This is a genomic window from Rhizobacter sp. Root1238 (assembly GCF_001425825.1).
Taxonomy (GTDB): domain Bacteria; phylum Pseudomonadota; class Gammaproteobacteria; order Burkholderiales; family Burkholderiaceae_C; genus Rhizobacter.
The window spans coordinates 1-55,692 of sequence record NZ_LMDM01000017.1; the positions used below are offsets into that span (position 1 = coordinate 1).

The 55,692-nt window shown below is 65.4% G+C and carries 53 protein-coding genes (1 of these 53 only partly in view); 26 read left to right on the plus strand and 27 right to left on the minus strand.

Annotation, left to right across the window (positions count from 1 at the left end; genetic code table 11):
• Nucleotides 1–349: 349 nt before the first annotated feature.
• Nucleotides 350–796, plus strand: a complete 447-nt coding sequence (locus ASC98_RS30395; RefSeq protein ID WP_157598044.1) for a hypothetical protein — start codon at nucleotides 350–352, stop codon at nucleotides 794–796.
• A 4-nt stretch (nucleotides 797–800) separates the two neighbouring features.
• On the opposite strand, the gene ASC98_RS14500 is transcribed toward ASC98_RS30395, so the two are convergent.
• From ASC98_RS14500 to ASC98_RS29465, 4 genes are all read right to left on the minus strand, one after another.
• Nucleotides 801–1,640 (minus strand): transposase domain-containing protein, encoded by an 840-nt coding sequence (locus ASC98_RS14500; protein WP_056820059.1) that lies wholly within the window; start codon nucleotides 1,638–1,640, stop codon nucleotides 801–803.
• Nucleotides 1,641–1,717: 77 nt separating this feature from the next.
• Nucleotides 1,718–2,035, minus strand: coding sequence for an IS66 family insertion sequence element accessory protein TnpB (gene tnpB, locus ASC98_RS14505; protein ID WP_200953057.1), 318 nt, complete (start codon nucleotides 2,033–2,035; stop codon nucleotides 1,718–1,720).
• Nucleotides 2,036–2,040: 5 nt separating this feature from the next.
• A complete protein-coding gene (locus tag ASC98_RS14510) occupies nucleotides 2,041–2,424 on the minus strand; it encodes a transposase (protein ID WP_056820064.1) in 384 nt (127 codons plus the stop codon).
• Between the two features lie 464 nt (nucleotides 2,425–2,888).
• Nucleotides 2,889–3,872, minus strand: coding sequence for an alpha/beta hydrolase (locus ASC98_RS29465; protein WP_200953058.1), 984 nt, complete (start codon nucleotides 3,870–3,872; stop codon nucleotides 2,889–2,891).
• 1,025 nt (nucleotides 3,873–4,897) lie between these two features.
• Between ASC98_RS29465 and ASC98_RS14515 the strand changes: the two genes are divergently transcribed.
• The 7 genes from ASC98_RS14515 to ASC98_RS29485 all read left to right on the plus strand — a co-directional run bounded on the left by ASC98_RS14515 (nucleotide 4,898) and on the right by ASC98_RS29485 (nucleotide 13,215).
• On the plus strand, nucleotides 4,898–5,569 hold the full coding sequence (locus tag ASC98_RS14515) for a hypothetical protein (protein ID WP_157598045.1): 672 nt from the start codon (nucleotides 4,898–4,900) through the stop codon (nucleotides 5,567–5,569).
• A gap of 73 nt (nucleotides 5,570–5,642) precedes the next feature.
• On the plus strand, nucleotides 5,643–6,743 hold the full coding sequence (locus tag ASC98_RS30400; RefSeq protein WP_157598046.1) for a radical SAM protein: 1,101 nt from the start codon (nucleotides 5,643–5,645) through the stop codon (nucleotides 6,741–6,743).
• Entirely contained in the window at nucleotides 6,743–7,534 is a 792-nt protein-coding gene (locus tag ASC98_RS30405) for a hypothetical protein (RefSeq protein ID WP_157598047.1), read from the plus strand. Before ASC98_RS30400 ends, ASC98_RS30405 begins: the two co-directional genes overlap by 1 nt.
• A gap of 148 nt (nucleotides 7,535–7,682) precedes the next feature.
• Nucleotides 7,683–8,732 carry an HlyD family secretion protein gene (locus tag ASC98_RS29470; protein WP_162249303.1) on the plus strand — a complete coding sequence of 350 codons (1,050 nt, stop codon included), beginning with the start codon at nucleotides 7,683–7,685 and terminating at the stop codon, nucleotides 8,730–8,732.
• A 20-nt stretch (nucleotides 8,733–8,752) separates the two neighbouring features.
• Nucleotides 8,753–10,885 (plus strand): peptidase domain-containing ABC transporter, encoded by a 2,133-nt coding sequence (locus tag ASC98_RS29475; protein WP_082542048.1) that lies wholly within the window; start codon nucleotides 8,753–8,755, stop codon nucleotides 10,883–10,885.
• A gap of 56 nt (nucleotides 10,886–10,941) precedes the next feature.
• Nucleotides 10,942–12,543 (plus strand): serine hydrolase, encoded by a 1,602-nt coding sequence (locus ASC98_RS29480; RefSeq protein WP_082542049.1) that lies wholly within the window; start codon nucleotides 10,942–10,944, stop codon nucleotides 12,541–12,543.
• 18 nt (nucleotides 12,544–12,561) lie between these two features.
• Nucleotides 12,562–13,215: an SdpI family protein gene (locus tag ASC98_RS29485; RefSeq protein WP_082542050.1), complete on the plus strand. Its 654-nt coding sequence runs from the start codon at nucleotides 12,562–12,564 to the stop codon at nucleotides 13,213–13,215.
• A 460-nt stretch (nucleotides 13,216–13,675) separates the two neighbouring features.
• Here ASC98_RS29485 and ASC98_RS30410 read toward each other — a convergent pair whose 3' ends face one another.
• Nucleotides 13,676–13,828: a hypothetical protein gene (locus tag ASC98_RS30410; protein WP_157598049.1), complete on the minus strand. Its 153-nt coding sequence runs from the start codon at nucleotides 13,826–13,828 to the stop codon at nucleotides 13,676–13,678.
• 378 nt (nucleotides 13,829–14,206) lie between these two features.
• On the opposite strand from ASC98_RS30410, the gene ASC98_RS31295 reads away from it, so the two are divergent.
• Nucleotides 14,207–14,644 (plus strand): ribosomal protein L7/L12, encoded by a 438-nt coding sequence (locus tag ASC98_RS31295; protein ID WP_056807181.1) that lies wholly within the window; start codon nucleotides 14,207–14,209, stop codon nucleotides 14,642–14,644.
• A 95-nt stretch (nucleotides 14,645–14,739) separates the two neighbouring features.
• Here ASC98_RS31295 and ASC98_RS14530 read toward each other — a convergent pair whose 3' ends face one another.
• The 6 genes from ASC98_RS14530 to ASC98_RS14555 are packed head-to-tail and all read right to left on the minus strand — an operon-like array spanning nucleotide 14,740 to nucleotide 20,241.
• Nucleotides 14,740–15,486 carry an ABC transporter ATP-binding protein gene (locus tag ASC98_RS14530; RefSeq protein ID WP_056807184.1) on the minus strand — a complete coding sequence of 249 codons (747 nt, stop codon included), beginning with the start codon at nucleotides 15,484–15,486 and terminating at the stop codon, nucleotides 14,740–14,742.
• Between the two features lie 39 nt (nucleotides 15,487–15,525).
• A complete protein-coding gene (locus tag ASC98_RS14535; protein WP_056807189.1) occupies nucleotides 15,526–16,272 on the minus strand; it encodes an ABC transporter ATP-binding protein in 747 nt (248 codons plus the stop codon).
• Nucleotides 16,269–17,267 carry a branched-chain amino acid ABC transporter permease gene (locus ASC98_RS14540; protein WP_056807191.1) on the minus strand — a complete coding sequence of 333 codons (999 nt, stop codon included), beginning with the start codon at nucleotides 17,265–17,267 and terminating at the stop codon, nucleotides 16,269–16,271. The genes ASC98_RS14535 and ASC98_RS14540 overlap by 4 nt, the downstream gene beginning before the upstream one ends.
• A complete protein-coding gene (locus ASC98_RS14545) occupies nucleotides 17,264–18,139 on the minus strand; it encodes a branched-chain amino acid ABC transporter permease (RefSeq protein ID WP_056807193.1) in 876 nt (291 codons plus the stop codon). Before ASC98_RS14545 ends, ASC98_RS14540 begins: the two co-directional genes overlap by 4 nt.
• 40 nt (nucleotides 18,140–18,179) lie before the next feature.
• Nucleotides 18,180–19,325, minus strand: a complete 1,146-nt coding sequence (locus tag ASC98_RS14550) for an ABC transporter substrate-binding protein (protein WP_056807196.1) — start codon at nucleotides 19,323–19,325, stop codon at nucleotides 18,180–18,182.
• Between the two features lie 28 nt (nucleotides 19,326–19,353).
• The gene (locus tag ASC98_RS14555; RefSeq protein ID WP_056807337.1) at nucleotides 19,354–20,241 is read right to left on the minus strand and encodes a shikimate dehydrogenase; all 888 of its coding nucleotides are present in this window, start codon (nucleotides 20,239–20,241) and stop codon (nucleotides 19,354–19,356) included.
• Between the two features lie 129 nt (nucleotides 20,242–20,370).
• Between ASC98_RS14555 and ASC98_RS14560 the strand changes: the two genes are divergently transcribed.
• Nucleotides 20,371–21,144, plus strand: a complete 774-nt coding sequence (locus ASC98_RS14560; RefSeq protein WP_056807198.1) for an IclR family transcriptional regulator C-terminal domain-containing protein — start codon at nucleotides 20,371–20,373, stop codon at nucleotides 21,142–21,144.
• Here ASC98_RS14560 and ASC98_RS14565 read toward each other — a convergent pair.
• On the minus strand, nucleotides 21,120–22,163 hold the full coding sequence (locus ASC98_RS14565; RefSeq protein WP_255358679.1) for a lysylphosphatidylglycerol synthase transmembrane domain-containing protein: 1,044 nt from the start codon (nucleotides 22,161–22,163) through the stop codon (nucleotides 21,120–21,122). The two genes, ASC98_RS14560 and ASC98_RS14565, sit on opposite strands and share 25 nt — an antisense overlap.
• A gap of 5 nt (nucleotides 22,164–22,168) precedes the next feature.
• Between ASC98_RS14565 and ASC98_RS14570 the strand changes: the two genes are divergently transcribed.
• Together ASC98_RS14570 and ASC98_RS14575 are read left to right on the plus strand one after the other, a co-directional pair.
• On the plus strand, nucleotides 22,169–22,597 hold the full coding sequence (locus tag ASC98_RS14570) for a GtrA family protein (RefSeq protein ID WP_056807203.1): 429 nt from the start codon (nucleotides 22,169–22,171) through the stop codon (nucleotides 22,595–22,597).
• Complete coding sequence (locus tag ASC98_RS14575) at nucleotides 22,584–23,249, plus strand: bifunctional 2-polyprenyl-6-hydroxyphenol methylase/3-demethylubiquinol 3-O-methyltransferase UbiG (protein ID WP_056807206.1); 666 nt, start codon at nucleotides 22,584–22,586, stop codon at nucleotides 23,247–23,249. Before ASC98_RS14570 ends, ASC98_RS14575 begins: the two co-directional genes overlap by 14 nt.
• Before the next feature lie 14 nt (nucleotides 23,250–23,263).
• Here the strand turns inward: ASC98_RS14575 and ASC98_RS14580 are convergent, their stop codons facing one another.
• From ASC98_RS14580 to ASC98_RS14605, 6 genes are read right to left on the minus strand one after another with little or no spacing between them, the layout of a single operon-like run.
• Nucleotides 23,264–24,562 carry an NAD(P)/FAD-dependent oxidoreductase gene (locus ASC98_RS14580; RefSeq protein WP_056820079.1) on the minus strand — a complete coding sequence of 433 codons (1,299 nt, stop codon included), beginning with the start codon at nucleotides 24,560–24,562 and terminating at the stop codon, nucleotides 23,264–23,266.
• A gap of 10 nt (nucleotides 24,563–24,572) precedes the next feature.
• A complete protein-coding gene (locus tag ASC98_RS14585) occupies nucleotides 24,573–25,508 on the minus strand; it encodes an NAD(P)-dependent oxidoreductase (protein ID WP_056807213.1) in 936 nt (311 codons plus the stop codon).
• A gap of 5 nt (nucleotides 25,509–25,513) precedes the next feature.
• The gene (locus ASC98_RS14590; RefSeq protein ID WP_056807217.1) at nucleotides 25,514–27,430 is read right to left on the minus strand and encodes a hypothetical protein; all 1,917 of its coding nucleotides are present in this window, start codon (nucleotides 27,428–27,430) and stop codon (nucleotides 25,514–25,516) included.
• Nucleotides 27,430–28,173 (minus strand): SDR family NAD(P)-dependent oxidoreductase, encoded by a 744-nt coding sequence (locus ASC98_RS14595; RefSeq protein WP_056807219.1) that lies wholly within the window; start codon nucleotides 28,171–28,173, stop codon nucleotides 27,430–27,432. Before ASC98_RS14595 ends, ASC98_RS14590 begins: the two co-directional genes overlap by 1 nt.
• Nucleotides 28,170–29,471 (minus strand): FAD-binding oxidoreductase, encoded by a 1,302-nt coding sequence (locus ASC98_RS14600; protein WP_056807223.1) that lies wholly within the window; start codon nucleotides 29,469–29,471, stop codon nucleotides 28,170–28,172. The genes ASC98_RS14595 and ASC98_RS14600 overlap by 4 nt, the downstream gene beginning before the upstream one ends.
• A complete protein-coding gene (locus tag ASC98_RS14605) occupies nucleotides 29,468–30,925 on the minus strand; it encodes a UbiA family prenyltransferase (protein WP_056807227.1) in 1,458 nt (485 codons plus the stop codon). The genes ASC98_RS14600 and ASC98_RS14605 overlap by 4 nt, the downstream gene beginning before the upstream one ends.
• A gap of 148 nt (nucleotides 30,926–31,073) precedes the next feature.
• Between ASC98_RS14605 and ASC98_RS14610 the strand changes: the two genes are divergently transcribed.
• From ASC98_RS14610 to ASC98_RS14620, 3 genes are read left to right on the plus strand one after another with little or no spacing between them, the layout of a single operon-like run.
• Nucleotides 31,074–31,859, plus strand: a complete 786-nt coding sequence (locus tag ASC98_RS14610) for a MipA/OmpV family protein (protein WP_056807228.1) — start codon at nucleotides 31,074–31,076, stop codon at nucleotides 31,857–31,859.
• Nucleotides 31,860–31,877: 18 nt separating this feature from the next.
• Entirely contained in the window at nucleotides 31,878–32,561 is a 684-nt protein-coding gene (locus tag ASC98_RS14615; protein ID WP_056807231.1) for a response regulator transcription factor, read from the plus strand.
• Entirely contained in the window at nucleotides 32,527–33,927 is a 1,401-nt protein-coding gene (locus ASC98_RS14620) for an ATP-binding protein (protein ID WP_157598050.1), read from the plus strand. The genes ASC98_RS14615 and ASC98_RS14620 overlap by 35 nt, the downstream gene beginning before the upstream one ends.
• Here ASC98_RS14620 and ASC98_RS14625 read toward each other — a convergent pair.
• Nucleotides 33,906–34,418 (minus strand): DUF3455 domain-containing protein, encoded by a 513-nt coding sequence (locus tag ASC98_RS14625; protein ID WP_056807237.1) that lies wholly within the window; start codon nucleotides 34,416–34,418, stop codon nucleotides 33,906–33,908. The genes ASC98_RS14620 and ASC98_RS14625 overlap by 22 nt on opposite strands.
• Before the next feature lie 108 nt (nucleotides 34,419–34,526).
• Between ASC98_RS14625 and ASC98_RS14630 the strand changes: the two genes are divergently transcribed.
• The 3 genes from ASC98_RS14630 to ASC98_RS14640 all read left to right on the plus strand — a co-directional run bounded on the left by ASC98_RS14630 (nucleotide 34,527) and on the right by ASC98_RS14640 (nucleotide 38,696).
• On the plus strand, nucleotides 34,527–35,465 hold the full coding sequence (locus tag ASC98_RS14630) for a PHB depolymerase family esterase (protein WP_056807240.1): 939 nt from the start codon (nucleotides 34,527–34,529) through the stop codon (nucleotides 35,463–35,465).
• 79 nt (nucleotides 35,466–35,544) lie between these two features.
• Nucleotides 35,545–37,212, plus strand: a complete 1,668-nt coding sequence (locus ASC98_RS14635; RefSeq protein ID WP_056807242.1) for a hypothetical protein — start codon at nucleotides 35,545–35,547, stop codon at nucleotides 37,210–37,212.
• Between the two features lie 89 nt (nucleotides 37,213–37,301).
• A complete protein-coding gene (locus ASC98_RS14640; protein WP_056807248.1) occupies nucleotides 37,302–38,696 on the plus strand; it encodes a hypothetical protein in 1,395 nt (464 codons plus the stop codon).
• 15 nt (nucleotides 38,697–38,711) lie between these two features.
• Here ASC98_RS14640 and ASC98_RS14645 read toward each other — a convergent pair whose 3' ends face one another.
• Both ASC98_RS14645 and ASC98_RS30425 read right to left on the minus strand, forming a co-directional pair.
• Nucleotides 38,712–39,950, minus strand: a complete 1,239-nt coding sequence (locus ASC98_RS14645) for an HD-GYP domain-containing protein (RefSeq protein WP_056807249.1) — start codon at nucleotides 39,948–39,950, stop codon at nucleotides 38,712–38,714.
• Nucleotides 39,951–40,218: 268 nt separating this feature from the next.
• On the minus strand, nucleotides 40,219–40,776 hold the full coding sequence (locus ASC98_RS30425) for a hypothetical protein (RefSeq protein WP_157598051.1): 558 nt from the start codon (nucleotides 40,774–40,776) through the stop codon (nucleotides 40,219–40,221).
• Nucleotides 40,777–40,804: 28 nt separating this feature from the next.
• On the opposite strand from ASC98_RS30425, the gene ASC98_RS31695 reads away from it, so the two are divergent.
• Entirely contained in the window at nucleotides 40,805–41,119 is a 315-nt protein-coding gene (locus ASC98_RS31695) for a hypothetical protein (protein ID WP_235581274.1), read from the plus strand.
• Between the two features lie 184 nt (nucleotides 41,120–41,303).
• Here ASC98_RS31695 and ASC98_RS14660 read toward each other — a convergent pair whose 3' ends face one another.
• From ASC98_RS14660 to ASC98_RS31705, 3 genes are all read right to left on the minus strand, one after another.
• Complete coding sequence (locus ASC98_RS14660; protein WP_056820087.1) at nucleotides 41,304–42,950, minus strand: TIGR04141 family sporadically distributed protein; 1,647 nt, start codon at nucleotides 42,948–42,950, stop codon at nucleotides 41,304–41,306.
• Between the two features lie 130 nt (nucleotides 42,951–43,080).
• A complete protein-coding gene (locus ASC98_RS31700) occupies nucleotides 43,081–43,284 on the minus strand; it encodes a M48 family metallopeptidase (protein ID WP_235581275.1) in 204 nt (67 codons plus the stop codon).
• Between the two features lie 50 nt (nucleotides 43,285–43,334).
• Nucleotides 43,335–43,529 (minus strand): DUF3563 family protein, encoded by a 195-nt coding sequence (locus ASC98_RS31705; protein WP_056807256.1) that lies wholly within the window; start codon nucleotides 43,527–43,529, stop codon nucleotides 43,335–43,337.
• 187 nt (nucleotides 43,530–43,716) lie between these two features.
• On the opposite strand from ASC98_RS31705, the gene ASC98_RS14670 reads away from it, so the two are divergent.
• A complete protein-coding gene (locus tag ASC98_RS14670) occupies nucleotides 43,717–45,870 on the plus strand; it encodes an ATP-binding protein (RefSeq protein WP_056807259.1) in 2,154 nt (717 codons plus the stop codon).
• Between the two features lie 8 nt (nucleotides 45,871–45,878).
• Here ASC98_RS14670 and ASC98_RS14675 read toward each other — a convergent pair whose 3' ends face one another.
• Together ASC98_RS14675 and ASC98_RS14680 are read right to left on the minus strand one after the other, a co-directional pair.
• On the minus strand, nucleotides 45,879–46,544 hold the full coding sequence (locus ASC98_RS14675; RefSeq protein ID WP_056807263.1) for a DUF4276 family protein: 666 nt from the start codon (nucleotides 46,542–46,544) through the stop codon (nucleotides 45,879–45,881).
• Nucleotides 46,541–47,635 (minus strand): AAA family ATPase, encoded by a 1,095-nt coding sequence (locus ASC98_RS14680; protein ID WP_056820090.1) that lies wholly within the window; start codon nucleotides 47,633–47,635, stop codon nucleotides 46,541–46,543. The genes ASC98_RS14675 and ASC98_RS14680 overlap by 4 nt, the downstream gene beginning before the upstream one ends.
• A gap of 257 nt (nucleotides 47,636–47,892) precedes the next feature.
• Between ASC98_RS14680 and ASC98_RS14685 the strand changes: the two genes are divergently transcribed.
• The 6 genes from ASC98_RS14685 (at nucleotide 47,893) to ASC98_RS14710 (ending at nucleotide 54,937) form a co-directional block, all read left to right on the plus strand.
• A complete protein-coding gene (locus tag ASC98_RS14685) occupies nucleotides 47,893–49,074 on the plus strand; it encodes an ROK family protein (protein WP_056807341.1) in 1,182 nt (393 codons plus the stop codon).
• 85 nt (nucleotides 49,075–49,159) lie between these two features.
• Nucleotides 49,160–50,647, plus strand: a complete 1,488-nt coding sequence (locus tag ASC98_RS14690; protein WP_056807269.1) for a sugar ABC transporter ATP-binding protein — start codon at nucleotides 49,160–49,162, stop codon at nucleotides 50,645–50,647.
• Between the two features lies 1 nt (nucleotide 50,648).
• A complete protein-coding gene (locus ASC98_RS14695) occupies nucleotides 50,649–51,713 on the plus strand; it encodes an ABC transporter permease (RefSeq protein WP_157598052.1) in 1,065 nt (354 codons plus the stop codon).
• Between the two features lie 84 nt (nucleotides 51,714–51,797).
• Nucleotides 51,798–52,748, plus strand: coding sequence for a substrate-binding domain-containing protein (locus tag ASC98_RS14700; RefSeq protein ID WP_056807275.1), 951 nt, complete (start codon nucleotides 51,798–51,800; stop codon nucleotides 52,746–52,748).
• A 25-nt stretch (nucleotides 52,749–52,773) separates the two neighbouring features.
• Nucleotides 52,774–53,772, plus strand: a complete 999-nt coding sequence (locus ASC98_RS14705; protein WP_056807277.1) for a sugar phosphate isomerase/epimerase — start codon at nucleotides 52,774–52,776, stop codon at nucleotides 53,770–53,772.
• A 13-nt stretch (nucleotides 53,773–53,785) separates the two neighbouring features.
• A complete protein-coding gene (locus ASC98_RS14710) occupies nucleotides 53,786–54,937 on the plus strand; it encodes a Gfo/Idh/MocA family protein (RefSeq protein WP_056807280.1) in 1,152 nt (383 codons plus the stop codon).
• Between the two features lie 9 nt (nucleotides 54,938–54,946).
• Here ASC98_RS14710 and ASC98_RS14715 read toward each other — a convergent pair whose 3' ends face one another.
• Nucleotides 54,947–55,692, minus strand: the 3' portion of a protein-coding gene (locus ASC98_RS14715) for an inositol monophosphatase family protein (protein ID WP_056807283.1). It continues 220 nt past the right edge of the window; the window shows 746 of its 966 coding nt (coding positions 221–966); its start codon lies beyond the right edge, outside the window; its stop codon occupies nucleotides 54,947–54,949.

The following is a 55,692-nucleotide window of genomic DNA, read 5'->3' on the forward strand; positions in this document are numbered from 1 at the left end:
CAATCGTTCAAAACCCGCGGAAACTCGCGCTCGCCGCGGTGCACCGGTGTTCGCAGAGAAGCTGTCGGCTCCAGAAATTGAATTGATCAGCACATCCTTAGCTGCAGAGCGATATCGGGTGAGGTCTCACTTGAGGTCAAGATTCGTGGAAGCTCTTTGAATCGGCTACCTAGTGAGTACTCGTCAAGCCTTCCGCACCTCTCTTGCCTCGGCAAACAATGACAAGTCAGCTTTCTTCTCCGCAGAGGCCTAACCCTTCAATCGAGAGGACGTGCCCCGGCAAGCCGGGGCACGCCTCTCATCTCAAACGTTAGGCATCAGGATCGCAACCATGGAGCCAAATAGAGCAGTGAACTTCGACGAAGCGCATCGCGTAGGCGCGGAACTCGAGCTTGTTGCACGCAGCAATCTTCATCCCCTGTTCGAGCACATGGCTGGCGCTGTCAATCCGTTGCGGAACTCGATCGAAGGCGGGATACACACTCTGTGGCTGGAGCTCGCGCCGTCGGAGACAAGCCTCGACGAAGCAGTCTCCCGCTATGCCGCAATCTTTGACACGCTGCCACCGGAGCTACGAGCTGTCTGGAACAGTTGTACCGATCGCTGCGTCAACGTAGGACTTCAGGCCGGGTTCAGCCCTCACGCTTTTCCGTTGCTGGCATCATCCGGCGCGATCGCGGAGCTTGCCCGCCTCCGTCTGCGGCTCCAGATCACTCTGTATTCGCCTGAACCAAAACCGCCGGTGGCGGATCACTCGTATGCGTCCGGCCAAGTCATGTTGACCCGGCTCCAGTAGTCGATCAGGGCTGCCAGCAGTACGGCAGCAACTCGCGGATGCGGTTGTCCGCCTGAGTCGGCAGTCGCTCGAGCACGTCCTTGAGGTACAGGTACGGGTCGTGCCCATTGAGCTTGGCAGTGTGGAGCAAGCTCATGATGGCGGCCGCGCGTTGACCGGCGCGCAAGCTACCGGCGAACAGCCAGTTCTTCCTGCCCAAGGCGATCGGTCGGATCAGGTTCTCCACGCGGTTGTTGTCGATGCTCAAGTCCGCATCGTCGATGAGGCGCGTCAGTGCTGTCGCCAGACCCTTGTCGATGACATGCGCGGGCACAGGCGCCTGGATCAGCGTCCTGCAGTGGGCGCAGGCCCACTTGCCACGTACATGCCGCTCCACGGTGAACGTGCCGGGCTCGTAGTCGAGCTTCTCCGCCACGTCCTCGCCGATGCGCTTGAGCGCGCAGCCGCAGCTGCACGTCGTGGTCTCGGGCTCATGGTGGATCTCGCGCCGCGGCAGGTTCGCCGGCAGCGCCTGGCGCTTGGGCTGGCGCTTCTCGGCGTCGTCCTTGGCCGGCGACGCATGCCGCTCGACCTCGCGAGCGAGCGCCTCAAGGTCTTCGTCGATCGCCTCCTCCAGCAAGCTCTTCTGCTCGGAGCTGAAGCGCTCGCTCGTGGCCGCGAACTTCAGCCGCTTGAGCACCGCCATCTCGTGCGTGAGCTTGTCGATGACGGTCTGCTTGAACGCCACCACGCGCTCCTGACGGGCGGCGAACTCGGTGTTGACCGCGATCTGTGCCTGCGCGGCGCGCAGCGCCTGGCGCAGTTGCTGCGGGTCCAGCGTGTCAATGTCGTTGTCGGCGATCACGAGGGATGATCGTGCCAGACAGACGGCTCGGGAACCATCGGCACATCCGGCAATTGCGCAGCAGCGCGGGTGTTGTCCTAGACCACCGTGATCACGCCGGCTTCGCCGATGCGTTGCCAGGGCAGTCCCAATACCAGGGCATCGAACTGCATCTGGGTCAGCGCCGTGTTCGTCAGCGAAGCCCGCACGAAGCCGCCCTGATGAAGCCGCCGAGCGCACAGCCAGATGCCAATGCCGTCGTGCACCAGCACCTTGAGCCGATCGCCTCGGCGGTTGGCGAACACGTAGGCGTGATGTGGGCGGGCGCAGCCGAACACGGCGACGACCCGACCGAGGGCCGTGTCGGTTCCGGCTCGCATGTCCATCGGCTCGACCGACAGCCACAGCGCATCCACTCGGATCACCTGAGCACCTCGCGTAGCCAGGTCGCACACTCCGCTGCGGCGCTCACAGGCCAGGCGACCGAGACGTTGACCCCGCTGCGTTGAAGTTCGATGCGGATGTCGGGCTGCGGCTTCGGGGCGGGCAGTTGCAGCGCGACGAACTCAGGGGCCGGCGGTGCAGACGTCGTCGAGGTCGGTAATGGGGCGAGCAGCGGCGCTCCGCGCTGTTCTGCCTCGTTCACCCATCTGCGCAGCAGGTTCGCATTGATGCCGTTGGCCATCGCCACGGCTGCACTCGACATGCCAGGTTGCTCGCAGGCCGCCACGAGCTGCGCCTTGAACTCGGCGCTGTGCTTGCGCCTTCGGCGGCGGCCAGCCGCCTTCACAACAGTAGCGTCCACGTGTCCACGGAGAAGTTAAGTGGAGTAGAGCCTCCTATGGCTGCGAGCTCAGATCAAGATGACTTGGCCGGACGCATACGATCACTCGGCCCGTGCCACTGCTGCCTAACTCAAACGTTAGCGAACGTCCGGTTTCGGGGCCGCCGCAGCGGCGCTGGGGATGTCGGCAATGGGTCGATAGTGCCAGGTCGCGTAGGCGCACAGCGGACGTTCAACCCACCCGATCCGCTGGCGGCACGGCGCGTTGACGAGCGTCCTTGGTGCCGCGTTGCTTGGCCGATCGTTCGGCTACCGCCGGAGCGCTGGAGCGACCGCATTGAGGCAGCAAGCGGCCGATCGATAGCTCGAAGCGACCGACCGCAACCGCTGCACTGCAGCCGCCATCTTCAGGCTGGATTCTGTCGTCGCCAGTGCTACAACACCGGCTCCGTCGTGGGATCTGAAGCAATGCCTTTGAGAGCGATTCATCGTCTGACCTCGCCCGTGTTGTCTGTCATGAAATCGGCGATTGCTTCAACTACACCGGGTGCCAATGGTTGCCCGGATTCGGCGTAGGTTGCAAGGTTTGCGCGCCGACTGTCGGAGGTCACGGACTTTAGGACGTGGTTCACGTCAGGAAGGAAAATGAGTTTTGATCCTGAGTTCGCTTGGTGAAGCAAGCGCGCATCAACCTCTCCGATTTGAATATCGCGCGCACCCTGAAGCACTAAGACCGGCTTCGAGATGCCCGAAATTAGACGGCGCGGATCGTAGGAAAAAGCGCTGATCAGAAACCCTTGCACTGCGGGGTTGAACAGTCCCTGAAGGCCTGGGTGCATGCCGCTCGTGACTACACGTTGGCCACGCTCCAGTGTGTCAATTGCCGACATGGCATCACTCAAGAGGGGAGCGTTTGCGGGGTTGGCCTTAATTTGCTCACGCAAAACTTCTCCCATCGGTCTTCCGGCCGTCGCCACCAAAATCAGGCCACAGATCTCCATTTGATCACTCGCAGCCGCCAGCGCAACCAAGCCGCCTTCACTGTGCCCCATCATCCAAACGCAGCGCGCGCCAGTCTCCTTCCGAAGAGCGGTCACCCACGAACGAACATCCTCGACGTAGTCACCAATCGTGACTGCGTTTGCGTCCGGAACCGCACCTGCACTTGCATACATCCCTCGCTTGTCGAAACGCAGCGTTGCCCATCCACGCGCTGCGAGGCCCTCGGCGAGCAACCGATAGGTAGATGCTTTGAGGCCAGATGGACTGTTCCCATCGCGGTCGATCGGACCGGAGCCAGGAATCATCAAAACTGCCACACCAGTCTTGGGCTTCGGATTCAGGAGCGTGCCCTTCAGAGGTCCCGCTGGCCCCGACACTTCCAAGAGGGTCTGCGTTGGGGGTTCCAACGCCCAAAGCGGTGTCCCCAGCACGCAGATGCTGATCAAAACAAGACGTTTCAAAATCATCATTGGATCAATGCTCCGGTAGTCACGATGCACGCGACCTGAGCTTAACCGAGCCTGGTCGTGATGAACTTCGACTCATGACCGTGGATGTGTGATGGCTGCTCCGCACGAGTAGCCACTGTGCCACCTGCTATGAAACGCCAGAAGTACTTTCTGGAGCTCTGTCAGTCGTAGCTTCTGAAGTTCGGCGCAAAGTGTCTATGCTGTGCGCCAGCAAATCGTCATCTTGGCCCCCCGTTGCGATGCGCCCACGTTGCCGACATGTGTGGAGCGGGCTCGTGCCAACGCATCAACCCTCGCCGGCAAGCCTGACCACCCAAGGCGAACCGCACTCTCACTCGGTATCGAAGAACGCTCGCGCCCGCCATGTGAGTCGACCTTGCACCTTCACTGCCGCGAGCTTCAACCGCTACGCGAAGGTTGCGGTCCTTGCTACCAAGGTCAGTGATTGGTCTGGCGCGCCATGACCTACGAGCGTCACCTCCATCACATTGATGACCAACTGGAGGTATCTCACACGACGCTATTGCATCCTCTGCCAGCCGCTGTAGACTGTTGTAGAAGGGGCCCAAATGCCGCAGTAGAGAGCATTGGGGGATCACTGAAGGAATTGTCGTCGACCACATGTCAAAGCGTGCGGTCGAGACATTGAAAGTGAATCGGAATGAACAATCCTTGCGAACTTCCTCGAGTCGCTGCGCCACCATGGATGGTCGCGCAAGCTGAGTGTCCTGTGCCAATTCTAGGCATCGCGGCGCTCCCTAAATCCAACCTCCGAACCATCTTGGTGCGCAAGTCGTTCGGCAGGCTAGATTAGCCGAGATCATCTCCGTGAATTAGTCCTGCGTTGGGACTGCTGCCTGAGTCCATCTGGTGGGGCAGTAAAGATTGCTTATGCAATTAGAAGAATATGAGGCGATCTAAGCGCCTCAGGGATCAGGCTGTCCAATTCAAAAGGAGGGTTCATTAGACCTTGATATTTTGCTTCGAGAAGTTGACTCGCAAACAAACACTGAAGGAATGTAATGTCAAACGTTTATCCGATTAGTCTCTTTCCGTCTGGCCGGCTCAACCGGGCACCCCTTGTGCTGAATTCCGGACGATTCTCAACACGCGCGCACAACGAACTTGCGGCATTGGCTGAGAGCGGTGTGTCTTATGAGCCCAAGACCGTCACTGGAAGGATCTTGGATGCCTGCTTCGATCGATTGGCCGTTCCCGAGGAGTACACGGCCTTCAGCGAGCGGGTTTCCGATCTGTTCAAACGAGCGGTTGAAGTTGCGGAACTCTCTCTGAACGATACCCAGACAGGCACGAAGATCTCAGGAGAGCTCTTGCCGATGCTGCTGCAGGAAATGCGTCGAGCTGTCGAAGATTCACGGACCGTCGAGTTGTCCGCCCCCATGCAGTTTGAAAAGGACGCGCAAGGTCTGATCTTTGGCACGGTGAATGCGACTACGGACCATGAAGTCCTCTACACCACGACGGATGTCGCCTATGACGCAATTGCTGTGGCTTACACCGCCATCGCCGCTGCCGTGGTTGCTGTAGTGGGTATTGCCGTCGTCTTCGTCGGATCCGAACAGACCCCAGCGGCAAGCCTTTCGGGCAAGCATCTCAACTACGATGCATTCCACAGGCTCGCTCGTATTCTCGCGACAAATGCGCATCGGGTCGAGCCACGACAAGTCCATTGATAATCGGCGAGTTTTGATCTTAACGTAGGACACAGGATGCCGTCGGCAGACGGCATCCATAGGGAGGAATTCCATGTCAAGAGAAGTCGGATCACAATCTGGAGGCAGTATCCACAACTTCGGACGTCGGACACTTTCTGTTATGTTGACGTATCAGTGCACTGCGGAATGCAGCGACTGCGGAACACTCAGCTCGCCAAAAGTTAAAGAGTCCATTCCGTTAGAGTCGGCAATGAATCTTATCGAGCAGGCAAGTGATTTGGGATTTTCTATTGTCGTCTTCACCGGTGGTGAGGCAACGCTGCGTTGGAAGGAATTACTGACGTGTATCACCCGCACGAAAGAACTGAGGCTTCCAAATCGCCTGGTTACCAACGCGCATTGGGGGACCTCTCGTCAAACTGCGAAGCAGAAAATATCAGACCTTATGGACGCAGGGCTGGGCGAAATTAATTTCAGCACAGGAGACGAACACGTCAGATTTATTCCGTTAGAGCGAGTAGTTTATGCCACAAGTGCTGCGCTCGATGCAGGGTTGCGAACCAGCGTGATGGTTGAATCCCGTCTGAATCGCTCTGTGACTAGGGATTCGTTTCTGGCTAGTTTCAAGAATAGCTTCCCAACGCAAGAACTTGACAAGCTCTCCATCGTTGAGAGCCCTTGGATGCCCATCGACCCAGCTCGAACAACGGAGTACGACTCGAACTTGGCTGTGAATGAAAATACAGCGGTTCTCCAGAATGGCTGTGACAGTATCCTCACCACGTACACAGTGCAGGGAAATGGTCAAATTGGAGCCTGCTGTGGGCTAGGGATGAGGCTGGTTCCGGAACTCAACATCGGAACAATTGAGTCGAAACTGACTACGCTTGTTGGCGAGGCGGAGCAAGACTTTGTGAAAATCTTGATCCGCTATGTTGGACCACACCGAATTCTTAAGTGGGCTGCCGAAAAAGATCCGGCCATCGCCTGGGAAAATAAATATGCACATCATTGTCAGGCGTGCTTGCGCTTGTACAGCGATGAGCGAGTTCGCAAAGTAATACTGGAACATCACTCGGAGTTTGAAGACGAAATCCTGGATACGATGATGCTTCAGCGAAAGTACATCAATATATTCAACCCGGTGCAGCATACGCTGCAGTCTATAGAAAAAATTGTCACGGAGATGTGATGTCCTACGGTATCGAAGTTGAAGTCGAGGGCGCCGCGCGCCCATCGTCATTCTTAACGATGCCGCCGGAAGCACTTGGCAGATCCGCTATAGAGGCTAGATACCCGCAGTGCGTCGTAGCGATGCTATGCGGTTCAGGCGTCAGCGCGCCGGAGCTGGCGATCGATGTCAATCTAGTTGTCCTGTTGCCCGACCGTCCATTGCATTCCAAGCAAGTCTATTTTCTCGAAGGCAACATCATCGACGTTCACGCTTTCGAAAAGAATGAGATAAATGAAGAAATTGAGCGGCGGAGAACGAGGGGGTCAGGTGCGTTAATGCGGATGATATCGGAATCCACTCTGCTGATGGGGGATTATTCTGTTTTTCAGCAGACTCGGGATCGTTGTCGTGCACTTCTACAAGCGATACCCCTAGTGCGGCCGGACCCGGCCAGCCTCTCCCTACGGCTGGGCATCCTCGCAACTTCGTTGCTTCGTTCGCGGAGTCGGGAAGAGGCACTCGTGCATGCAATTGAGATATATAGATTAGCCGACATCAACGATAGCGGTTTGCGTGGAAGATGGGGGGTGACCGGCAAGAGCCTAGTTCGAGAACTGCTTGTCAGTCCACAAGCATCCACGATCCTTCGGATGAACGAGGCTTTAGGCGCGATTCATGGGCGAGGTGGTTCCGAGTTGTTCGTTTCAAGACTAATGGAATGGATGTCCGATGTGAATATCTCATTTTCCGGAAACCTCTTGGCTCTCGTTGAGCGGGCCGCCCGTACACCGGGGAGGTCGAATGAATAGCTTACGTCGAAAATATCTCATGAGGAGCCCGTCTTGGCCGACGTTGGCTATTTCGTTTATTACGTGCCTCATTTTCTTTGGGATTTACGCTGGAAGGGTCTCGAAGCATGAGATCGTCAGAGGATACATCGAGCCTGAAGGCGGGCTGATGGCTGTCCAAGCGTCCGCCCAGGGGACAGTGGATGAATTAAACGTCAAGGTCGGGGATGTGGTGTCGAAAGGCCAGCAGCTGGCAATTGTGTCAACACAGAAATATCTGCCCAATGGAATGAGTTTGCATTCGCGCGTTCTGAGAGAACTTGTTGCGGACTGCGATCTACTGGAGAAGCAGCTTCAGGACGAACAAGCTGCGAACTCTCGTCTCGTAGCCCTCAGCAGCGTGAGAAGGGAACAACTCCTCTCACAACTGTCCTCAATTGAAAGCCGGACCACATCTCTGCAAGGTGTTGTCAAGTTGCAAGGGGCCGCGTTGGAGCGATCGAGAGAACTCTTGACTGAAGGGTTCATCTCTCGCCCCGCTACAGAGCGCGCCGAACTTGACGCCGCTACGGCCTCGGATGTTTATCAAGCAGCGCTGCAAGAGAAAGCGCGATTGAAAGGCGAATACTCAGCACTGTTGGTTTCCGAAGAGTTGCGGATCCAATCATACGAGCAGAGGCAAACATCCTTGCGCTCCACGCTGAGTCAGCGGCATCGAGAGATTGTGACTGCGGAGGCTGGTCAATCTTTCGTCTTGAAGGCTCCCGAAGGCGGCACTGTCACAAAGGTGCAAGCCGCGCCGGGCGCAACAGTCGACGCTGGAAGCGTATTGATATCCCTCTCGCCGCTTCGTGCACAGTACCAAGCAGTGATCCTAATCCCGTCTCGATCCATGGCGTTTGTTAAAGCCGGAATGCCAGTGTACATAAGCTACGACGCCTTTCCATATCAGAAATTCGGAATGCAAAAAGGAGAGCTGTCCGAAATAAGCGGGTCTGTTATTTCCGCTCAGAATGAGGTGGGCCCTGTTCGCCTGCTTGAATCGTCATATAAGGCTACGGTTGTGATGCGCGGCCCACTACCAATGGCCTATGGGGAGGCCGTGTCAATTCGACCGGATATGCTAATTCAAGCGAATATCGTTCGAGATAATAGAACGATATTTGAATGGATTTTTGATCCAATTCGAGCCGTGGCCCATCGCGTGAATTCCTTGTAAGAGACTCCAGTACCTGACACATGAACATCTTCGCGCACGAGAAGAAAGTCCGGTTTATACCCCTGGCTGAAGCCGGGCATCCGGCACTTGCATGTCTGCAGATGTCATTGACTCTTCACGAGAGCGAACTTGACCTCGCGCGAGCGAAGAGGCTGTGGACGCAGGAATTTCGCGGGGACGTAGATAAGGCGATAACCGCAGTTGCGGCGAGTCTCGGACATGCGCTACATCGGCTAAACGTGGATCTTCGACAGCTATCACAGATCGACATTGGCTCAATTGTGCAGCACGCTCATGGGTATGGTGTCGTTACAGCGAAGCGGCGCAACAAAATTGTGCTGCTCGACCCGCGGCTTGCCGAAATCGAGATCTCGACATCGACAGACAACGAGAGTCAACCGAAAACGATCTGGAGACTTGTTCCAAGTGGGCCCGTCAAATCCGAATCTAAAGCACAAAGGCTGCCGATTCGCGCACTTACTTCCGGCATAACCGGGCTTACACGCACCGCGCTAAAGATACTTTCTCTGTCTGCTGCGTTGCAGTTGCTGGCACTTCTCTCTCCACTATTCTTTCAACTTGCCTTGGATGAAGTAATTATCTCCCGTGATACAGATTTCCTGGTACTGTTGGTGCTCGCTTTTTCGGTAATTGGATTGGTCTCTGCGTTTGCTTTGCACGCTCGCTCGACGCTTTTGACACAGGTCGATGGATCGCTCAAATTCCATCTCTCAAGTAGTTTTTTTCTACACCTGATGCGGCTTCCCCTTGAGTACCATGGAAGTCGTAATATCGGGGAGACTCTCTCGCGCTTTAACTCGCTCTCTGTTGTTCAGGCAGCCTTGACTGGAAAATATATAGAAATAATATTGGATGGGATAATGTCTGTCCTGACGATATCGGTGATGTTATTCTATAGTCCGAAGTTGACGGCCGTATGCGTGGGATCAATGGGTGCATTTTTTTTGGCGAAGTGCTACTTCACCCCTCGACTTAGGGCTGCGAATAAGGAGTTGATACGGTCCGCCTCTTTGGAGACGTCGTTTCTTATTGAGTCAGTTCGCGCTGTGCGCCTGATTAAGTTCGCAAACGGAATCGAATCCCGTCTAAATGCGTGGTCTGTTCGACGATTGGGCCTAATCCGAAATTCGGAGGAGCTGGCGCGCAGCGGGGGCGCGTTCGCAACGCTAAAGCAACTGTTATCCGCATCCGAGTATTTGATTGTCACGAGCATTGGCATATTGGATGTCGTCTCCGGTGCAATCTCGGTGGGTATGCTGGTTGCATTTCAGTTTTATCGACTGCAGTTCACTGGAAAGGTTGCATCATTGATAGATGGCTACTTCGAGCGGGAAATGCATGAAATCCATCTGGAGCGCCTTGCTGATATTTACAATCAACCAGTTGAGAAAGGCAGCTATCTCACCGGCGATAGGGTCTTCGACAACCCCGTGGGTATCCAGCTTGACTCTTTGGGATTTCGATATGGAGCGGACTCGCCCTGGCTCTTTCGGGATGTCCATCTGGTGATTCGGCCAGGCGAGTTTGTGGGTATATCAGCTCCATCGGGCAAGGGTAAATCTACGCTTCTGAAAGTGCTCAGTGGGGTGTTGAACCCAAGCGAGGGCAATGTCCTGTTCGACGGGAAGGGCTCGGGCGAAATCTCACCACCCGACCTGCGCTCAGCAATTGGAGTTGTCTTGCAAGATGAAGTCGTACTTTCGGGTACGATACTGGAAAACGTTGCGGTATTTGATGACTCGCCGGATGAGGACTGGGCATCTGTATGCCTAGCATGCGCTGGGCTCGTTGATGATTTGAATCTTTGGCCCCTTGGGATTCATACTCCGATCGGCGACGAGGGGATATCGCTTTCGGGGGGGCAGAAACAGCGGCTATTCATTGCGCGCGCTCTCTACAAAAGGCCACTACTCCTTATCCTCGATGAGGCAACAAGTTCCGTTGATGCTCAGACGGAGGCGCTTATTTTTAGTCACGTCGCCGCAATGTCAAGCACGAGAATTTTGGTGTCTCACAGACCTGAGATATTGTCGCTCTGCGATAGAGTCTTCGAATTTCGTGATCGTGGCATATTGGAAAGGCCGAGTCATTCGCTGAGCAGTCGTCATCCGGTAGTTCTGGAAGCACAATGAGACTGTGGTCAAGGGCGCATTGTTGATGCATAGTTGCACAAATTGCGCTGGTGTCGATGATTCCTCTTGACGCAAGTGCGGATGGGAGTGAAAGCTCAATGTATTCAGCACTGAAATTTAGCTTTGATCACGATCGCAGCGGCGCTTGTGTTGTCGCAGCTCTTGTCGATCGGGGGGGCGTCGAGCGTGCGGCGTTCTTCCCGGAGCACCTTGGCGATCAGCAATTAACTTACGACTCGGCAGTCGAAGTCGGGTCAATTACGAAGACTATGGTGGCATTCTTGGCTGCCGAGCTCGCAAGGGATGGAGATTGGAATTTGGATGCACCGGCCCAGGCATTCTTGCCAAAGGGCTGGACGCTTCCGCTTAGTATCGGACGGCAGATTTCCCTACGTCAGCTCTTAACCCACACCTCCGGTTTGCCGTCTATAACACCGGGGCTGATAACTGGAACTATTGGAGATCCATACGGGGGGTTGACTGAAGGAATATTGGCGGCCGAACTTCGTAAGCTGGAGCTGCGTCAAGGCGGGCAGGAGAAGTATAAATATTCTAACCTCGGCTATATGCTGCTTTCGTTGATGATATCAAATCACTATGGATTATCGCTTGAAAGCATATTAAGGCGAAATTTGTTCGAGCCGCTCGGGATGGTGCGAAGTTTTGTGAATATACAAAATGCAAATGGTACTGCTGTTGCCCCCGGTCATTTGTCGAACGGGCGGTCCACAGGGGGATGGAGTTCCGTCGGAAATCTATCCGGATTTGGTTCGGTTCACTCTACGCTAAATGATATGGTGAAGTACGTGCGAGCCAACTTGGGATTGCCTACATGCGGCAGGATTTCTGAGCTATTAAAAAGCACTCATATTGCTCTTGGTGAGGCGCTTGGCATGAGTTGGCAAGTTGTTCAAGGCCAGCAAGAGAGAGTAATATTTCATGAAGGTGCGACTGGCGGATATTCGTCGTTCGTTGGCTTAATGCCCGAACAGGAGCGTGGAGTAGTCCTATTAACTGACACCTCGTTGATAGATCTAGGTGGCCTGAATCGCATCGGTCTCCACCTACTTGGTTTGGATGTGCCGGCGCCTGCTCCACGGTTCGCGAGGTCAAGTGTCCCGTCGGAAATACTTGCGAGCATTGGCGGAAGCTACGACTACGAAGGAAAAGTACTCGAAGTCAGAGCGTCGCAAGTGCCGGGGATTCAGTTTCGGATCGATGAAAACGATTGGGGTGACCTGCATTTTGATAGTTACGGAGATTTCTATTCTGAGATCATTGGCGCTGTTATATCCCCCGCAGTCTCAAATGGCCGTGTGAACGGATTGACGCTGAAGCAGGGCGGCTCGGCGATTTATGCGCCGCGCCTGGGAGGCGTCTCCGTTGATGAGTCATTGCTGTTTGAATGGGTTGGAAGGTATGAAATGACGGAGAAGTTCTCCATTGTCGTCAGTTCGCGAGGGGGGAGAATTTATGCGCAGGGAACTGGGCAGCCGGAAGTGGAGCTGCATGTCACAGGAGCAGAAATTCTCGAGACTGCAGGAGTCGCTGCGAGAATCGAGTTTCATCGCTCCAGAGAGATGAAGATTGACGGGCTCTTTTTATCGCAGGCCGGTCGACGACATTGGGCGCGTCGTACACGTGAAGTGAATCAATGAACTATTGGGGGTTCTGCTATGTCCATTGAAAGGGGCTCTATCATTCGTCTGGCGCTATACACGCTCGTGGCGATGATGTTTTTCATTGCGGCGGTCGTTTGGGCACAAATCCCGGCGTTAAGATTAGTGCCCATGCATTTTTCTGCGGATGGTTCGGTGGAAGAGTGGGGTAGTCCTGCAATTGTGGTTCTTCTATTGCCATGCGTCGCGGCCGTTCTTCTTTATTTTATTTCCATAGGGCAGCGACCTTCGGAGAGAAATAATTTGGATTTCCGCTTTGGTGTCGCAGTGTTGTATGTGTGCTTCTTCGCGGTTCTCTTCCTACATGTGCTGGTTCTGCAAGCTGCGTTGATGATTAAGCCGGCACTGGCGATTTCCGCCGAGATAACTTCGAGTTTTGTCATTGTTGTTGTTGGGTTCCTTTTTCTTGTTATCCCACGTAATGCGTTAATTGGACTGCGTTTTCCGTGGTCCCTGCGGAGTGAGGTTTGCTGGTCTAGAACGCACGCAGTCGGAGGAGTTGTTTTTGTTGCACTAGGTGTGATTTCTTTCCTTATAGAGTTCAGCCCATTGGCATATCATCTGCACGGTATGATATTTGTCCCGGCCATGATGGTCGGTATTGTGATCTCCGCGCTTGTATCTTATATGCAATGCAGGGTGGATTCGTAGGGTCAATGGATGGCCATTTCTTTTGAAGGATGGCCGCTCAATTCGATCGGGGCGATCGATGAATTGCGGAAATTCGATTGTGAGTCGTTACAGGGCAAGGGTCTACCGAATTGCGCTCGCCGAATGTGAAAGCGTTTCCGCAATGAAGAGCTGCCGTGGATGACAACGATGGAATGACGGACTACCTTCTTTGGCGGGCTGGAGACTACCCTGGCTGAGCGTTGAGCGGGAGTGCGACAGTCCGTGCGAAGATGAGCCGCAATGAGCGGCCCAGGTCAACTTGTGCTTCAGGATGGAGGCAGCGCCCGCCAGGCGCTCGCCGATTTGGTCATGGCGTGGGCACGTGACTCTCAGACTGGCGAGCCGTGCTACATCCTTGAGCTCGACGCCCAGCACCGAGGAGCCAAATGTGGATGCGAATGTCAGAGTTGCGGCCTAGCGCTCACCGCTGTCACCGCTGTCAACGCGGCCAAAGCCGAGTGCCGGCATCGGTTGCAGCGAAGGAGTCCTCCGCCACCTCTTTCAACTGCTTGATCGTTGCCTTGGGCTCCAGCTTGCTGAGCTTGGCAAACACGCGGTCGACCCAGGCGGCTTTCTTCAGGGCAGTCGACATGATCTTTCCAGTACTGCGGGGAGATTTGAGGCTCGGACCGAACTCTACGACGGGACTAAACGGCTGACGAGAGGGCTTGTCATGGCGAGCCCGACAGGAGTTCGAGAGTAGGCTGCTCGCGTTCAAAGCATCCTAGGAGACGACAGCAGGGCGATCAGCAACGCAGGGGTGCCGAAGATTGGGGCTGCGACCGCGCAGCCGATCACCGCACTGATACGGAAGTGATACGGTCCCTTGAATTCACCTATGAAGGCGACCCATTGAACTACGGCGAGCGGCTGCGGATTCTAGCGGGCGCCGCATGGGCCGGCGGCAGTGCTTCGTACCTGCCGAGCGGGGACGGCGATACTCCGCCACGCCCACTCTTCACGTCGAAAAATGCAGCGATCTCCTGACTCCCTTTCCGTCGAGGTTGTTGATGCGCTGAGGCGCGGCAACAAGATCGAGGCCATCAAGCTTCTCAGGGACGCCACGGGACTGGGCCTGAGCGAGGCGAAGGACGCGGTGGAAAGAGTCGAATCGGGGGAGTCGCCCGCCCTGCAGGAACGCGTCCGTTCCTCCACGATGTCGCCTGAGATCGAAGCGGCCCTTCAGCAGGGCAACAAGATTGAAGCCATACGGCTGCTGCGAGCGCAAACCGGGGTGGGCCTCAAGGAGGCCAAGGAAGCGGTCGACGCGGCTTCTGACGGCCGTCAAGCGACGGCACCCGGAGGTTCCCCCGGCGAGGTCAAGCGATCCGGCAGTTCCCTCAAGTGGTTCGTCGCCGTGATCTTCGCGGCGGCCATGCTCATCTACTTCGTGCTCAAGCCAGCCTGAGAGGGCCGGTTGGCGATGCGGATCCCGAGCAGCGGCAGCGCGTCGAAACGGCTGATGACTGCGATCAGTGCCAGGCAGGCGGCCACGCCCGTGATTCAGGCTGCGGCGGCGGGCACGTCGATCGGCGCGCCGCCAAGAAACAGCCGCTCGATGTGCGGGTCGGCCAGCAGCTCGCCGGCCGGGCGGTGCAGCACGAGGCGGCCCGATTCGAGCGCGATCGCCTCGTCGGCCACCTTCAGCGCGCTCTTCACGTTCTGCTCGACCATCAGCACCGTGGTGCCCTGCTGCGCCAGCTCGCGCAGCAGCGCGAACACATCGGCGACGACGATCGGAGACAACCCGATCGACGGTTCGTCGATCAGCAGCACGCGCGGGCGCAGCAGCATCGCGCGGGCGATTTCCAGCTGCTTCTGCTCGCCGCCCGACAGTGCCGACGCCTGGCTGCCGATGCGGGCCTGCACGCGCGGAAAGCGCGCCAGCACCTCGGGAATGCGCGCGTGCGTGGTCTTCATGCCGAGCGTGATGCCGCCGAGCTCGAGGTTCTGCCACACGGTGAGCTGGCCGAACAGGTTGCGCCCCTGCGGCACGAAGGCGACGCCGTGCTTGCACAGCAGATCTTTCGGGGCGCTGCCGGTGATGTCCACGCCGTCGAGCCGGATGCGGCCCTGGCGCAGCTTCAGCAGGCCGAACAGCGTCTTCAGCACGGTCGACTTGCCGGCGCCATTCGGGCCGAGCAGCAACGTGATCCTGCCGCGCCCGGCCTGCAGGCTGAGGTTGTTGAGGATCATGAACTCGCCATAGCCGGCGACGACCTCCTCGAACTCGATCGCCGTGTCCGTCATGCCGCCGTTTCCCTTGGCCGCTCGACTCCGGCAAGCGACTCAGTTGCCGAGATACGCATCCAGCACCTCCCGATTCCCCCGAATCTCCGCCGGCGTGCCCACCGCCATCACCGTCCCCTCGACCATCACCATGATGCGGTGGCACAGGTCCATCACGAAATCCATGTTGTGCTCGATCACGATGAAGCTGCCGCCCCGCTCGCGGTTCAGCGCCTTCAGCAGCACGCCGATGCCGCCGACCAGGCTCGGGTTGACGCCGGCGCACGGCTCGTCGAGCAGCACCAGGTCGGGCGCGCTCATGAAGGCCATCGCGATGTCGACCAGCTTCTGCTGGCCGTAGCTCAGTTCGCCGGCCAACTGCTGCGCCACGTGGCCGAGGCGGAATTTCTCGATCAGCGCATCGGCCTGCGCACCGAGCCCGGAATCGCCCGGCGCGAACAGCCGGCGCGCCAGGTTGCCGTGGTGCTCCTGCGCAGCCACCAGCAGGTTGTCGCGTACGCTCATCCGGGCGAACACCTGCAGCGTCTGGAACGTGCGGCCGACGCCGCGCCGGCTCAGCTGCAGCGGCGACAGGCCGGTGATGTCCCGGCCCTTCAGCTCGACCCGCCCGCCGTCCGGGCGGATCTGCCCGAGCACGCTGTTGAACATCGTCGTCTTGCCCGACCCGTTCGGGCCGATCACGCCGAAGATCTCGCCCGGCATCACCTCGAACGACACGCCGGCCACCGCGGCGATCGCGCCATACGACTTGCGCAGCTCGGTGACCTTCAGCAGCGGCACGCTCATGGCTGCGCCCCGATCGCCGCTGCCGCGGCCGCGCGCGCGGCCGACGCCTCGCGCGCCCGGCGCCGTGCCCGCAGCCGCTCGGGGAGGCTCAGCAGCCCGTCGGGCAGCCACAGCATGAGCAGCACCACCGCGCTGCCGAACACGAACAGGTACCAGCCCTGCGTAAAGCGCAGCCACTCGGGCAGCAGCACGCCGACCGCCGAGCCGATCGCCGGGCCGAAGAAGCGGCCGGAACCGCCCACCACCACCATCAGGTACATCATGATCGACGCGCCCACGGTGAACGGCGCCGGCTCGATGAACTGCACCAGCGACGCGAACAGCGCCCCGGCCGCGCCGGCATACGCCGCACCGATCGCGAACGACAGCAGCGTGTAGGCCTGGACGTGCACGCCCAGGCTCTCGGCACGGATCGGGTTGTCGCGCAGCGCGGTGAAGGCCTTGCCCCACGGCGAGCGCAGCAGCTTCCACAGCAGCGCGCCGAGCACCAGCGTGCAGCCGAGGATGAAGTAGTAGTACGGCAGGCCGCGGTCGAGCGACAAGCCGAACAACGACGGTCGCGCGATGTTGTTGATGCCGAAGGTGCCGCCGGTCAGCCATTCCTCGTTGCGCATCGCGAGCCACACCGCGGTGTTGAAGCCGAGCGTCGCGAACGCCAGGTAGATGGCCTGCACCCGCAGCGCCGGGAAGCCGAGCGCGAGCCCGACCGCGAAGCAGCCCGCCATCGCGAGCGGCAGGCCGAGCCAGAAGCTGAAGCCCGCCTTCGTCACGATCGCCAGCGTGTACGCGCCGATGCCGAAGAAGGCCGCATGGCCGAGCGACTTCTGCCCCGCATAGCCGACCGTCAGGTTCAGCCCCATCGTGGCGATGACGAACACCAGCCAGTAGCTCAGCAGGTACAGCCCGTAGCTCTTCAGCAACGGCGGCAGCGCGACCAGCAGCGCCAGGCCGAGCAGGCCCGCCAGCCATGGCACGAACGGCTTGCCCGGGCTCATACCTTGCGCTCCTCGCGGCGGCCCAGCAGCCCCTGCGGCTTGAACAGGATCACCCCCATGAACACCACCAGCGCGACCGCGTCCTTGTAGGCGGCCGAGACATAGGCCGACGCGAGGTTCTCCGCCACGCCGACGATCAGGCCGCCGAGCAGCGCGCCGCGCGAGTTGTTGAAGCCGCCGATGATCGCCGCGAAGAAGGCCTTGGTGCCCAGCGGCTCGCCCATGTCGAACTTGGCGAGGTAGGTCGGCGTGATCAGCAGCGCCGCGGCGCAGGCCAGCAGCGCATTGATCGCGAAGGTGTAGAACACCATGCGCGGCACGTCGATGCCGAGCACGGTGGCGCTCTCGGTGTTCTGGGCCACGGCCTGCATCGCGCGGCCGGTCACCGTCTTCGCGAGAAAGGCCTGCGTGCCGAGCACCAGCACCAGTGCCATCGCGAGCGTGCCCAGGTCGACGAGCGTCACCGTGACGCCGCCGACGTGGAACAGCGTGTCGGCGAACAGGCTCGGGAACGGATGCGCCTCGGCGGTGAAGCCGGCGCGCACGCCGTTGCGCATCGCGATCGCCAGGCCGATGGTCGCGACCACCACCGGCATCAGCCCGAAGCGCAGCAGCGGGTCGGCGACGCCGCGCTTGAAGGCCCAGCCGAGCACGCCCACCGCCAGCACGCAGGTCAGCACGAAGCCGGCCCACAGCGGCAGGCCCAGGCCCATGAAGCCCAGCATCGCGAAGGCCGGCAGCATCACGAACTCGCCCTGCGCGAAGTTGATGGTGCCGCAGGCCTGCCACAGCAGCGTGAAGCCGAGCGCGGCCAGCGCGTAGATGCTGCCGGTCGCCATGCCCGACAGGATGAGTTGCAGAAGGTCGGTCATGTGGTGATCGCGTGCTCCCGGATCGACATCCGGGGGGGCTTCATTTCTTCCCCAGCGCCGGCAGCGTCTCCCTCACCTCCTGCTTGCCGTTCTTCACCTCGACGATGAAGCTCTCGCGATCGAGGTCGCCGTTGGCATCGATGCTCACGTCCATCAGCACGCCCGGCTCCTTGGCCACCGCGATGCTCAGCCCGTGCAGCGCCTTCGCGACCGCGACGCGGTCGAACTTGCCGACCTTCTCGATCGCGGCCTTCAGCATGTAGACGCTGGTGTAGCCCTTGATGCCGTTGTGGTCCGAGACGTACTTGTATTCCTTCTCGAACTTCGCGCGGAAGGACCGCATCGCCGGCGTCGGCGCGTCCACCGTCAAGCCGACGTGCGCGATGGCACCGTTCGCCGCCTCGCCGGCCAGGTCGATCACCTTCTGGCCGGTCAGCGTGGTCTCGCCGATCACCGGCTTGCTCCAGCCCTGCTTGCGCAACTCGCGCAGCGCACGCGCCGACTCCTCCTCGTTCGTGTAGACGAACAGCAGGTCGGCGTTGCTCTGCTTTGCGCGCAGCACCGGCGCCGCGAAATCGACCTGGCCCGATTCGGTGGAGATGTCGGCTGCCACCTTCAGACCGGCCGCCTCCGCCGACTTGACGAAGGCGTCGCGCCCGCCCTTGCCGAAGTCGTTGTTGACGAACATCACCGCCACCGTCTTCGCCTTCAGCGTGGTCGCGATGTAGCGCGCGACCTTCGGCATCGACGAGGCCTGCGTGAAGCTGGTGCGGAAGATGTACGGGTTGCCTTGCTGCGTGATCGAGCTGGCCTCGCCACCGGTGAAGTTGGGCACCTCGGCGCGCCGCGTCTCGGCCATGCTGACCAGCACCGAGCCGGAGAAGGTCGGGCCGAACACCGCGAACACGTCGTCGTCGACCGCCTTGGTGGCCAGGCCCTTCGCGACGCCGGGGTTCGATTGGGTGTCGTTGACCAGCGTCTCGAGCTTGCGCCCGAGGATGCCGCCGGCCGCGTTGATCTCCTTCACCGCGAGCTCGATGCCGTTCTTCGCGTTCGTGCCGGCGGTGGCGCCGGTGCCGGAAAGCTCCTGGATCACCGCGAGCCTGACGGTCTGCTGGGCGTGCGCGGCGAGGACGGCCGTGCCGAGGATCGCGGCAAGCAGCGCGCGGCGGGTGGACGGGTTCATGGCTTGTCTCCTGGTTGGAATGGGGGCCTCAGGCCGCACCGAACAGCGCGCGCAGCCCGGACGCATCGGCCTGCACCGCCTGCGCGATGCGGTCGAAGCCGAAGAAGGACAGGTACTCGGGCACCTGCTGCACCAGCATCTCGAAGCCGGGGTGGGCGACGATGCCGCGGGCGCGGCAGGCGCGCAGCAGCGGCGTCGGCTGGTTCTTCATCAGGATGTCGACGACCACCGCGCCGGCATCGAGCCGCGCGGTGTCGAAGGGCAGCGGGTCGTCGGGGCGCAGCCCGAGCGGCGTTGCGTTGACGACCAGCGAGAAGCCGGCCGGGTCCGGTCGCGCGAGCGACACCACGTCGACGCCGAACTCGCCGGCCAGCCGCTCGGCCATCGCCGCGGTGCGGCCCGGCGCGGTGTCGAACAGCGCGATGCGCGACGCCCCGGCCGCGGCCAGCGAGGTCGCGATCGCCACGCCGCCACCGCCGACGCCGACCACCAGCGCGCTGCAGCCCGCCGCCGGCACGCCGAAGTGCGCCAGCGCCTTCGTGAAGCCGACGCCGTCGAACAGCGCGCCTTCGAGCGTGCCGTCGGCATCGCGCCGCACGGCGTTCACCGCACCGGCGCTGCGGCCGAGCCGGTCGCAACGGTCCAGCAGGTCGACCATCCCGGTCTTGTGCGGGATCGCGAGCCACAGGCCGTCGATGTTGCGGGCCTTCAGCACATGCCGCACGAAGCCGGCGAGGTCGCCCGCCGCCACCTGGGCCGGCACCAGCACGGCATCGGCGCCGTGGCGGGCGAACAGGTGGTTGAACACCTCCGGCGCGCGCACCTGCGCCACCGGGTCGCCGAGGATCAGGAAAACGCGCGTGCTGCCGAGAATGCGGCCCGGAACGTGGCCCGGGATGTGGCCGGAGAGGGTCATCGGCGCGAGCGTAGGCAGCCGCCGGGTCGGCCACAAGCGTGCTGACCCGAAAATGCGCGATAGTCGCTCAGGCGGCGCGATGATCGCGCCAAATCGGGTTAACTCGGGCTCCGGCCCCCGCAGGCGCCAATGGACGACACGCCGTTCCAGATCGACAAGAAGGACCTGATCGACGGGCTGGGCAAGGGCCTGCGCGTGATCGAGGCCTTCGACGACGACCACCCCCGCCTGACGCCGAGCGAGGCGGCGCAGCTGACCGGCCTGACGCGCACCGCGGCGCGCCGCTACCTGCTGAGCCTGGTGCACTTCGGCTATGCCGGCACCGACGGCAGGCGCTTCTGGCTGGCGCCGCGCGTGCTGCGCCTCGGCCAGAGCTACATCGGCGCGGCCCGGCTGCCGCGGCTGGTGCAGCCTTTCATCCAGCGGGTGTCGATGCAATGCGGCGAGACCGTCAACGTCAGCGTGCTCGACGGCCACGAGGTGGTCTACGTCGCGCGAAGCAATGCGCCGCGGGTGGTGTCGATCGGCTACCACGTCGGGGCGCGCGCGCCGGCGCACGTGGCGACACCGGGCATCGTGATGGTGTCGGCGCTCGGCGACGCGGAGCTCGAAGCCTGGCTCGCCGGGCACGACTTCCATGCCTTCACCGCCCACACGGTGAGTACCGCCGACGTGTTCCGCGAGCACGTGCGCGCGGCGCGCGCGCTGGACCACTGGATCACCGCGCAGCAGCGTGACCTGGGCCTGTCGGGCATCGCGACCGCGCTGCGCGACCGCAAGGGCGCCTGCAAGGGCGCCGTCGGCATGACGCTGCAGTCGGTCTCGTACACGGCGGAGCAGATGCGCTCGCAACTGCTGCCGCTGCTGCACGAGGCGGCTCAGGCGCTGCGGCCCTTGCTCTGAAGAGCCTCCAGCCGCAGCATCGCCAGCAGTCCGCAGGCGATCGCGAACCACAGCGTGGCGAAGCGCACGCCGACGGCCGCCAGCGTCGCGGTGGCGACCGGCACGCCGAGCGGCGCGAGCAGCGCGACGATCGCGAGCTCGGTCGAGCCGATGCCGCCCGGCAGCATCGAGGCGGCGCCGACCAGCATCGCCAGCGGGTAGGTCGACAGCGCCGCCGTCCAGCCGAGCGTGAAGCCCAGCTGCGCGAGCAGCAGCACCAGCGACAGCGCCGTCAGCGCCCACGCGGCCAGGCCGATCGCCAGGCCGATCGACAGGTCCGGCAGCGTCAGCCAGATCCGGCAGCCGGCGAAGCCGTCGCGCACCGCCCGCAGCATGCCGGCGAGCTTCGGATGGCCGCGCCCCGCCAGCGCATCGGCGGCCCGGCCGAACAGCGCCGGCCAGCGCGCGAGCACGCCGATCGTCGCCAGCAGCAACGCGACGAACGCTGCCGCGAGCGCCAGCAGCCCGGGCTGCGCCAGCGCCAGGCACGACAGCACCAGCACCGCCACCAGGTCGCAGGCGCGTTCGAACAGGAAGGCCGAGAACACCTGCGCGCCGCCGATGCCGAATGGCGCGTGGTAGCGGATGCGCACCAGCTCGCCGGCCTTGCCCGGGCTCGCGGTGAACACGAAGCCGGCGACGTAGGCGAGAAAGCCGCGCCATGGCGTCAGCCGGTTCGCAAAGCGCCGCAGCAGCCAGCGCCAGCGCAGGTAGCGCAGCACCATCGATCCGAGCGACAGGCCCGCCATCCACGGCAGCACGCGAAGCATGCCGGGAAGGCTGGCCGACAGGGCCGCACCGCCGGCGACCGACCACGTCACCGCAATGCTCCCGATCGCCAGCAGGGCCAGCGACCAGGCGCCGCGTGCCCGGCGCGGCGGGGCGTGCAAATCGGGCGACGCATCGCGATCGGCCGGGAGTGGTGAATGGGGAGGCGAGGGGTGTGGCAAGGAGGCGTCGGGTCGAAAGGGGCGGCTCACGGACAATGCGGCCCGTGATCCAGCATTTTCTCACCCGCCAGTTCCTCGGATTCCTCGCCGTCGGCAGCACGGCGGCTGCGCTGCACTGGGCCGCGCGCTGGCTCCTCAGCCACTGGCTGCCGTTCGGCTGGGCGGTGACCGCGGCCTACGGGGTCGGCCTGTCGGTCGCCTTCTGGCTCAACAGCCGCTACGTGTTCCCGCGCTCGGACCGGCCGCGGCATGTGCAGGCCCGCGACTTCGTCGCGGTGAACCTGCTGTTCTTTCCGGTCGTCTGGCTGGCCGCGCTGGGCGTCGACGCGGCGCTGCGGGCCGCCGGCCTGCAGCACCACACGCAGGACGTGGCGCATGCGCTTGCCGTCGGGCTGCCGACCCTGTTCACTTTTCTGATCTACAAGTTCGTTGCCTTCCGGGAGGGGCCGCATGCAGAACCATGAGTTGTCCGAGCTCTATCGAATCCGATTCGCCGAGGCCCAGCTGCCGCGCAAGAACGCCATCTGGCAAGTGATCTGCCGCGATTTCCTGCAGCGTTTCGTGCGCCCCGCCGACACGGTGGTGGACGTCGCCTGCGGCTATGGCGAGTTCCTCAACAACATCGTCGCCGCCCGCAAGATCGCCGTCGACCTGAACGAGGATGCGCGCCGCTTCCTGGACCCGGCCGTCACGTTCCACCTGGCGCCGGCCACCCGACTCGCCTCGGTCGTCGACGGCGAGGCCGACGTGGTCTTCACGTCCAATTTCCTGGAGCACCTGCCGGACAAGAAGACGCTGGAGCAGTTCCTTGACGAGGTGATGCGTGCGTTGAAGCCCGGCGGCCACTACCTCATCCTCGGTCCCAATCTGCGTTACCTGCCCGGTGCCTACTGGGATTTCTACGACCACCACCTGGGGCTCACGCACCTGTCGCTGGGCGAGGTGCTGCAGCTGAAGGGCTTCGAGATCGTCCGGTGCATCGACCGCTTCCTGCCCTACACCACGCAAGGCGCGTTGCCCACGCACCCGTGGCTGGTCAGGCTCTACCTGAAGCTTCCGTTCGCGTGGAAGCTGCTCGGCAAGCAATTCTTCATCGTCGCGCGCAAGCCGGGCTGATCGCGCCGCCGCGGTCACGACACCGCGTCGCGCGCCATGCGGCGGCCGAAGCCGATGCTCTCGGAGATGCCACGGTCTTCCGGGTAGTAGTGGGAGGTGTCGGCCACCCACAGGCCGTGCACCGGCGTCTTCGCCGGCGGCAGCCGCTCGAGGAAGCGCGGCTCGCAGATCGGCTGGGCATGCCGGTAGCGGCTGGCGTGCATCGCGATGAAGTCCTCGTCGCGCAGCGCCGGGTTGATGGTCTGCAGGCAGCTCTTCACCTTCGCGAGGAAGGCCTCGTCCGGCTCGGCGTACAGCGGGTCTTCGCCGGGCACGTAGAACGGCACGTAGACCACATGCTGCGCGCCGAGCGGCCGCAGGTTGGTGTATTCGACGAGGCCGGGGATGTCCATCCGCGGGTCGTTGACGTTGAGCCAGAAGTTGCCGGTCAGGGGCTTCGCGAGCTTGGCGATGACGCAGACCACCGCGATGTTCTTCAGTGCATCGAACTGCGCGCGCAACGGCGCCGGCAGCGCCGGGATCAGCCGCGACACGAAGGGCAGCGGCACGGTGCTGATCACCTGGTCGAAGCGCAGCAGTTCGCCGGCGACGCGCACGCCGGCGACACGGCCGTTCTCGGCGCCTTCGATCACCACCTCCTGCACCGGCGACTTCAGCCGCACCTCGCCGCCGTGCGCGACGATGTCGTCGCGCATCGCGTCGAGCAGCGTGTCGGACCCGCCGTCGAGGTAGCCGAGTTTCTCGCGCATCAGGCTGGTGCGCGAGTTGCCGATGCGCCGGATGCGGCTCCAGATCCATGCGGCCGACAGGTTGCCGGCGTAGCCGTGGAACTTGTGCTCGAACAGCCGCCGCCACAGCACTTCGTAGGCCTTGTCGCCGACCCAGCGGCGGATCCAGCCGGTCGCCTCGACGCCGTCGAGCGGCCGCCAGTTGCGCCGCTTCACCGACACGAAGGCATGCAGCGCGCAGCGCAGCTTCGAGAGCAGGCCGAGCCCGTCGAAGCGCAGCAGTGCGAGCGGGTTGCCCCAGGGTTGCAGCCGCCCCTGGTACCAGTAGCTCATGCGGGTCTCGACCCAGCGCATGCGGTCGGCCAGCTTCAGCTCGTCGAGCACCTGCAGGAAGGCGGCATCCGAGGTGCAGTGGAAGTGGTAGTAGCGCTCGATGCGCAGCCCGTCGAAATCGAAGCAGGCGGCCATGCCGCCCAGCCGGTCGTCGGCCTCGAAGACCACCGGCCGGTGGCCGTCGCGCGCCAGCTGGTAGGCGACCGCCAGGCCCATCGGCCCGGCACCGAGCACGGCAATGCGTTGCGTCATGGAAACGGCCTCAGAAGTCCAGCACCACGTGGCCGTAGGTGGGGTCGTTGAAGGTCTCGGCGATCGCGTCGGCGAACGGGGTGGCGGTGACGCCGAACAGCGCAGGCCAGTCGGTCAGTTCGAACTCGTCTTTCGCGACCAGCGCGCGCAGCTGCTGCGTGGTGAACGGCGGGTTCGGGTCGAACCGGCCCCAGGTCCACAGCGCGGCGTGGAACAGCGCATACGGCACCTTGACGATCAGCGTACGCGCGCGCGTGGCCCGCTTGATCTCGCGGATGATGTCGATGTAGTCGATCTTCTCGCGCCCGGAGATGTTGTGCACGCCGCGGGTCACGCGCCCTTCGATGCAGGCGACGATGACCTTGCAGAAGTCGCCGGCATACAGCGGCTGCCGCATGTAGCGGCCGTTGCCCGGGATCGGAAACACCGGCACGCGCGCCATGAAGCGCGACAACCAGCCGAGGTGCTTGCGGTCGAACCAGCCGAACATCAGCGTCGGGCGCAGCACCGGGCAGTCGATGCCGTTGCGCAGCACCAGCGCTTCCTGCTGCTTCTTCGTCTCGGTGTAGAAATCGTTCGCGACCGACTCCACCACCGACGAGCTGACATGCACCAGCCGCGGCACGCGATGGACGTTCATCGCCTCCAGCACGTTGCGGGTCGCATCGACGTTGTTGCGCACGAAATCGCGCAGCACCGTCCCGCCGATCTGCGCCTGCAGCATCACGACCGCGGTGGCGTCCTCGAAGTGGCGCTGCCAGTGGCCCGGATCGGCCAGGTCGACGCATTCGGTGGTCACGTCGGGGTGGATGCGGCCCAGGATTGCGAGGTTGGCCGCGTGCTTGTCCAGCACGACGATCTCGGTGTAGCCGGCGGCCTTCAGGCGCGGCAGCAGGTTCTGGCCGACGAGGCCGGCGCCGCCGGGAAGGATGATCTTGTTCGGCATGGGGGCTACCTGGAAGGAAGGGCGGATGGGGCAGGCGTGTGCAGGCGCCGGAAGCTGACGGCCATCTCGGCCTGCCAGAACGGCAGCGGACTGGCCGAATCGATGCGCAGTTCGCGCACGCCGCGGCGTGCGTCGATGCGGCCGTCGAACAGCGCGGCGACGTCGGCGGTGGTGGCCAGCAGCGGCGACAGCACGAAGCCGGTCTCCATCATGCCGGCGTTCACGCGGTAGGTGGCCTGCGTGCCGTCGGCCAGCGTCACCCGCATCGACAGCGGCGGCGGCTTGTACAGCAGCGCGCGCAGCCGGCCTGCCCAGGTCGGGCGCACGACGATCTCGGTGAACAGCGGCAGGGCGTCCGGCACCGCGACCGGCTCGCCCAGCCGCGCCGCGAGCGTCACCGGCGCGTCGTAGCGGCTGGCCGCCTGCCGCTGCGGCCGGGCCTTCAGCACCAGCCAGGTCGACAGCGGCTGCGCCGGTTCGTAGTTGTCGAGCAGCGCCGGCAGGCTCAGCCCGTCGTCCATCGCGGGCAGCCGCTCGTCGATGGTCTGCAGCCGGTACAGCAGCTGGCGCGGCGCCGACGGGCCGCGCAGGTGGGCCTCGTTCAGGCGCGCGAGCGCCGGCGTGTAGGCCGAGTAGCTCTGCAGCACCGGGCGCGGTTTCCACGGCAGGCCCTGCGCCAGCAGGCAGAAGTGGTCGAACGAGTACACGTCGGTGTCGACCGGCGCGACACCGTCGAGTCCGCAGTGCGTGGCGCCTTGGCGCAGCCGCGTGGCGTAGCGCCGCGACCAGTCCGACGCATCGAATCCGGCGGTGCGCAGCGCCAGCGGGTTCGAGGTGGCGCCGCCGACGGCGGTTCGCCCGTCGGTCGCGCGGCGGGCGGCGTTGACGCCGCACAGCAGCGCGGTGCTCGCCAGCGCGACCAGCAGCCAGCGGCTGCGGTACTGCGTCGGCGGCAGCAGCGGCCAGGTCAGGCCGAGCGCAGCCACCAGGTTGGCCAGCGCGATCTGTGCGTGCACGTCGTGCCGCACGAAGCCCGCCTTGAACGACAGGAACAGGAACACCGCCGTGATGGCCAGTGCGCCGAGCCGCAGACCTCGCGGCAGCGAGCCTTGCGATGCCAGGGCGGCCAGCAGCAGCAGCGCCGGCACGCCGAAGAGCCACAGCTCGCGCGACGGGCCGTTCACCGCCATGCCCTCGCTGTAGCCGGAGACGATCTCGCGCAGGCTCAGCAGGTAGCCCGGCAGGTCGGGCAGCGCCTGGCCGGCCGCGCACCAGAACGCAGCGAGGGCGGCCAGCGGGCAGGCCAGGTTGAGCGCAGCCAGGCCGATGCGGCGGGCCTGCAGCAACGCGGCGGCCGAGAGCAGTGCGGCGACGGCGCACAGCAGCGCCAACGTGCCCTTCACCAGCGGCAGCAACCCGAACGAGATCCAGGCCAGCACCAGCACCGGCAACGCCCAGCGGGGCGGGCGCTCGCCGTGCAGCCACGACAGCACGGTCAGCGTCACCAGCAGCGGCAGCGCCAGCAGCAGGCTGTCGGTTCCGCCGAGCAACAGGAAGAACGCGAGGCAGACGATGGCCGGCCAGCGGCCCGCGGGCCGGCGCAGCAGCACCGCCAGGCAGGCCACGAACACCGCCGCGAGCAGCGCCGAGCCCGCGAACATGCGCGCTGCTGTCGCGGGGGTGTAGGTGTGGGTGAACACGCTGGCATACGGGCCGAAGGTGAACACGATGTCGCGGCCGAATACCAGCCCGCGCGCGACCGCCTGGTTCAACGCGAGGATCCAGGAGCCGTCCACGTCGTTGCGCGGCATGAACGGCGACAGCGGCACATAGGCGTCGACGGCCAGCACCGCCAGCAGCGCGAGCCCGAGCCACGGCAGCGTGCGCCGCAGGGCCTGTGCGTCGTGCGGCCGCCAGTCCATCAGATGTCCATCCGGTTGAACACCGCACGCGGCAGGTGGCGGATCACCATCATGATCAGCGCCCACTTGCCCGGCGCGTACACCACCGGCGAGCCGGCGTCGATGCCGCGCAGGATGCGCGCTGCCACCGCGCGCGGATCGGCGAGCTTCGCACCCTTCGCGCGCAGGGCCGCGGTCATCGGCGTGTCGGTCGGCCCGGGCTTGACCAGCACCACGCGCACCGCGGTGGCCGCCAGCCGGTGCTGCAGGCCTTGCGCATAGCGCGTCACCAGCCCCTTGGCGGCGCCGTACACGTAGTTCGACTTGCGCCCGCGGTCGCCGGCCACCGAGCCGATCAGCGCGACCGTGCCGCGCCCGGCACGCAGCATCGGCGCGACGAAGGCCTCGGCGAACAGCACCGGCGAGACGCCGTTGACCTGCAGCGCTTCCAGGTTGGCGCCGAGGTCGGACTGGCAGCCGGCCTGGTCGGGCAGCGAGCCGTGCGCGATCAGCACGATGTCGGGCACGCCGTCGGCGACCGCGTCGTCGACCGCACGCGCGATGGCCGAGGGTTCCAGGAAATCGCAAACCGCGACCCGCAGCGTCGAGGCGGGGCTGCGCACCCGCAGGTCGGCGGCGACGGTTTCGGTGCGCGCGGCATCGCGCGCGAGCAGCGTCAGGTGCACCGGGCCGGCCTCGGCCCACAGGCGTGCGCAGTGCTGCGCGATGCCGGAGGTGGCTCCGACGATGACGATTCGCTTCATTGCAACCCCAGGCGCCGCGACTGTGCGGACGCAAACTTGCCGATGGCATGCCAGCGCTCGCGCACGGCCTCGAATTCTTCCCAGCGCGGGTAGCCGGCCCTGAAGGTGGCCGCGCTCATCCGCGCGTCCTTGGCCAGGTAGTGCCGGCCGCCGTGGTCGAGCACGACCCGGTCGAGCGCATCGAGCAGCGCGAACACCGCCGGCTCGGCCTTGAAGTCCACCGCCAGCGTCCAGCCTTCGCGCGGGAACGACAGCGGGTGGTCGTTGCCCGGGCCGAAGGCCTTCAGCACCGCCAGGAAGGCGCCGACGCCGGCGCCGCCGATGCGTTCCAGCACCTCGCGCAGCCCGCGTGCACCGGCTTCGCGCGGCAGCACGAACTGGTACTGCACGAAGCCCTGGCGGCCATAGAGCCGGTTCCAGTCGGCCAGCGCGTCCAGCGGGTAGAAATAGGGCTCGAGCGGGACGCGGCGCGTGTGCCGCGGGCCGCGCACGCGCTGGTAGTAAAGCTCGTTGAAGGCCTGGCCGGCCAGCCGCGACATCAGCGCCGACGGCAGGTCGACCGGCACCGGGCGCGGCGCGTGCGGCTGCACCTGCAGCGGCCCGTCGCCGGCATGCTCGCCCAGCATCAGCAGCGAGCGCCCGAGCGCGGCGCCGCGCGCCAGGCAGTCGATCCAGGCGACGGAATAGGGCGATGGCGCATGCGCGTCGAACGCGGCGAGCACGCCGTCGAGATCGGGCAGCTTCAGGGTCGTCTCGACGATCTCGCTGCCGGCGATGCGTTTCAGGCGCAGGCCGGCCGACAGGATCACGCCGGTCAGGCCCATGCCGCCGCAGGTGGCCGCGAACAGCTCGGCGTGCTCCGCCGGCGAGGCGCGCAGCCGTTCGCCGTTGCCCAGCAACAGGTCGACGTGCGTGACGTGGCGGCTGAAGCTGCCGTCGAGGTGGTGGTTCTTGCCATGCACGTCGCTCGCGATCGCGCCGCCCACGGTGACGAAACGCGTGCCGGGCGTGACCGGCAGGAACCAGCCGCGCGGCACGAACACGCGCAGCAGGTCGGCCAGCGGCGTACCGGCCGCGCACTGCAGCTCGCCGGTGGCCTCGTCGAACGACTGCAGCGTGTCGAGGTGGCGGGTGCACAGCATCTGCGCCGCGAGGCTGCTGTCGCCGTAGCTGCGGCCAAGGCCTCGCGCGATCAGGCCGCCCGGTGCCGCCAGCAGCCGCGCGCAGTCGTCGGCGCTGGCCGGATACCGCAGCTCGGCGTCGATGCGCGGGTAGCGCCCCCAGCCGCTGGCGTTCATGGCACCAGCGTGGCCAGCGCGAACACGCCGGCCAGGCACACGCCGATCGCCCAGCTGACGCGGTCGGTCAGCGCGAAGACGATCGGGTCGTCGTGCATCTGGCCGCGGTGCGCGATCAGCCAGGTGCGCGAGATCCAGTACAGCAGCAGCGGGCAAGCCAGCCAGATGAACTTCGGCGACGCGTACAACTCGGCGGTGTGCGGGTCCTGGATGTACAGCGCCAGCACCAGCACCGCGATGTAGCCGGTGGCGCTGCCGAAGCTCGACACGATCTCCAGGTCGCTGGCGTGGTAGCCGCGGCCGCGCAGCGGGCCCTCGCGGCCGTCCTGGCGGGCGTCCGCGAGTTCGCTGAAGCGCTTGACGAAGGCCAGGCTGCAGAAGATGAACACCGAGAAGCTCAGCAGCCAGAACGACAGCGGCAACTGCAGCGCGGCGGTGCCGGCAATGATGCGCAGCGTGTACAGGCCGGCCAGCAGCATCACGTCGAGCAGTGCGACCTGCTTGAGCCGCAGCGAGTAGGCGAGCGTCAGCCCGAGGTAGATCGCGAGGGTCGCGGTGAAGGCCGGCGCGAGCAGCGTGGCCGACAGCGTGAAGGCCGCGACGGCCAGCAGTGGCGCGAGGCACCAGCCGTGCAGCAGGCTCACGTCGCCGGCCGCGAAGGGCCGGCGGCGCTTGCGCGGGTGGTGGCGGTCGTCGGCGATGTCGATCAGGTCGTTGCCGATGTAGACACTCGACGCGGCCAGCCCGAAGGCCACGAAGGCGAGCATCGACTGCAGCAGCAGCTCGGCATGGCCGTAGCCGTGCGACGCGAGCAGCGGCACGAAGATCAGCGTGTTCTTCAGCCACTGGTGCGGCCGCAGCGCGCGCCACAGCGCCTGCCAAGCGGGGGGCTGGTCGGTGGGCCAGACCGTGCCGACTTCGGCGACGGCGCGCGCCCGCTTCACCAGCGAGGCCGCGTCGCTGACGACATGCGCCGTGCGGGCCGCGGACCACACGGCGAGGTCGGCTGCGTCGTTGCCGATGTAGTCGAAGCCCTTGTCGCCATAGCGGGCGACCAGCAGATCGCGCTTGCGTCCGGCTTTCAGGTTGAGTTCGCCATCGCTCGCGAGCACCGCCTCGAACAGGCCGAGGTGTCGCGCCACCGGCTCGGCCAGCGCCTGGTGGCTGGCGGTCGCCAGCACGATGCGCCGCCCGCCGGCATGCTGTTCGCGCAGCCAGGCGAGCAGCGGCTCGTGGTACGGCAGCGAGGCGGCGTCGAGCTCGACCGCATCCGCCAGCCCGGCCTTCAGCGCCGCGCGCCCGTGCCGCAGCCAGCCGAGCATCGACAGGCTGCGCAGCGGCTGCCGGGTCACCAGGCGATTCGCGCTCTCGACCAGCAGGTCGGTCTTGATCAGCGTTCCGTCGAGGTCGACGACCAGCGGGATATCGTTCGGCAGGGGGAGCGGGGTGGGCATCGGGGTCGCAAGGGCAGGCAAAGGCGCTCGGATCCGGGCCGAAGGCGCCGGAATTGTAGTCACACGATGTATCGACCCGGCGCTGCGTAAGTCGCCGGTAAGTCGACCGACGGAACCATCGCGGCTTCCTCATTGGATCCACTTCACCATGCTGAAACCCACCTTGCTTCGTTCACTCGCCCTGTCCCTGCTCGCCCTGTCTGCCGCCCCGCTGGTCATGGCGCAGCCGCAGCCGGGGGAGGACCAGCCCGCACCGCCGCCTTCGGGCTGGGGCCTGGGCATCGGCGTCGGCTGGCAGCGGCCGGCGTATGCGGGCGCCGAGAACAAGACCCGGGTGCTGCCGCTGGTCAGCTTCGAGAACGAATACGTGCGCGTGCTGGGCCTGGGCGCCGACCTGAAGCTGCCGAGCGCCGGGCCGGTGTCGTTCGCGGTGCGCGCGCGCTATGCGCTGGGGGACGGCTACGAGTCGGACGATGCGCCGATCCTCAACGGCATGGAAGAGCGCAAGCCGAGCTTCTGGCTGGGCGGCGCGGTGCAGTGGCGCACCGACTACGCCAAGCTGTCGGCCGAGGTGTCGGGCGACGCGTCGTCGCACAGCAAGGGCACCGAGGCGCGCCTCGGGGTGGAGCACGACTTCCGCTTCGGGCGCTTCATGTTCACGCCGCGCGTCGTCGCGGTGTGGCGCGACGCGAAGTACGTCGACTACTACTACGGCGTGCGGCCCGAGGAAGCCACCAGCTTCCGGCCGGCCTACGAGGGACAGGCCACGACCAATGCCGAGGTCGGCCTGCGCACCTTCTACGGGTTCTCGCAGCGCGACGGCGCGTTCCTCGACGTCAGCGCCACCGCGCTCGGCTCGGGCATCAAGAACAGCCCGCTGGTCGACCGCCGCACGCTGCCGGCCGTGCGCCTGGGTTACCTTTACCGCTTCTGAACTTCTGGTCCGTCGTCGATGAACCGTGTCGTGCTGGTCGAGGACCACAGCCGCCTGGCGGCGCTGGTGGGCAAGGCCTTGTCCGGCGCGGGCATCGAGGTCGATGCCTTCGAGCGCATCGAGCCGGCCTGGCATGCGCTGGGCGAGGCCGACTATGCCGCGGTGATCGTCGACCGCGGCCTGCCCGACGGCGACGGGCTCGACCTGGTGCGCCGGCTGCGCGCGGCCGGGCAGCGCGTGCCCTGCCTGATGCTGACGGCGCGCGATGCGCTGCACGATCGCGTGTCGGGGCTGGAGGCCGGCGCCGACGACTACCTGGCCAAGCCGTTCGCGATGGAAGAGCTGGTGGCCCGCGTGCGCGCGCTGATGCGCCGGCCGGCGCAGCTGCAGAGCCTGTCGCCGGCGTTCGGCGACCTGCAACTGCGGCCCGAGGCCGGCTGCATGAGCTGCGCTGGCGAATCGGTGACCTTGCCGCCGGCCGAACTGCAGATCATGCTCAGCCTGGTGCGCGCGGCCGGGCAGACGGTGCGGCGCAGCGCGATGGAGCGGGCGGCCTGGGGCGTCGACGAGGCAGTGACGCCGAACGCGCTCGACGTCGCGCTGCACCGGCTGCGCAAGAAGCTGCCGGCGATCGGCTCGGCGCTGGAGATCGTCAACGTCAGGGGGCATGGCTATGCGCTTCGCGCTGCGGATTCCGTGTAGCCTCGCGGCCCAGCTGCTGCTGGCGGCCAGCGGCGGGTTGCTGGTGGTGATGCTGATGGCCGGTGCCGTGCTGGCCGCGCTGCTGATGCAGGGCCCGGCCGACGCGACGCGCCAGGGGCTGGAAGACACCGCCCGGCACCTCGAACGCGGGCTGCGCTTCGATGCGCAGGGCCGCCCGGCGTACCTGGTGCTGAGCGAGAAGCACCAGGCGATGGTCGACGGCCTGCCGAAGGATTTCAGCTACCGCGTGCTCGACGGCCTGGGGCGCGTGCTGATGTCGGGCGAGGACGGGCCGGCCGCGCAGGTGCTGGCGATGCAGCCGGTGTCCGGCGGCGAGACGGTCAGCGCCGCGTCGACCGGCGAAGTCACGCTGCACATCCTGAACCGGCCGGTGCACCACGACGGGCAGGACTACGTGATCCAGGTGGCCCGCAGCGACCGGCTGGAAACGGTGCTGCGCCGGGTTGGCGGCGGCATCTTCGTGAAGGGTGGCGTCGTCGCCGCGGTGCTGGCGGTCGGCGTCTTCACCGGCGTGGTGCTGCTGACGCTGCGCCGCCTGCTGGAGCCGGTGCGGGCCGCGTCGGCGGCGGCGGCGCGCATCGGGCCGCACAACCTGAAGGCGCGGCTCGACGGGACGCGGTTGCCGCGCGAGCTGTCGCCGCTGATCGACGCCTTCAACCAGGCGCTGCAGCGGCTCGAAACCGGCTACCGCGTGCAGCAGGATTTCCTCGCCGCGGCGGCGCACGAGCTGAAGACGCCGCTGGCGCTGATCCGCGCCGAGGTCGAGCTCGACGACGCGGGCGGCGAGCGCCGCGAGCTGCTGCTGAGAGACCTGGATTTCATGGGCCGCCAGGTGCACCAGCTGTTGCACCTGGCCGAGGTCAGCGAGGCGCAGAACTACATCTTCGAGCCGACCGACGTGGCCAGCACCGTGGCCGATGCGGCCGGGCAGCTGGAGCGGCTGGCCGGGCGCCATGCGGTGGCGCTGCAGGTGCAGCGGCCGGACGCGGCGGTGCGGCTGCAGGCCGACGCCGGTGCCTTGTTCATCCTGGTGAAGAACCTGGCCGAGAACGCGATCCTGCATTCGCCGCCCGGCGCGGTCGTGACGCTCGCCGTCGACGCGCAGGGCTTGCGCGTACGCGACCGCGGCCCGGGCATTCCGGCGGCCGACCTGCCGCGGCTGTTCGAGCGCTTCTGGCGCGGCAGCGGCAGCGCGCACCAGGGCGCGGGGCTCGGGCTGTCGATCTGCCGCGAGATCGCGCGGGCCCACGGCTGGACGCTGGCGGCCGCCAATGCGCCAGGCGGTGCCGAATTCAGCCTGAGCTTCGCGGGCTTCGCCGACCCTCAGGGCGCCAGCAGGATGTAGTCGGCGGTGTACGGCACCCGCTCGGTGCGGCCCAGGCTGGCGGCATCGCAACTCGCGGCCGGCACTGCGCCGCCGGCGGTGTTGACGCGCTGCACGCTGGTGATCTTCGCGAGCCGCCCCGGACCGCCGACCGAGCGCGTCGACAGCAGCAGCCACGGGATCGCGCCGGCCAGCGGCGCATCGGCACGCGACTTCACGGTGCCGATGATGCGGCTGCCGTCGGCCGCCTCCCAGTGCGGGCCGGCATAGTGCCGGCCGGCCGGCGCGCCCTGCGTGTCGAGCAGGTCGGCTTCGGGCGCGACGAACACCCATTCGGTGCCGGTGCCGCCGACCTTGTTGCGGCATTCGTAGATCTGCACGCCGCGGGCGGCCAGCCGTTCGACGACGTGCTCGCCGGCCGGCACCAGGTTGGCCGGCACCGCGATGCCGGCCGGTTGCGAGGCGCAGGCCACCAGCGCGACGGCGCCGAGGCAGGACGAGAGCTTGTACATGGGCGTTCTCCTGTGACGAAATCGAAATGAAACGTAGCAGATGCGGCGATCCGCGCCGGAGCCAGGGTCGTAAGCTCGGCGCGACCGTCGTTGACGGAAGGGGAAACTATGCGCCGCCTTTGCGCCTTCGCCGCGGCCCTGGTGCTGCCGTTGTGCAACAGCCTGTGCCTGGCGCAGGACGATGCGCGGGCCCGCATCGTCGCGGCGGGCGACTACCGCTACACGATCCGCCACGGCGAGCTCGACCGCCACTACCGCGTGCACGTGCCGAAGACCTTCGATGCCGCGAAGCCGCAGGCGCTGATCGTCGCGCTGCACGGCGGCGGCGGCAGCATGGACCACCAGGCCGACGACGCGAACTACGGGCTGATCGGCCTGTCGGAACGCGAAGGCGTGGTGCTGGTGTTCCCGAACGGCTTCAGCCGGTTGCGCCGCGGCACGCTCGCGACCTGGAACGCCGGCACCTGCTGCGGCACCGCGCGCGACCGCGAGGTTGACGATGTCGGCTTCATCCGGCAGGTGGTCGCCAACCTGCAGCAGCAGATGGCGGTGGACCGCCACCGCATCTTCGCGACCGGCATGTCGAACGGCGCGATGATGGCCTACCGGCTCGCCTGCGAGGCAAGCGACGTGTTCAGCGCGATCGCCGCGGTGGCCGGCACCGACAACACGCGCCAGTGCGCGCCGGTGCGGCCGGTGCGGGTGCTGCACATCCACGCGCGCAACGACCCGATGGTGCCGTTCGACGGCGGCTACAGCAGCAACACGCGGCTGCGCGCGGCGACCGGCGAGTTCGCATCGGTGCCGGACACGGTGGCGCGCTGGGCGCGCCACGACGCCTGCACCGGCACGCCGCAGCAAGTGCTGGCGGTGCCGGGCGCCCGGTGCGAGGCCTGGCCGTCGTGCGGCGGCGGCGCGCAGCTGGAGCTGTGCGTCACCGAGACCGGCGGCCATTCGTGGCCGGGAGCCCGGAAGGCGCGGGGCGAGGCGCCGTCGCAGGCGGTGTCGGCCAACGCGCTGATGTGGGAGTTCTTCAACCGGCCCTGAGCCGGTGACCGAAGTGTCAGAGACGTTTCGACTGGAAACGATTCCACTTTCCGGTCGTCGAGCGGCTACGCTGCCGCCCATGAACATCCTCCAACGCTGGCGCGCGGTCGCCGCATCCGTCGTCCTGGCGGCTCCGTTGATGACGTCGGCGCAGGCGCAGACGGTCGATTCGTCGACGCTGGTCGGCAAGGTCCTGGTCGGCTACCAGGCGTGGTTCCGCTGCCCGGGCGACGGCAGCCCGGGCAACGGCTGGTCGCATTGGTCGAACGGCGCGCCGTCGGCCGGCACGCTGGCGATCGATGCCTACCCCGATCTGGGCGGGCTGCCCCAGGCCTCGCTGTGCGCGGTGCCCGGCATGACGGTGCAGGGCCAGCCGGCCCGGCTGTTCTCGTCGTACCCGAAGGAGACGGCCGACACGCACTTCCAGTGGATGCGCAGCTACGGCATCGATGGCGCGCTGCTGCAGCGTTTCGTCAGCGACATCCCGTGGGTGCGCAGCGAGAAGGACGTGGTGCTGCAGAACCTGCGCAACGCGGCCGAACGGTACGGCCGCACTTTCGCGATCGAGTACGACCTCAGCATGGACTACACCAGCGTCAGCGATGACACGCTGATGGCGAAGCTGCAGGAGGACTGGCAGCACCTGGCGAACGAGCTGAAGCTGACCGCCAGCCCGGCGTACCTGAAGCAGGGCGGCAAGCCGATCGTCTCGCTGTGGGGACTGGGCTTCGGCGATGCCAACCATGTGAACCGGCCGGCGCTCGGGCAGCGCATCGTCGATTGGTTCAAGACGCAGGCGCAGGTCACGGTGATGGGCGGCGTGCCGGGCGGCTGGAAGGTGGGTGGGCGCTCGAGCTCGGCCGATCCGGGCTGGGCCGCGGTGTATGCGTCGCTCGACGTCGTGCAGCCGTGGGCCGTCGGCTCGTTCGGCGATGCGGCCGGTGCCGACAACTGGAAGGCGCTGGTGCTGCAGCCGGACCTGGCGCAGACGCGTGCGAACAAGCAGCTGTACCTGCCGGTGATCTTCCCCGGCTTCTCGTGGCACAACCTGATGAAGACCGCGCCGCAGAACCAGATCCCGCGCGACGGCGGCCGCTTCCTGTGGCGCCAGGCCTTCAATGCGCGCGATGCCGGCGCGGTGGCCGTCAAGATCGCGATGTTCGACGAGGTCAACGAATCGACGGCGATCTTCAAGGTGGCGAGCAAGCGCGCCGCGGCGCCGGACCAGGGCTACTGGCTGACGCTGGACGCCGACGGCCGCGACCTGCCGAGCGACTGGTACCTGCGGCTCGCCTACGAAGTGGCGCGCGTCTACAGCGGCCAGGTGGCGAACACCGCGACGATGCCGGCCAAGCCCGGTCCGGGGTCGGCGACCGAGCCGCCTGCGCCACCTCCGCCGCCGGTCTCGGGCTGCGGCGTGCTGCCTGCCAACACGCTGCTGCCGGTCAACCGGCCGCTGAACTCCTGCGACGGCCGCTTCCAGCTGTGGATGCAGTCCGACGGCAACCTGGTGCTGTACCAGGGCAACCAGCCGCTGTGGTCCAGCAGCACCGCCGGCAAGGTGGTCGGCAAGATCGCGATGCAGGGCGACGGCAACCTGGTGATCTACGACCCGGCCAACCGGCCGTTCTGGGCCAGCAACACCTCCGGCCACCCGGGGGCGCACCTGACGCTGCAGAACGACGGCAACCTGGTGGTCTACCTGGGCAGCCAGGCGCTGTGGGCGTCGGGCAGCTGTTGTCGTTGAGCAGCGTTCGGGGCCGCCAGGGAGAAGGCCCGTCGGGCATACCGATTGCCCGCCGCTCTCGCGTCGCGTGACGCTACAGGGAGCCCACCATGTCCACACTCGAACGGCTGGTCGCCACCGCCGGATTGTTTGCCCTCGCCTTGCAAGCCGGCGCCGCCGACCCGCTGCCGCCGGATACCACCTACCGGCCCTTGCCGACCCAGCCGCTGTCTGCCGTCAAGGCGGCCGATGAGGCGGCCAAGCCAGCGGTGATGCAGCGCCAGTCGGCCCTGCTGAACCAGCGCTACGACCTCGCGAACCGGCCGATGCCGGGCGTGATGATGTCGGGCGGCCGGCGCGCGGTGCAGGACGGCGTGCGGGTGCGCCTGCCGGCCGGCCAGTCGTGGGAGTCGCTGGCGCGCATGACCCCGGCCGACATCCGCGAGCGCAACCTGCTGCCCGCCGGCTTCCGGCCGCTGCCGCACGTCAAGCAGTCCAGCGGCGGCCAGGTGTTTCCCGACCACCAGATCAACGAGATCGCGCGGCAGGAGCAGCGCGACCTGCGGCGCTTCGATGTGGATTTCGACCTGCCGGACCACCTGACGCCGGAATTCCCGTCGCCGATCTACCTGACCACGCGCCCGGAGCTCGGCGACGTGTCGCGCGGCCAGGTGCTGACGCTGGCGAACTACTACGATGCGCTCGTCGGCATCGTCACGCCGGTGCAGATGGAAGGCATGCGCCTGCTGCTGACGCCGTTCCCGCAGGAGGAGTTCAACCAGACCGAAGATCGCAAGGTGGCGGCGCCGAGCCGCGGGGTGACCTGCCTCGACTGCCACGTCAACTTCAACACCAACGCGGCCTTTCACCTGACACCCGACCTGCGGCCGCAGGCCTCGCGCTTCCGGCTCGACACCACCAGCCTGCGCGGGCTGTTCAACCAGCAGATCCACGGCTCCAAGCGCTCGTTGCGCTCCGTCGAGGATTTCACCGAATTCGAGCAGCGCACCGCCTACTTCAACGGCGACCACGTGAGCGCCGCGCGCAAGGGCGTCAACCTGCCCGACCGTGCGAGCCAGGTCGCGATGATGGCGCAGATGCAGAACATCATCGACTTCCCGCCGGCCCCGAAGCTCGACGCGGCCGGGCGGCTCGACCCGGCGCGCGCGACGCCGCAGGAACTGGCCGGCGAGAAGCTGTTCACCGGCAAGGCGCGCTGTGCCGAATGCCATGTGCCGGCGACGGCGTTCATGGACCAGCAGATGCACGACCTGAAGCTGGAGCGCTTCTACCGCACCGGCGTCGCCAGCAACGACCTGGTGCCGGTGCCGGACGGGCCGATCAAGACCTTCACGCTGCGCGGCATCAAGGATTCGCCGCCCTACCTGCACGACGGCCGGCTGCTGACGCTGGACGACACCGTCGAGTTCTTCAACCTGGTGCTCGGCCTGCGGTTGAGCGCGCAGGAGAAGGAGGCCCTGACGGCCTACATGCTGGCGCTGTAGCCGGCCGACCCGCGCTCAGTTGCGCTGCACGCCGGCCAGGATGTCGAGGTCCTTGAACTTCCAGTCGTCCGGCGATTCGCAGCGCAGCACCTTGTCCTGGCACCAGGCGCTGCCCAGGTCCATCTCCAGCGGCTCGATGCGCATGTTGGACTTGGTGCTGAAGAAGGCCTTGACCTTCGGCTGCAGCAGGTTCTGCGCGTTCTGCGCCGTCACCACCGCGAGCTTGCCGGACTGCAGGCGCAGCAGCGAGCCGACCGGGTAGATGCCCACCGTCTTGACGAAGGCCTGGAACACGCGCGGCTCGAAGTGGCCCTTCCACTGGGCCATGCGGCGCAGCGCCTCGCCCGGATCCCAGCCGCTCTTGTACGGCCGCACCGAGGTGACCGCGTCGTACACGTCGCAGACCGCGCCCATCTTCGCGAACAGGCTGATCTGGTCGCCGGCGAGCTTGTGCGGGTAGCCGCTGCCGTCGACCTTCTCGTGGTGGTGCAGGCACACGTCGAGCACCACCGCGCCGGCGCTGCCGCCTTCGAGCAGCAGCTCGTGGCCGCGCTCGGGGTGGCTCTTCATGATGTCGAACTCGGCGTCGGTGAGCTTGCCCGGCTTGTTCAGCACCTCCAGCGGCATCACCGCCTTGCCCAGGTCGTGCAGCATGCCGGCGAGGCCGGCCTTCTTCAGCTGGTCGCCCTGCAGGCCGAGCTGGCGGCCGAGCGAGACCATCAGCGCGCAGACGGCCACCGAGTGCATGTAGGTGTATTCGTCGGCGCGCTTGAGCCGCGCGACGCTGATCAGCGCGCCGGGGTTGCGCAGCACCGATTCGGAGATCTCCTCGACGAGCTCCTCGCACTGGCCGGCGTCGACCGCCTTGCCCAGCCGGGCCTCGCCGAACATCGACGCGATCTTGGGGACCGAGCGGCGGTACAGCGCGGCGGCCTTGGCCATCGCGGCGTCGCCGCTGTTGAGTGCGTCGAACTCCATCGGCATCGACGCGACGAATTCCAGTTCGCGCTCGACCTCGTCGGCAAGGGCTTCCTGGGTGATGGCCTGCACCGTCGCGGCCGGGCCTTCGACGTCCAGGCCCTTTGCGGTGTCGATCCACAGTTCCGCCACGCCGCCGGCCCTGATGCGTTCGAAGTCGGTGTCGCTCTTCAGCGTGAACTTGGAACGCCAGAACGGGTGATCCATCCACGAGCCGCAGAACTCGTGGACGTGCATGCCCATGCGCAGCTGGCTGACGGAAATCTTCTTGATCACGCTCGGTCTTTCGTCGTGGGAGAGCCGACGGTTTGAAATGGGGGCGGAATGTCGCGCAGGCGCAGGCCGCCGAGCAGGTTACCCGGTGCTTATCGGCCGGGCGCCCCGGGGCCTTGAGCGCGAGGGGGCAGATGCGTTGGAAATTGCCGAACCGACTAAGGGGTATGCCTACCAGCAGGTACAAGATGGTGCAGCGGGATTCGGCCTATCTCGCTCGGCGCAAGATTGGTGCCATGCGACGCAGAAGTGGGGCGTTGGGATGCTCTCGTCAGCGATGCGCCATGTTTCGTCCCATGTTCTCGATGAACCTGACACCAAGCGTCTTGGCCACGTCGCGGTATTCCCCGGGCATCTGCGATTCGAGAACGAGCACGGCGTCGATGGACATGAGGCCGGTGACCCCGTCGGCCTTGGCCTGTGCTTTCAGCACTTCGCGGTACTTCACGATCTGGTAGATGCCGCGTTCGTAGTCGCAGGGCAATCCATCGGAGACCGACGATTTCACTTCCACGCCAAGCCAGTGTGAAGATGAAGCAAAAAAAACGTCGACGGCATCGCCAGACCGCAAAGTTCGCTCCTCTTCGGCGTGACTACCCGATTCCGCCCCGACAAGTTCGGGGTGTTCGAACACGAATCGCTTAAGGGCCTTGTGTTGGGGTGATTCGCCGCCAGCGAGGCGAATCGGTTGGCTATCGGCATTCGGTTCGACGATCGGCGTGTCTGCCAGCCCAAGTTGATGGAGCACGCGCTCCCAGCGGGAGCCGAACCGCAGAATGCGCCCGTACTCTTCAAGCAATTTGGCTTCGCGATCGCGCCGAGTCAACACGAGTCAACTGCTCATAGCCTGTCCACCTATGCCGAATGCCCTCTCCGGGGAGGCCTTTGTTGGGACCCTGGGCGTTCACGACGATTGTGGTGAGGTAGGGAATTTTCTCCGTCCAGAGTGGCTGGATCTGGTCCAACTTGGTTGTAACTCGGCCCAGCACATGACCGAGGCCGCGTGCCCAAGGATCGCCATTCTTGTTGTGGCGACCTATGCGAGCAGCCAGATCGAGATACTTGAGAGGACGCAAAACGTCGTCGCCTTGCCGAAGTACATGAGTCACCAGCACGGGCAGCACTTTTCGCGCATCTTCCTCTGTTCGAGACACATCGTCTGCTTCGAATAGGCCGGATTCATCGGTTATGTCCGGGAATGCAGGTGCCGACATGGTGCGCCTTCGTATCGAGAGGATGGGACGACTTCAACACCGATTTCAACGCTGCCGCGTCCGGCGGCGCAATGAGGGTTACTGCCGGCTGCCGACAGAGACACCGGTCTTGCCTCGGCGTGTCGGGCGACGATACGTCGCCTCAGGTCTTCTGACTTGGTGCCTGTTTCGGCCGGCACTTCTTCTTGATGAGTAGATCTGGAGCAACTTCGATGGCAGTGATCTGCACTTGGTAGTCCAACGCCTGTAAAGTCTTCATCGCGTTGCGGAGCGTCACCTTTGAGAAGAATGGCAACTCGCGAGGAAGCTGCTTGGTCGTGGCGATGGCGTAGGTGACGGTGTACGCACTTGCTTTTGGCTTGACCGTGGGGTCTGCGAGTCGCGCGGCCGGAGGCAATTTCTGATTGAGTCGCACTCGAAAGTCTTCATCACCTACGAAGGCTTCGGCGGCGACAAGTCCTTGCGAAAAGAGGTGGCTCAGCGTGCTTGAGCTTCGGTAGTACTTGACGTGGATGAGGTCGGAGGAATTTCGGATCAGATCGCAGAACTCGACCTTGTCATACCGGCCACCTAACTTGGTGTTCTTCTTGTCCATCAGCGAATAGGTCTTGTCGCTTTGAGCAAGTTTCTTGTTGTAGTCATCTTCCCGATCGCAGTCGTAGGCGGGGAGGGCGAAAGGGCATGAAGCGATTCGTGAGATGTAGTCGTCCACCTTTTTGACGAAATCGGGCTCGACTTGGAACCAGAGGCCGTTACGCAGCATGTAGCGCTCCGCATCCAGATGCAGCTCCGCATACAGGCATCTATAGGCGTTCCAATTTTTGACGGATTGATAGTCGGAGTCGTTGACGTGAACGCTGGTGGCACGGAGGGTATCCACCGACAGTGGACGATCCTGCTTGGTCAGGTACTCCATCAGAGCGCCCAGCGATAAGACTGGCAGCACGGGCGTGTTGGGCCTGCGGTCGAACGAGTACCCGATCTGCTTCTCCCAGTCGACGACCTCCGGCTCGCCGAGCCAAAGAACGCACTGGGTTGGGTCTTTCAGATCTTCATCCAGATACAGGTCGAGTACTTGCGCGATCTCGGGGTCCTTTACGCGACGGATGTTGTCGACCCATTCGAATTGAAGTGGAAGGGGGCCATCGAATCGCGAAATCGCCTCATCGAGAACCGTGAAGAGGCTGTCAAGGGTAATCTCCACTGCAACAGTAAGAGAGTCTCGGCCGCTGACGTGGCTCCCGAACACCGAGACGTTGGAGATGCCGGTTAATGCGTAGAGCATCTCCATCTCCGAATCCATTTGGAGATCAAAGATGTCGACTTCCTTGGTGCTCTGGGTCCGCGAGTTGAGGGGGTTGTCCTCGTAGTTGGCCTTGTCGACACTGCGAAGTTTGTTCGGATCTACGGACGAAAGCGTCACACGCAATCCAAAGTCGCGCTCGATGGCAACTTCCTTGATCAAATGGAAGCCAGTTCCGAAGGTAAGGGCAAAAGTCCTTGATCCCCTTCGAACGAGCAACGCCGCTCCAACGGATCTTGTGGCGGGGAACAGGCCGGCTGGGACCTCCGGTCGTTGTGTGAAGAGATCGGTCCAGGGTGGAGGCGGTTTTGGACGCTCCTTCTTCACGTACAGCGTTGCTTCGATGCCCTCTGCCGAAAGAGGTATCGCATCACTGGCATCCTCAAGTTTGATGAGATCCCCTGCTGCCGGCTGCCCATCCTTCGCTAAATAGATTGCGAGCTTCTCCTTGCGCGGCCTCGCTTCGCTCGCCTTCTTCGCGGCCATTTATGTTGCTCCACTGAGTCCTTGGGATTTATAGGCCGCAAGGTGACTTTTGAGAAGAGCAGTGACCCCAGATACCAGGGCAGAAGCGCGTAATTCGGACGATCAGCGATTCAGCAATTGCTCAGCCATTTCATCCAATCGCACCTTTCGTTCCTGCCAATCGGGCATCCAGTGTGACGAGCATCCGATAGAACCGCGGGCTGTGGTTCAACTCCTTCAGATGGCAAAGCTCGTGCGTGATCACGTAGTTGATGCAGGGCGTCGGGGCCTTTTCCAGAAGCGGGTTCAGCACGACTTCGCCCTTCGGTGAACAGCTGCCCCGCTGGGTGCGCATCGTCAGCAGTCGCAGGTCGGGTGGCCGACGCGTGACGCGCCGCCTGGCACTCAATGCCTCTGCTTCAGAAAGCTCAACCGCGTGCAGGCATCCAGCGTCGTGAACTGATCGAGCCGCTTCGCACGTTGCTCGAAATCGGCCAGGTCGGCCGCCTCGCTGAGATAGCGATCGTCCCGCGCGCGGCGCGATGAGCGGCGAAAGACGAGAGACAGCGCGAGGCATGCGAAGCGCAGCAAGGTTTGCATCGAAGGTACGGGCGATTAGCGGAGCTGCGAAGTCTCGGCAGCTGGCGTATCGATGGCGTTCCATCCCGTCGCCCGATGGTCTCAGTTGTTTCGCGCCATCGCTGCAGCGCCCGCCTCCCCGACAAGCGTAGGAATCCTGCCGAAACCCGGATTGCGCCGCCCGCCGCGCCGGGCTACAAGCCATGCCATGGTCTCCACGCCGTCGGCCAACTCGCTGCTGAATCCGCCGCGCCGCAAGTTCGCTGCGGTGCTGGTCGGCGCCGCGCTGGCCGCCTCGGCGCTGATCGGCTGGCTGCTGTGGACGGCCCGGCAGGATGCCATCCGGTCCGCGCAGACCACCGCGCTGAACTACGCCCGCACCCTGGAAGTGCGCATGGACGGCACCTTCCGACGCACCGATGCGGTGCTGCGGGTGCTGGCGCAGCAGGTGCCACTCGATGCGCTCGCGCCGCAGGGCGAGCTGGCCCATGCCCGGCGGCTCAATGGCGAGCTCGATGCGATGCTGCGCGATTTCGACGAGCTGATCGCGCTGCGCATCATCGACGCCCGCGGCGACCAACGCTACGTGACCTCGTCGGCCAACACACCGATGGTGAACTACGCCGACCGATCGTTCTTCCTGACCTACCAGCGCGATCCGCAGGCCGACCTGCTGTTCTCCGAGGTGGTGATGGGCCGGGTCAGCCAGCGGCCGACGATGGTGATGACGCGGGCGCTGCGCGATGCGCAGGGCCGCTTCCACGGCGCCGCACTGGCGCCGCTGGACCTCAGCTACTTCCAGCAGCAGTTCCGCAAGCTGGACATCGGCCGCAACGGCACGGTGTTCCTGCGCCGGACCGACGCCGGGCAACTGGTACTGCGCTGGCCGCAGATCGATGCGGAGATCAACAAGCCGATGCCCCCGAACCAGCCGATCCTGCAGGCGGTGAAGTCGGGTCAGCCGGAGACCGTCAACGAGTACGTTGCGTTCACCGACGGCGTGCGGCGCATCTCGGGCACCGTCGTCGTGAAGGGCTACCCGTTCTTCCTGACGGTGGCGTTGAGCCACGACGAGGTGCTCGCCAACTGGCGGCGGCTGGCGCTGCTGACCGCGCTGGCCTGGGGGCTGCTGCACCTGCTGATGGTCGTGATGATCCGCCGGCTGTGGCGCAGCGACCGCGAACGCCGCTCGCTCGAGGCGCAGTTGCGCGAGTCGCAGCGCATCGAGTCGATCGGCACGCTGGCCGGCGGCATCGCGCACGACTTCAACAACATCCTGGCGGCGATCCTCGGCAACGTCGCGCTGGCGCGCGAGGACATCGGCGCCGGCCACCCGGCGCTCGCGAGCCTGGAGCAGATCCACAAGGCCAGCGTGCGCGCCCGCGACCTGGTGCAGCAGATCCTCGCGTTCGGCCGCCGCCAGCCGCAGGCGCTGGTCAACCAGCCGCTGCAGCCGCTGGTCGAGGAATCGGTGCGGCTGCTGCGCTCCACCTTGCCGGCCGGGGTGTCGCTCGCCTACCGGATGGCGCCGCAGCCCCTGCACGCCCATGCCGACGGCACCCAGGTGCAGCAGGTGCTGATGAACCTGTGCACCAACGCCTGGCATGCGCTGCAGGGTCGGCCGGGGCGCATCGAGGTCGGGCTGGAGCCGCACGTGGTCGAGCCCGGCGCCGAGCGCGCGGCACGCACCACGCCGCCGCTGGCCGCCGGCCACTACGCGCACCTCTGGGTGCAGGACAGCGGCTCCGGCATGGACGCGGCCACGCAGGCGCGCATCTTCGAGCCATTCTTCACGACCAAGCCGACGGGGCAGGGCACCGGGCTCGGGCTGTCGGTGGTGCACGGCATCGTCGCGGCCCACCACGGTGCGATCCGCGTCGACAGCGAACCCGGGCTGGGCACGACGATGCACCTCTACGTGCCGACCACCGATGCGGCGCCGGACGAAGAGCCCTTGCCGGTCATCACCGCGCCGGGGGCCTTGCAGGGCGCCGGGCAGCACGTGGCCTACGTCGACGACGACGAGGTCATCGTGCTGATGGTCGAGCGGCTGTTGCTGCAAGCCGGCTACCGCGTCACCGCGTTCCGCGATGGGCACGAGGCGGTGGCCGCCGTCGGCGCGCGGCCCTTCGCCTTCGACCTGGTGATCACCGACTTCAACATGCCCGGCTACTCGGGGCTGGACGTCGCGCAGGCGCTGCGCGACATCCGCGCCGACCTGCCGGTGGTGATCAGCTCGGGCTACATCACCGAGGAATTGCAGGCCCAGGCCGCCGCCGCAGGTGTGCGCAGCCTGATGCGCAAGCAGAACACGATGGAGGAGCTGCTGCGGCTGGTGCGGCGCGTGCTGATGACGCCGTGAGGCGGCACTCAGGCGGTGGCGTAGTGTTCGAGCTGCAGCAGCCAGCCGTCGAAATGGGGGCACTTCGCGCGCATGGCCGGGATGCCGATTCGCTCGGCGGCGAGCGGACCATGGAGGCCCTTTCGGTACAGCGGAAACATGGCTTGCAAGCGCTTTGACGGGGCGGTGGCCGGCCCTTCGTTGATGTCCTCGGGTGCCATGGCGTCGGCAATGGCCGCGAACGCGCCCTGCTTGTGCGGTTCAGTCAGAACGCCCGGGATGGTGACCGAATCGGAGAACAGCCAGGCTTCGTATTCGTGCAATGCGATGAAAGGCAGGAAATTCTGCTGTCCGATGGCAATGCGCAGTTCGCGCTCCACGTGTTCGACGCGTTGACGGGGCGTGCCGCCGAGAGGCCGGCTCACCATGCCGGGGAAGTCGGCCGGCAGTGCGTAGTAGTCGATCATGCTGGTGACGAGTGCCCCGCCGCTACCCTGGAGAACGCGCCGCAGGTGCTCGCGAAACTGCCCGAAGCTGCGCAAGCCACCCTTGAAGTTGGCGCCGTCCTTGACGACCTTGGTGGCCACGATCGTCGGCCGGATGTCGACACCGATCGGCTCCAGCACCTGTCGCAGCACCGTCTTGACGAAGCGTTCCTCCGTCTGGCCTTCCACGACGATCAACGCACGCTTCACGGCCGGGCGCCCAGCACGTTCATTTCCCAGAGGTCGCCGAGCGCGTAGTGATCGAGCCATTGCGACATGTCGCTGCTGCTCAGGTGGCGGAACTCTGTTGGCCCCTCCTGACGGTCCACGGTCCACAGGTCCTCAGGTTTCAGGCGATTCACCAGCGACACCGACTGGGTGGCTGCGATCACCTGGGTTCGCTCCGACGCCGAGGAAATGAGGTCGGCCAACAGCGTGATGGCTGCGGGGTGCAAGCCCAACTCCGGCTCATCGAGCAGCACAAGCCCCGGCAACTCCGGCTGGATCAGCAGCGTGACCAGGCAGATGAATCGCAGCGTGCCGTCGGAGAGGGCGTGCGCATTCATGTAAGCGTCGCTGCCGCGCTCGCGCCATTCGAGGCGAATCTTCGATTCGTTCAGGCGCGACGGCTGCAGTTGGAAATCGTCGAAGAACGGGGCAACCTGGCGGACGATCTCGACGATGTTGCGATAGTGATCCGGGTGTTTGTCGCGCATCCAGAACAGGTAGGGCGCGAGGTTTTCTGCCTGGGGCCGAAGGAAGCGGTTGTCATCGACGTCGGCCGTCAGTTTGACTGCGGCGCTGTCGCTCGTGTCGTGGAAGTGGTAGACGCGGTAGCTCTTCAAGTCGAGCATGGCTTCTTGCGCAGCAACGTGCGCCTGCCGTGCCAGCGTGGACTCTTTTGTGGGCACCGCGGCGGACACCCGTGAAGCCTTGTCGGCTTGCGTTGCTGCGTCCTTCAGCGACGCGGTTTCGTCCTTGACCAGGAGGGTGTCGTCCGCGGTGGGCACTAGAGTAATCCCGTAGGTGCTGGCTATCTGGCCCCGAGAGAACGCTAGCGCGAAGGACATCGATCGTGAATGCTTCTGGCCCAGGTGCAGCAGCGCATCGGCTCCACCCTTGACGCCCACATGGCCCTGCAGGTTCTCGGTCACGATCTCCCGCAGAAACCGAAACACCGAAATCAGATTCGACTTGCCGGAGCCGTTGCCACCGATGAAGACGTTCAATTTCCCAAGCGCCAGCGTCTGTTGGCGGATGGACTTGAAGTTCTCGATCGTCAGTTTTTCGAGCTGGCGCATTGAGCAAGACGGAGGCAGAGAGGGATCGGGGCGATGGTACAGGCCGGCATGCGAAGCGGGGACTGACCAGCGCCTCTCCGGCATTTGACCTGAATTTGGTCAAAGATCGCTCTTGCGGCGCCGAAGTGCTGTTCTTAGCATCCGCTCCAAGGCGCTCGGCCCGGACATTCCGGCTCGAAGACGACCACAGACCGGCCGAGCACGGCCGCAAGGAGACAAGCAAGGTGATCCGCTGGGACGATCTGTCGCCGGGTGAACTGGCTGTGCTGGAGACCGTGTTCTGGTCGGCCAGCAGCTCGCGCAGTGCGCTGGCCGCCGCATCCACCTTCTCGAAAAGCAAGGCCAACGCGGCCGTTGCCGGCCTGGTCGAGCGCGGGCTGCTCGAAGAGATCGGCCTGCAGGCCTCGTCCGGCGGGCGCCGGCCGGAGGCGCTGCGCATGAGCCGCGCGGTCGGCGTGCTGGCCTGCATCGACCTCGGCGCGACCAGCCTCGACGTCGCGATCCTGTCGCCCGACATGGGCGTGCTGGCGCACCACGCCGAGCCGGCCGATGTGCGGGCCAGCCCGGCGGTGCTGCTGTCGCGCATCCGCGAACTGCTGCGCGAGCTGCTGCAGCGCTGCGGCGCCACCCGCAAGGAGGTGATCGGCATCGGCATGGGCGTGCCCGGACCGGTGGCCTTCGGCAGCGGGCTGCTGGTCAACCCGCCGCTGATGCCGGGCTGGGAAGGCCTGTCGATCCGCGAGGTGCTGGGCGAGGACTATGCCGCGCCGGTCTTCATCGACAACGACGTCAATGTGATGGCGCTCGGCGAACTGTGGCGGCTGCACCGGCGGCTGCCGAACTTCCTGGTGGTGAAGATCGGCACCGGCATCGGCTGCGGCATCGTCTGCCATGGCGAGGTCTACCGCGGGGCCGACGGTTCGGCCGGCGACGTCGGCCACATCTGCGTCGACCCCGACGGCCCGCGCTGCCACTGCGGCAACCTTGGCTGCGTCGAGGCAATGGCGGCCGGGCCGGCGATCTCGCGCATGGCGGTCGAGGCGGCGCAGTCGGGCCAGAGCGCGTTGCTGGCCCAGGTGCTGGCGGCGCAAGGCAGCATCTCGCCGGTCGACGTCGGCCAGGCGAGCCGCGCCGGCGACGCCGCGGCGCACGGCATCGTGCAGAAGGCCGGCACGCGGATCGGGCAGATGCTGGCGTCGATCGTCAACTTCTTCAATCCCTCGCATGTGTTCATCGGCGGGGGCATCACCGGCATCGGCCCGCTGCTGCTGGCGTCGATCCGGCAGAGCGTGTACCACCGCTCGCTGGCACTGTCGACGCGCCACCTCGACATCCAGTACGCGCCGCTCGGCGAGCGCACCGGCGTGATCGGCGCCGGCGTGCTGGCGCTGCAGGAGACGATGCGCGCGCGCGGGTCGGTTCCGGAGGCGGTGACATGAGGCGGGCCGAGCGCCGGGCCGCTCCCAAGCCGGCCCGCGTCCCCTCGGGGGACCGAGCGACGTACTCGTCGGGCGAGGGGTTGTCATGAGCCTGCACGTTGCCTTCGGCGAGGTCACCAAGGACTTCGGCCCGGTGCGCGTGCTGCACGGCGTCAGCTTCGAGATCGAGCCGGGCCGCGTCGTCGGCCTGCTCGGCGAGAACGGCGCCGGCAAGTCGACGCTGATGAAGATCCTGTCCGGCTACGAGGCCGTCAGCGACGGCGAGCTGCGCATCGACGGCACGCCGCAGCGCTTCGCGAACTCGCGCGAAGCCGAGCGCTGCGGCATCGTGCTGATCCACCAGGAGTTCAACCTGGCCGAGGACCTGAGCATCGCGCAGAACATCTTCCTCGGCCACGAGCGCCGCCGCGGCTGGCTGCTCGACGATGCGGCGATGCGCGACGAAGCGCGCCGCGTGCTGCAGCAGGTGGGCCTGCAGGCCGACCCCGACACCCGGGTGCGCGAGCTGATCGTCGCCGAGAAGCAGCTGGTCGAGATCGCGAAGGCGCTGTCGCGCCAGGCGCGGCTGCTGATCATGGACGAGCCGACCGCGACGCTGACCCCGGGCGAAACCCAGCGCCTGTTCGCGCTGATCGCGCAGCTGAAGGCCGACGGCGTCACCATCGTCTACATCTCGCACAAGCTCGACGAGGTGGAGCGCATCACCGACGAGATCGTCGTGATGCGCGACGGCCGCTTCGTCACCCGGGCGCCGACCGCCGGGCTGTCGCGCCAGCAGATGGCCAACCTGATGGTCGGCCGCGAGCTGTCGGACATGTTCCCGGCGAAGTTGCCGGTGGCCGGCGCGCGCCCGCCGTTGCTGAAGGTCGAGGGCCTCAGCGTGCCCGGCTGGGCGCACGACGTGAGCTTCGAGGTGCGCCCGGGCGAGATCCTCGGTTTTGCCGGGCTGGTCGGCGCCGGCCGCACCGAGATGTTCGAAGGCTTGCTGGGCCTGCGGCCGCACCGTGTCGGCCGCATCGAGCTCAATGGGGAAGAGCGCAAGCTGCGCAGCCCGCGCGACGCGGCGCAGCACGGCCTCACCTACCTGAGCGAGGACCGCAAGGGCAAGGGCCTGCACGTGCGGCTCTCGCTGCGCGACAACCTGACGCTGATGGACCTGGCGCGCCACACGCACCCGCTGCTCGACCCGGCCTCCGAGGAGCGCGCGCTGCAGCAGGCGGTCGCTGATTTCGGCATCCGCACCCGGGATCTCGGCAGCCGGGCGTCGTCGCTGTCCGGCGGCAACCAGCAGAAGCTTGCGATCGCGAAGGTGCTGCAGCCGCAGCCGCGCGTGGTCGTGCTCGACGAGCCGACGCGCGGGGTCGACGTCGGCGCCAAGCGCGACATCTATTTCCTGATCCAGCGCCTGGCCGAGCAGGGCCGCGGCGTGGTCGTCATTTCATCCGAGCTGATCGAGCTGATCGGGCTGTGCCACCGCGTCGCGGTGATGCGCGCCGGCCGGCTGCAGGCCACGCTGTCGGCCGAGCACCTGACCGAAGAGGAGTTGATAGCGCATGCCACCGGAACGCACTGAAATGACGACCCCTCGTCCGTCGGGTACGCCGGCCGATCCGCCGGGGGGATCCGGGCCGGCTTGGGGCGGCCCGGCGCTCGGCCCGGTTGCGTCTGCCAGCAGCGCGCGCCGCTGGACCGTGAAACTGCAGACGGCCGGCCCGTGGCTCGGCCTCGTGCTGCTGTGCATCGCCGGCACGCTGCTGAACGGCGATTTCGCGACCTGGGACAACGCGATGAACGTGCTGACCCGCACCGCCTTCATCGGCATCATCGCGGTCGGCATGTGCTTCGTGATCATCAGCGGCGGCATCGACCTGTCGGTCGGCTCGATGGCGGCGCTGATCGCCGGCAGCATGATCCTGCTGATGAACGGCATCGCCGCGCAGGTCGGCTCGCCGCTGCTGACGGTGGCGATCGGCATCGTGTTCGCGCTCGCGCTCGGTGCGGTCTTCGGCCTCGCGCACGGGCTGCTCGTCACCAAGGGGCGCATCGAGCCGTTCATCGTGACGCTGGGCACGCTGGGCATCTTCCGCGCCTACCTCACGTACCTGGCCAACGGCGGCGCGATCACGCTCGACGGCAAGCTGTCCGACGTGTACAGCCCGGTCTACTACGGCAGCCTGCTCGGCGTGCCGTTCCCGATCTGGGTGTTCGCCGCGGTCGCGCTGGTCGGTGCGCTGATCCTGAACCGCACCGGCTACGGCCGCTACGTGCAGGCGATCGGTTCGAACGAGCAGGTCGCGCGCTATGCGGCGGTCAACGTCGACCGCATCAAGGTGCTGACCTACATGCTGCTCGGCGTGTGCGTCGGCGTGGCCACCGTGCTGTACGTGCCGCGGCTGGGCTCGGCCTCGCCGACCACCGGGCTGCTGTGGGAGCTGGAAGCGATCGCCGCGGTGATCGTCGGCGGCACCGCGCTGAAGGGCGGCGAAGGCCGCATCACCGGCACCGTGGTCGGCGCGATCCTGCTCTCGGTGATCAGCAACATCCTGAACCTCACCAGCATCATCAGCGTGTACCTGAACGCCGCCGTGCAGGGCGTCGTGATCATCATCGTCGCGTTCCTCCAGAGGGGGCGGCGCTAGAACCATTTCACCCGGCCGGCAACGGCCTTGTTCCGCAGAGACCCCGATCGAGTCCCGATCGACACACAACAGGAGACGAGTTCCATGAAGTTCATTCCCCGCATCGTCATCGCGCTCGCAGCCCTCGCGGCCGGCACCGGCGCGTTCGCCCAGGACAAGGTCGTGATGGGCGTGTCCATCCCGGCGGCCACGCACGGCTGGGCCGGCGGCGTCGTCTACTGGGCCAACCGCACCAAGGCGGAGCTCGAGAAGGCCCACCCCGGCCTGCAGGTGATCGTGAAGACCGCCGGCTCGGCCTCGGAGCAGGCCAACCAGGTGCAGGACCTGCAGACGGTCAACAAGATCAACACGCTGGTGATCCTGCCCTTCGAATCGGCGCCGCTGACGCAGCCGGTCGCGCAGGTCAAGGCCAAGGGCGTGTACGTGACGGTGGTCGACCGCGGCCTGACCGACACCAGCGCGCAGAACGCCTACGTGGCCGGCGACAACCCCGGCTTCGGCAAGGTGGCCGCCGAGTACATGGCCAAGGCCATGGGTGGCAAGGGCAACGTGGTGATCCTGCGCGGCATCCCGACGGTGATCGACAACCAGCGCGTCGATGCCTTCAACGCGGTGATGAAGACGCATCCGGACATCAAGGTGCTGGACGCCAAGCACGGCAACTGGAACCGCGACGATGCCTTCAAGGTGATGCAGGACTACCTGACGCGCTTCAAGCAGATCGATGCGGTGTGGGCGTCGGATGACGACATGGCGGTGGGCGTGCAGAAGGCCATCGAGCAGGCCAAGCGCAGCGACGTGAAGCTGGTGATCGGCGGCGCCGGTTCGAAGGACTACATCAAGAAGGTGATGGACGGCGACAAGATCGTCAGCGCCGACGTGACCTACTCGCCCAGCATGATCGCCGACGCGATGAAGATGACGGCCGAGGCGCGCGTGAAGGGCGCCGCGATGCCGGCCACCACGATCATCCCGTCGGTGCTGATCACGAAGGACAACGCGGCCAAGTACTACGTGCCGGATTCCCCGTTCTAACCTCCCGTTCCAAGGAGAGCTGACCATGGCCAGACCCGTCACCCTGTTCACCGGCCAGTGGGCCGACCTGTCGCTTGCCGAACTGGCGCCCCTCGCGAAATCGATGGGCTACGACGGGCTGGAGCTCGCCTGCTGGGGCGACCATTTCAACGTGCAGGAGGCGCTGCAGTCGGAACGCTACGTGGCCGACAAGCGCCGGCTGCTGGAGCAGCACGGCCTGCAGTGCTTCGCGATCGGCAACCACCTGACCGGCCAGGCGGTGTGCGACCTGATCGATGAGCGGCACAAGGCGATCCTGCCGGCCCATGTGTGGGGCGACGGCGAGCCCGAGGGCGTTCGCCGGCGCGCCGCGAAGGAGATGCAGGACACCGCGCGCGCCGCCGCGAAGTTCGGCGCGAAGACGGTGACCGGCTTCACCGGCTCGTCGATCTGGCATGCGCTGTATGCCTTCCCGCCGACGAACCAGGCGTTCTGGAACCGGGGATTCGAGGATTTCGCGGCGCGCTGGACGCCGATCCTCGACATGTTCGAGGAGGTCGACGTGAACTTCGCGCTCGAGGTGCACCCGACCGAGATCGCGTTCGACGTCGCGAGCAGCCAGCGCGCGATCGACGCGGTGAAGGGCCATGCGCGCTTCGGCTTCAACTTCGACCCGAGCCACCTGGGCTACCAGGGCGTCGACTACGTCAAGTTCCTGCGCAGCTTCGGCCCGCGCATCTTCAACGTGCACATGAAGGACGTGTGGTGGGGCAAGGGCGACGGCACGGTCGGCGTGTTCGGCGGCCACACCAGCTTCGGCGACGCGCGGCGCTTCTGGGATTTCCGCAGCGTCGGGCGCGGCATGATCGACTTCGAGGGGATCATCGTCGCGCTGAACGACATCCGCTATGCCGGGCCGCTGAGCGTCGAGTGGGAAGACAGCCGCATGGACCGGGTGCACGGGGCCACCGAGAGCGCGGCGTTCTCGCGCCGGCTCGATTTCAAGCCGTCGGCGCGTGCGTTCGACGCGTCGTTCGAGAAGTGACAAGGGGCTGCTGATGCGCAAGCTGCGATATGCGATGGTCGGTGGTGGCCGGGGTGCGTTCATCGGTGCGGTGCACCGCAAGGCGATGGCGCTGGACGGGCAGATCGAGCTGGTGGCCGGCGCGCTGTCGGCCGATGCCGAGCGGGCGCGCGCCTCGGGGCGCGACCTCGGGCTGGCCGACGCGCGCAACCACGGCAGCTGGCAGGCGCTGCTCGACGACGAGCTGAAACGCCCGCGCGGCGAGCGCATCGATTTCGTCAGCATCGTCACGCCGAACCATGTGCACTTCGAGGTGGCGAAGGCCTTCACCGAGGCCGGCATCCACGTGGTGTGCGACAAGCCGCTGGTGCACACCAGCGAGCAGGCGCAGGCGCTGATCGCGGCGCGCGAGCGCAGCGGCACGGTGTTCGGCGTCACGCACAACTACACCGGCTACCCGATGGTGCGGCAGGCGCGCGAGATGGTGCGCAGCGGCGAGCTCGGGCAGATCCGCAAGGTGATCGTCGAATACAACCAGGGCTGGCTCGCGACGCAGCTGGAGGCCGGCGACCACAAGCAGGCCGACTGGCGCGTCGACCCGGCACGCAGCGGCATCGTCGGCGCGATCGGCGACATCGGCACGCATGCCGAGAACCTGGTCGCGAGCGTCTGCGGGTTGGAGATCGAAGCGCTGTGTGCGGATCTCACGGCCTTCGTGCCGGGCCGCCGGCTCGACGACGACGGCAACCTGCTGCTGCGCTACAAGGGCGGTGCGCGCGGCGTGATGATCGCGTCGCAGATCGAGATCGGCGGTGAGAACGACCTGCGGCTGCGGGTGTTCGGCACGCAGGGCTCGCTCGCCTGGCACCAGGAGGATCCGAACCTGCTGGTGCATGCCTCGCTCGACGGCCCGAAGCGCCTGCTGACGCGCGGCTCGCCGTGGCTGGGCGACGCGGCGAAGAAGGCGTCGCGGCTGCCCACCGGTCACCCGGAGGCCTTCATCGAGGCGTTCGCGAACCTCTACCTCGGGGTGGCCGAGGCGATCGTCGCGAAGGAAGAGGGGCGGGCGCTCGCGCCGCTGGAGGGCGACTTCCCGTCGCTCGCCGATGGCGCGCGCGGCGTCAAGTTCATGGAGAAGACGGTGGAGTCGAGCCGGTCCACCGCGAAGTGGACGGCCTGGGACTGACGCGACCGATCAGCCTTTCAGGTCGGCCTTGCGGATCCGCACAGCCTTCTTCTTCTCCGGCTCGGCCGGCTTGGTGGCCGTCGCCGCCAATGCCGACTCCGGCGTCAACGCATGCTCGGGCACGCCCTCCGCCGCGGCGGCCGCTGCCGGCGCGCCGTCATCTGCCTTGATCACCCGCGTGTACGGCGCCAGGATCCCGACCATCTGCCCGTAGATCTTCGGGTTGCCGGCCACCACCTCGCGCTGGTACATGAAGTCGGCTTCGCCGGTGAAGTTGCCGATCAGCCCGCCTGCTTCGGTGATGATCAGCGAGCCGGCGGCGATGTCCCACGGGTTCAGGCCGGTCTCGAAGAAGCCGTCGTAGAAGCCGGCCGCCACGTAGCACAGGTCGAGGGCCGCGGCGCCCGGGCGGCGCAGCCCGGCGCAGTTCTGCATCACCTCCTCGAACATCTTCACGTAGCGCTTGAAGTTGTCGCCCTTGCGGAACGGGAAGCCGGTGCCGATCAGCGAGTCCTGCATGCGCGTGCGCTTGGACACGCGCAGCCGCTTGTCGTTCAGGAACGCGCCGCGGCCCTTCGACGCGTAGAACAGGTCGTTGCGCGTCGGGTCGTAGACCACCGCCTGCTGGATCTGGTCGCGGAACGCGAGCGCGATCGACACCGCATAGACCGGAAAGCCGTGGATGAAATTGGTGGTGCCGTCCAGCGGATCGATGATCCAGACGTATTCGCTGTTCTTCGCACCGTGCGTGCGAC

Excerpts from the sequence above, each read along its gene's own strand:
- ASC98_RS29465 (WP_200953058.1), bottom strand. The coding sequence starts at position 3,872 with ATGATTTTGAAACGTCTTGTTTTGATCAGCATCTGCGTGCTGGGGACA.
- ASC98_RS14515 (WP_157598045.1), top strand. The coding sequence starts at position 4,898 with ATGTCAAACGTTTATCCGATTAGTCTCTTTCCGTCTGGCCGGCTCAAC.
- ASC98_RS30400 (WP_157598046.1), top strand. The coding sequence starts at position 5,643 with ATGTCAAGAGAAGTCGGATCACAATCTGGAGGCAGTATCCACAACTTC.
- ASC98_RS30405 (WP_157598047.1), top strand. The coding sequence starts at position 6,743 with ATGTCCTACGGTATCGAAGTTGAAGTCGAGGGCGCCGCGCGCCCATCG.
- ASC98_RS29470 (WP_162249303.1), top strand. The coding sequence starts at position 7,683 with ATGGCTGTCCAAGCGTCCGCCCAGGGGACAGTGGATGAATTAAACGTC.
- ASC98_RS29475 (WP_082542048.1), top strand. The coding sequence starts at position 8,753 with ATGAACATCTTCGCGCACGAGAAGAAAGTCCGGTTTATACCCCTGGCT.
- ASC98_RS29480 (WP_082542049.1), top strand. The coding sequence starts at position 10,942 with ATGATTCCTCTTGACGCAAGTGCGGATGGGAGTGAAAGCTCAATGTAT.
- ASC98_RS29485 (WP_082542050.1), top strand. The coding sequence starts at position 12,562 with ATGTCCATTGAAAGGGGCTCTATCATTCGTCTGGCGCTATACACGCTC.
- ASC98_RS30410 (WP_157598049.1), bottom strand. The coding sequence starts at position 13,828 with ATGTCGACTGCCCTGAAGAAAGCCGCCTGGGTCGACCGCGTGTTTGCC.
- ASC98_RS31295 (WP_056807181.1), top strand. The coding sequence starts at position 14,207 with ATGCAGCGATCTCCTGACTCCCTTTCCGTCGAGGTTGTTGATGCGCTG.
- ASC98_RS14530 (WP_056807184.1), bottom strand. The coding sequence starts at position 15,486 with ATGACGGACACGGCGATCGAGTTCGAGGAGGTCGTCGCCGGCTATGGC.
- ASC98_RS14535 (WP_056807189.1), bottom strand. The coding sequence starts at position 16,272 with ATGAGCGTGCCGCTGCTGAAGGTCACCGAGCTGCGCAAGTCGTATGGC.
- ASC98_RS14540 (WP_056807191.1), bottom strand. The coding sequence starts at position 17,267 with ATGAGCCCGGGCAAGCCGTTCGTGCCATGGCTGGCGGGCCTGCTCGGC.
- ASC98_RS14545 (WP_056807193.1), bottom strand. The coding sequence starts at position 18,139 with ATGACCGACCTTCTGCAACTCATCCTGTCGGGCATGGCGACCGGCAGC.
- ASC98_RS14550 (WP_056807196.1), bottom strand. The coding sequence starts at position 19,325 with ATGAACCCGTCCACCCGCCGCGCGCTGCTTGCCGCGATCCTCGGCACG.
- ASC98_RS14555 (WP_056807337.1), bottom strand. The coding sequence starts at position 20,241 with ATGACCCTCTCCGGCCACATCCCGGGCCACGTTCCGGGCCGCATTCTC.
- ASC98_RS14560 (WP_056807198.1), top strand. The coding sequence starts at position 20,371 with ATGGACGACACGCCGTTCCAGATCGACAAGAAGGACCTGATCGACGGG.
- ASC98_RS14570 (WP_056807203.1), top strand. The coding sequence starts at position 22,169 with ATGCGGCCCGTGATCCAGCATTTTCTCACCCGCCAGTTCCTCGGATTC.
- ASC98_RS14575 (WP_056807206.1), top strand. The coding sequence starts at position 22,584 with ATGCAGAACCATGAGTTGTCCGAGCTCTATCGAATCCGATTCGCCGAG.
- ASC98_RS14580 (WP_056820079.1), bottom strand. The coding sequence starts at position 24,562 with ATGACGCAACGCATTGCCGTGCTCGGTGCCGGGCCGATGGGCCTGGCG.
- ASC98_RS14585 (WP_056807213.1), bottom strand. The coding sequence starts at position 25,508 with ATGCCGAACAAGATCATCCTTCCCGGCGGCGCCGGCCTCGTCGGCCAG.
- ASC98_RS14590 (WP_056807217.1), bottom strand. The coding sequence starts at position 27,430 with ATGGACTGGCGGCCGCACGACGCACAGGCCCTGCGGCGCACGCTGCCG.
- ASC98_RS14595 (WP_056807219.1), bottom strand. The coding sequence starts at position 28,173 with ATGAAGCGAATCGTCATCGTCGGAGCCACCTCCGGCATCGCGCAGCAC.
- ASC98_RS14600 (WP_056807223.1), bottom strand. The coding sequence starts at position 29,471 with ATGAACGCCAGCGGCTGGGGGCGCTACCCGCGCATCGACGCCGAGCTG.
- ASC98_RS14605 (WP_056807227.1), bottom strand. The coding sequence starts at position 30,925 with ATGCCCACCCCGCTCCCCCTGCCGAACGATATCCCGCTGGTCGTCGAC.
- ASC98_RS14610 (WP_056807228.1), top strand. The coding sequence starts at position 31,074 with ATGCTGAAACCCACCTTGCTTCGTTCACTCGCCCTGTCCCTGCTCGCC.
- ASC98_RS14615 (WP_056807231.1), top strand. The coding sequence starts at position 31,878 with ATGAACCGTGTCGTGCTGGTCGAGGACCACAGCCGCCTGGCGGCGCTG.
- ASC98_RS14620 (WP_157598050.1), top strand. The coding sequence starts at position 32,527 with ATGGCTATGCGCTTCGCGCTGCGGATTCCGTGTAGCCTCGCGGCCCAG.
- ASC98_RS14625 (WP_056807237.1), bottom strand. The coding sequence starts at position 34,418 with ATGTACAAGCTCTCGTCCTGCCTCGGCGCCGTCGCGCTGGTGGCCTGC.
- ASC98_RS14630 (WP_056807240.1), top strand. The coding sequence starts at position 34,527 with ATGCGCCGCCTTTGCGCCTTCGCCGCGGCCCTGGTGCTGCCGTTGTGC.
- ASC98_RS14635 (WP_056807242.1), top strand. The coding sequence starts at position 35,545 with ATGAACATCCTCCAACGCTGGCGCGCGGTCGCCGCATCCGTCGTCCTG.
- ASC98_RS14640 (WP_056807248.1), top strand. The coding sequence starts at position 37,302 with ATGTCCACACTCGAACGGCTGGTCGCCACCGCCGGATTGTTTGCCCTC.
- ASC98_RS31695 (WP_235581274.1), top strand. The coding sequence starts at position 40,805 with ATGCCGAATGCCCTCTCCGGGGAGGCCTTTGTTGGGACCCTGGGCGTT.
- ASC98_RS14660 (WP_056820087.1), bottom strand. The coding sequence starts at position 42,950 with ATGGCCGCGAAGAAGGCGAGCGAAGCGAGGCCGCGCAAGGAGAAGCTC.
- ASC98_RS31700 (WP_235581275.1), bottom strand. The coding sequence starts at position 43,284 with ATGCGCACCCAGCGGGGCAGCTGTTCACCGAAGGGCGAAGTCGTGCTG.
- ASC98_RS31705 (WP_056807256.1), bottom strand. The coding sequence starts at position 43,529 with ATGCAAACCTTGCTGCGCTTCGCATGCCTCGCGCTGTCTCTCGTCTTT.
- ASC98_RS14670 (WP_056807259.1), top strand. The coding sequence starts at position 43,717 with ATGGTCTCCACGCCGTCGGCCAACTCGCTGCTGAATCCGCCGCGCCGC.
- ASC98_RS14680 (WP_056820090.1), bottom strand. The coding sequence starts at position 47,635 with ATGCGCCAGCTCGAAAAACTGACGATCGAGAACTTCAAGTCCATCCGC.
- ASC98_RS14690 (WP_056807269.1), top strand. The coding sequence starts at position 49,160 with ATGAGCCTGCACGTTGCCTTCGGCGAGGTCACCAAGGACTTCGGCCCG.
- ASC98_RS14695 (WP_157598052.1), top strand. The coding sequence starts at position 50,649 with ATGACGACCCCTCGTCCGTCGGGTACGCCGGCCGATCCGCCGGGGGGA.
- ASC98_RS14700 (WP_056807275.1), top strand. The coding sequence starts at position 51,798 with ATGAAGTTCATTCCCCGCATCGTCATCGCGCTCGCAGCCCTCGCGGCC.
- ASC98_RS14705 (WP_056807277.1), top strand. The coding sequence starts at position 52,774 with ATGGCCAGACCCGTCACCCTGTTCACCGGCCAGTGGGCCGACCTGTCG.
- ASC98_RS14710 (WP_056807280.1), top strand. The coding sequence starts at position 53,786 with ATGCGCAAGCTGCGATATGCGATGGTCGGTGGTGGCCGGGGTGCGTTC.